Origin of the sequence: Mesorhizobium sp. B2-4-17 (assembly GCF_006441275.1) — a bacterium.
Classification (GTDB): domain Bacteria; phylum Pseudomonadota; class Alphaproteobacteria; order Rhizobiales; family Rhizobiaceae; genus Mesorhizobium.
This window is the reverse complement of sequence record NZ_VFUX01000037.1, coordinates 1-55682: the sequence shown is the minus strand read 5'-3', so window position 1 is coordinate 55682 and position 55682 is coordinate 1. Positions and strand designations below refer to the sequence as shown.

The window sequence follows — 55682 nt, the reverse complement described above, 5'->3', positions numbered from 1 at the left end:
AAGAGACGAAAGCGAAGAAGGCTGCTCAGGAAACGTTTGCGCGGATCGTGAAGGATTCGCTGCCGACGCAGGGGACGCGAAGGATCGGCTTCAAGGGCGGCAACCGCGACCGCGAACTATTCTCAGCCGGCGAAGGCGAGCTTTGGGCTTTGATCAGCAAGACTCCTGAGGACACGACGATCCCGAGATACTGGAACGCCTTCGGCGTCTTCGAACCCGACCGAAAAATGCAGCTCATTGCAGTCGAGATCAACGTTCCTTCTGACGCCAATGGCTGGCAGGTCGCCGGGGCGTTCGCCGAAGACGAAGAGACTGGCGACATCCACCTGATGCACGATGCCGCGGTCGGCGGCGGCCGTCCCGGCATTGGACAGCAGGCCTTCCTGCTCGCTGCGAACATCCGCATGGTCAAAGTCCTTTGCGAAGATGGTCGGTTCCGCAAGGCCATACCAGTCGGAAACATGTCAGACGTGGGTTTCGTGGGCCGTCTGGCGCGCTACGTCAAGAAGGTCGCGGATTTCAAACTTGGCGTTTCCAAGGGCGATCTGGACACGCCGGAGTTCCGGAAACGGCTGGAAGAGTCCGAGAGTTACGACAAGGAATTCTCCGGAACTAAGAGCGGCCGGCGTGGCGGAACCTTCGCCTACGAGACCTATCATGGCGAGATCGTCGACATGGTCGTCGCCGAAGGCACGCGGCGCGCAGGCTGGACGAGAAAGTCTACAACACCCAGCTGATCGACTGCTACGTCAGTCGGGCCGGGAGGATCACCGAGATCTACGAGATCAAAACCGGCGTCGGCAGGCAGCAGCTCTACACCGCGATCGGGCAGTTGGTGACGCACGCTGCTGCCAGCGATGCGGCGAAATTTCTCGTTGTCCCAGCAGACGAGAATATGCCAAAGGGCTTCGACAAGGCCATCAAAGCGCTCGACATCACGGTCCGCGGATTCAGACTGTCAGGGACCAAGCGGAAGCGGATCATCGAACTGGATCCGGTCCGCACCTGATGGCCACGAAAATGAATTGGCAGAGTACCCAGCCTGGCCGCGGCGGCTTCGACGAACGCACGGCAAGCGAATGGCGCAATGATCCGAAGCCAACCGAATCAGACCTGACAAACATGACGAATTCTCGGTCAGTGACCTGTTGCTTCCGCCGACCATCTACTTGTCGGTCAACCTTGCAAGAGCATTCCCTGAGGCGGACGAATCCGGGCATCTGCATCTCGTGCAGGGAATCGGATCTTTGGTGCAGGATTAGATCCCTGCCAGGGATGCTTGCGGAAACCTCGCCCGGAGGCGTCGACGCCGTGCCTTCCGCCGGCTACACGTCGGCCCAAGGAGAAGTCACATGTCACATCAGCAACATCGCAGCGCCCCATGTCCGGCTACAGGCGCGGCGATGCAGTTCGCCGCCCTCGCCACAGTCGGGGCAAGCGTCGTCGCCAAGGCGCACGCGGCAGGCCTCGGCGCAATGAAGGACGCACGGGAGCGCCGGGCCAACTGCCTTTGGCACGCCCGCCTCATCAACGCCCAGAGGTCCTCGTCGGAAGCCCTCGCCCTCGCCCGGTCCGCTGTATGTCGCGTTCAAGAGTTGGAAGCCGAAGTCGCCAAGCTCCGCCGCTCGGTCGCCAGCCGCGACGCGTTGATCCGGAGCACGTCGGCGAATGGATGACGATCTGCACCACAGATTCAAAGACCTCTTGCAGGAAACGCCCGAGGCCGAGGACGCGCTTCGGGCGTACCGAAACAAGCAGGGCATGGCCGAGGTCACCAAGCGAATTAGAGAGAAGAACCTGCAGGTTCTCGAAAATGCCTACGAATGGTGATGGAGCGGCGCCGTCAAGGGAAACCCCCGTACGCCAAGGACTGAATTCTTTTGTCCAATAACTGGAACGGCAGTATTCTTGCGCCTTTGGATTGGCGGGGATCAGCCATGCATTTCTAGCTCGGGAATTCCAATTAATGGTCTCCCGCAGCCTCGCCGACATCGTTCACAAGATCAGGCGCCCCGTCGCGGTCGCATGTCGGGCAGCGCTTCGCCTGCGGGCAAGAGAGCAGGCGCCGGGTCTCCGTCTGGTTTCATCCCGCTGATCACGGACGGCGTCCACCGCTTGACTGGAGGCACGCCGACAAGCCCGGTTCTTTGACCAAGAGCCCACCGTCCGCAGAGTTCCGGCCCCGCGTTTGCAAGGCGGGCCAGCTGGTCGGGTGCCAGCGTCAGCAACGCAGTTGCGACATTCTCCGGGATCGAGGCGACATCGAACGCATCCCTGTATTCCCGGTCGCCGGTCGCGTAGCCGTGGATATGGCCGCCGATCGACCTGACTGCGATCATGGGTTCGGGAGCCGGAGCGGCGAGCTGCTCCCGCAGTTCGGCAGCCTGGCTGTCGACTTCATCGGCGAAGGCATCGGTCGCTGGAGGCAGCGGAGTGCCTTCCACGCCGAACAGCCAGCGGCAGAAGTCGCCTGGAAGCCGGACGAGTCCGCCCATCATTTGCCGTATTGCCCTGAGGATTAACCGAAGCACCCGCTCCTCCCGTGTTCATGTGAGAAAAATATGGTGTCCACATGCAACAGACAAACGCCTTGGCGGAAAGCAGGCGCGTCAACTGGTTTGGTAACATGGCAATTGTTGACAATAAAAAGGTGCTCAATTGGGGTTGAAATAGTCTCGGCTTCGGCAAATCCTTTTATTGATCCGGCGGGGAAGCTGGCGAAAGGGGGAACGATGACGGAACTTGCGAAGATCGAGGCGGAAGCCATCCTGTCGAAGGAAGCCGCCGACAAGGCGTGGCGCGAGATGGCGTTCAAGGCGATGAGCCTCGCCAACCACGTGCATTTCTGGAGGGAGGTCGGGCCCGAGGTGCCTTCGAAAGCGGAAATCGACGGGTTGTACCGCTATCTTGACCGCTACGACGCGGCGCAGCGAGAGTACTACGCGAAGCAGGTTGAAAGCCTCGAGGCTGGAAGGAAATGGGTCGCCGCAGCCAAGGTCGCAGTGGACCAGATTGGGAGGAAGCTGTGATGGAGCCTTGGGACGAAGTGGACCTCTTCGGTGAGGACAACGTCGGCGGGGTCGCCGACGCCTTTTTCAGCCCCTGCGTCTATCTCTACGACATAGACGACATCGGCTCGGGTCGCGCGCCGATCTGTAGGTATAACGAGGACGACCTCGACGAGACGCGTGACCACGCGGATTACCGCGCCGGATACGTGACAGGCTTCGACGGCGAGGTCGTCTACGTGTCGCCGTCGGTGCGGCCCGGAAACGTCGTCGACCGGGCGCGGGCTGCACCTTGGTGGGCGTTGCCGCTGGCTGAAAAGGTCCTGGCCTTCCTGGTCGTTGATCTGAAATGGCAGGCGGAGCATTCCCGTAGTTGGCCAGACGTTCAGGCCTACGACGAGGCCAGATGGTCGCACGAATGCGTCCTCGCGATGCTGACTCAAAGGCAGGCGGCGTGATGGGCCGGAGAGCAACGCCGGAATGCGAAGTCCGCAGGCGGCGGCAGGCGTGGACCTATGCGCGGAAGCGCTGCGGGATGTCGGCGTCCGAGATCGCGGACCTGGTCGGCAAGTCCCAGTGGACCGTCAGGGCCTACGGCAAGTCGGCTGGCAGCATCCCAACCTGGGATGCGATCAACACGCTGCAGGACCACAATGTTGGGGCCGCTATCGATATCATCGAGAAGAAATTCGGACACGGGGCGCTGGTGCGCTTCAGGCAGGAGGAAGCGCGATGAGGACGAACCCGAAACAGGTCGAAGACGACCGACTGATGCAGTCGCGGCAACGCCCGTCGGGGTTATGGGAGCACTGGGAAACCGTCGACGGCAACGCTGTCCGTCATGTGCTGCCCGGTTTCATGGTTGCCTTGAACCCGCGGCGAGTCGGCTGCTACCATGCGCCGGGATCGGCGGCGAACCTGCAGCAGAAGGCGGAAGCCCTCGGTGCCGATATGATCGCGCAGGTCCCACGCCGAGGCCGCTGATCAGGCGCGTCCCGCCGCCGCGTTCCTGATCCCGTAGAATTCGTTTATGTTCCGGCCTCCACAGCGAGGCCGGAACTGTTTTGACCGATACCGTAACTCCCGAAGTCCGATCCCGCATGATGGCGGCGATCAAGGGCAAGGACACGAAGCCCGAGCTGGCGGTCCGGCGCAGCCTGCACGCGCTCGGCTTCCGCTACTCCCTGCACGCCGACGCTTCCCGGGCCGGCCGGACATGGTATCCCGAAATACCGCGCGGTTGTGATCGAGCGCACCCGGGCGCGTGACCTCGCCAACGCCGCCTCGGTCCATGCGCAGGGCGATGCAGAGGATGACTACGGTCATGGCTGGATTTCCTTGGCGGCCGCTGCGTAGGTCTCTGCGCGCTCACTGTTGACGCGTGACTTGTGGATCAGGACCGCCGCGACGATGACGGGCGCGAGAACACCGCCGCCTACGATCCAGGGGTCCAGGAATGCATAGCCATGCAGACCAGCCCGCGTCGGGGGCAGCCATGGCCATGGCGCATGCACGATCGACGATCGATGAAGCCTCGTTGATGGGGAGCGCCTGCGGCAGTGGGACAGGGGGCTGTCCCACGCGAGGGGGAACAAGCGCCGCTGGCTGTGGCAGGCCGAAGCCGCCAACAAAAAGCCCCGGCTACGTGGCCAGAGGCGAAATTGGTGAACTTACCTGAAAGCCTGCGTTCGTGTTCGCATCCGTCAAGCAGGCAAACGCAGAAATCTTTCGGTGCCCCTGCCACGGCCTCCGGACATGCCCCTCCAGCAGGCAGACGTGGGCATGGGCGTGGATTCGTTGCTGCCGGTAGGGGCATCACAAAGCGCCGGATGCGCGTGCAGCGGGCGTGACCAGGGCGCCGATCGGAAAAACCAGCCTCCGGTCAACCGGGGCGGGTTCAGGCCTATTTCGGCTGATTCAGCTGAAAATGATCGACACACGTTGGCACTGAGTGCCCTCGACGAGGCCGTGGGCTACATGGACCCGCGGGAAAACGAGAGCCCCGGTGATGGGCCGGCGGCTTCGTGGATGGAGGCTGCGGATCAGGCTGCCTTGCGGCGCGGTATGACGTCGAACCCGGCCGCCCGGATGCGGGCGATGGCCCGGCCGACCATTTCGGCCTCCATCGCCGCCAGCACGTCAGCCGGCGGGATCAGGTCCAGACGGCTGTCCGAGGCCCAAGCCTTCACCGTGCCGTATGGCCTGCGCAGCAGCCTGGCGAGTTCGTCGAGGGGCAGCGCGAGGTCGCCCCGTAGCAGGTTGAAGCGGGCCTTCGGGTCCATCACGCTGCCTCGCAGACTTCGAGCTGGCGCAGAGCCGACAGTCGCTTGGCGCACGAACGCGCCCAGCCCTTCGGCGGACGGGTCAGTCCTATGATCTGCATGTCGGCGACCGCCTGTGCCGCAGCGCGGCCACGCTCCAGCATGATGCGGGCGAGCTCCACGTCGGCGCGGCGCTGCGTGCGCTCTGCGTCGTAGCCAAGGTCGACGGCGACGCTGACGAGAGCGCCGACGACCGCCGCGATGGTGACCCTGGCCCGACCAAGCTGGTGGACCGCCCAGGTCTCGTGCTGACGCATGTCCCGCTTCAGCGGTCCCATCGGCACGCGGCTCAGGACGTCGATCACTCTGTCGAACGCTTCGTATGCCGCCGCAAGGACGCTGTCCGCCTCGGCCATCACCGCCATCAGCCCGGCCGCGCCGGCCGAGTGAAGGCGGACCTCCCGCAGCGCATCGATCCGCTGCCTGACCGCATCCACAACGGCCATCTCGGTCAGGATCGCCGCCTTCGCTTCCTTCTCAGTCAACATTTTCGTTCCCCTTTTCTGTTGCCGGCCTGCCGCCGCCGGAATCCTGGAATCGCCCAGGACACGGGAGGGGGCAGCCCGGGGCCGAAGCCCCGGTTCCTTGGGTCAGGCTGCGCGGGCGAGTTCGGCGCGGAACTCGCGGCCGACCATGTCCGACCGCCACACGGCAATGCCGGGCGGCCGCTTTCGCCGTAGGCCAGCCGATACTCCTGGCCGTCCATCTCACGGACGCGCGCCAAAGCGGTCGCCCTGTCGGCGAATGTTTCGGGACGCCCCAAGGGGTTCCTGACGAGTTCGCGGACATAGTGCGGCCCGAAGAACTCCCTCTTTTCGACGATCACGAACATCTCAACTCTCCTCGTTCCTGGTGACTGCCACCGCCGGAGGCCTCGCAAGGCCCTCGGAAGGGGGCAGCCGGGCCACGCGCCCGGGTTCCCTTGCCGCTGTCAGGCGGCCTCCCTTTCCTCGTCCTCGGCCCGCGCCGCCCATTCGGCGGCCTCGACCGCGGCCGCGGCCGGATTCGCAGCCGCCCAGGCGACCCCGAGCGCTCCGTCCGTCGGCGAGCCCGGCGCGAACTCGTAGAACCGCTCAACGTCATTACGGGTGAGTTCCCCGGTGTACGAGTCCCTGCCGAAGCGCAGGGTGACCGCTTCTGCGCCGAGCCTCGCGGCAGCGACCTTGGTAAACCACACCGTCGCGGTGTGAGGATCGTTTAGTTCGACGACGTCGACCGTGTCGGCGAGGTCAGCCGGCACCGAGGCGTCGATCTTCGGCACGAAGTCCTCCAGATCGGCCGGCTCGCATGCAAAATCTTCCATGTTCTTCCCCTTCTTGATCGGTGACTGCCACCGCCGGAAGGCTTCTGCAGGGCCCTCGGGAGGGGGCAGCCGGGGCCGAAGCCCCGGTTCCCTGTGGTGTCGGTCAGGCAGCCTCGTCAACGTCGAGGACGTCACGAGCCAGCCAGTAGCCGAGAGGCGTGCCGATTGCCCGGACGAAATCGCCGGCGTCAGCCTCGTAGTCCAGAAGGCCGATCTCATATGATTGATAGCGTCCCACCAGCGCGGTAGCCGGACCGCAAAAGCCGCTCTCGCTGACCTGCTCCCAGCTCAGCGCGAAGCCAGCGGCGAGGTTGACCTCGTGCTGGGCGTCCGCAAGATCCCTGCCGATGCCGCAGACATAGTCGTTGTCGGCGTTGACCAGGACGATGCCCTGCGGTGCTGCCGCCAGCTGCTCGAACTTATTGATCGCCTCCCGGACAGCCGCGATGGCCTCGACTTCCTCATCCTCTGTCAGGTCCTCGATGTCCTCGACCTGCGGCGCTGCATACTCGATCGCCAGCGATGCGTCCCAGCCCGTGTGATGCTCGGTGCCATCCTCGAGGATCGCGTCGATTGCGAAAGCCGCCAGGTTCCAAGCCCGGTCACTCTTCGGCTGGGTGCCGTTCATCAGCGCTACGATCCTTGCCACGCCGTTGCTCAGTTCATTCATAGTAGTTACTCCTGTATCCGCGCCATGCGGGGCAGTTCCCTGTGATATCGACATCGTTTTCTGCCGCTCACACAACAAAGATGTCCGCTGACGGACAGAATTGCAAGGACTATTTTGTTGACGTTCGCTTCCACAATTGTTGACAAGCTTCAAATCTGCTGACCAAGAATTGAAATATGACCTCGTTTAACTTGGAGCCTACGACGAAAAATACTTTCTCGAAGACTGCCGCCGGGGCCCGGGATTCGGGCCGCTGGGCGTGGCATCATAGACGTGTCGCAAGGATCCGATCCTGGCTGCCCGCAGCCCCAGTGCACTAGAGGGTCATCCAGAGACCGTGGGACGTCAACGCCGGAGCCGGCGGCGTCCGGTCGCAGGGGCCGCCCTCTGATAATAGGGCCGCGGACACCGCAATTGTTGACACGGCCCCGGGGGCAGCGGAAAAACTTCACGGTCGGCCCGACGGAAATCCTGAATGGCCTGCAGGAAGGCTGAAGCAGAAGCGGCTGCACCCCGCGCGCTTCATTTAATAGACATGTGCGTACGTGCGGGCGGGTGCCTGCCGGGAGGGTCGAGGTCGGGCGCGCGAGGGGAGAGCGTCAGCCCTCGACGAAAGGCGGCCCGAGGTTCGCGACCCTGCATGGGGTCTGCCGACGCATGGTCCAGTTGCATCGGGACTTCCCGTCATGGCCAACTCCGAAGCCGGTGACTTCCCAGCGGAGCACTTCTCCGGTGTGTCTGTCCACAAGCCAGCCAACGTTGCAGGTCTGTCCCGGCTTCACCCGAGACAGGAAGGATTCGATCTTCGCCATCGTATTGAATCCCAGCGTGTGCTCGTCGATGATCTCGCCATCCTGATAGGACACGTAGACGAAAGTTCCGGTGTAGCGGCCCGCATGTCCGTCCGCTGCCTCCATCCGTCGCAGGCAGTCCAGCAGCAAGATGTCGTCGTCCCTGTCCGGACGGGCCCGGCAGGTGGATGACCATGCTTTCGCCGGCAGCGTCTCGCCGTCCCTACGGTGCGCCGACCGGATCAGCCTGAAGGCGGCGTCGTAAGCTTCGCTCGTCGTCGTCCTGTTCGTCTCCGTCATGGCATCCCCTGTTTTCCCAGCCCCTCCGGGTCAAAATTACGACACCCACCCCCTGTTTTCAGGGACGGGGCACCGGGCTTTCCCAGGCCTCGACGGCCTCGTACGCCTTCTCCTTTTCGTTAGGCCGATAACGCTCCTGATCTCGCAGAAGTCCGTCAGGTTCAGCGTGGCCCTGTCGATCAGGCCCGACATATTCCGCTCGATGAGTGCGACATCAGCATGGACGCGGGACACGATCTCTGCCGCCGTGACGGGGCCGACAAGCGCCTGGTTGGCAGCTATCGAGAGGGCCTCGAGCAAGTCAGGTAGTCGATGGCCGCTTCCTCCGTCCCATGCGCCGCGAGGTGGTCTTCGGCCGCTTTGATGACCGCGCTCACCATAACGAGCGAGTGGGCATCCAGAGCGGCGGCGATGAGGTCAACGACAGTCAATGAGGCTTCCATCACGCCTTCTCCCAAACCATTACGATGCTCACCTCAGGTCGGTCGCCTGAGTCCCAGCACTCGACCTCATTGATGGGTGGCTCCCGCGCAGTCTTGTCGGCATCAACGACCTGCTCGGCGAACTCAACCCACGAGGACCACGGCAGATGGGTGTCGCCGTCGTAGTTCTGGGCCGACATCACGAACTCGCCGTCGCCGGCCTGAAGTCCCAAGGGAAATCGTCCACAGCCCTCGGCAGCCTGTCAGGCAGCCTCGAATAGATATCAATCACAGCTTCCTCCCTGGGACCGCTTCCAGCGCCTCGACGATCTTGTCCAACCTATCCAGGCTGATGCCGTCGACGCGGAAATCATGGACGATCCCGCAAAGCGTCTCCACGCCAATGCCAGCAAGTTCGGCAGCCTTGTCGAAGGTCAAGCCGCGATCGAGGATTAGGGCCGTGATATCGGCAACGGCATCGGCCTTCACGAGCCGGACGTTAGTGGGATCATTCGCCATCAATGCCAACTCCCCTGCGGATTCCGAGGCAGCGCCGGCGCGAGGTCTGAAACGTCAGCGAGCGCGACGTCATGGACGGTTAATCCCCAGCGCCGGATGTGCGCGTGGATGGCCTGAACGGTGGCATCCTGGTCGGCGGGGCCTTCCAGCCGATAGGTGCGGCCGGACTCGGTGGTCGCGGTCATGCCGAATTCTTCGAAAGCGATCACGGGGCTGGTGATGCGCGGAATGCCCGTGGCGGCGTGAACGCCGACGAGGCGGAAGCCGATGTGGTTCTGCTGCATGATGCCCCAGCGGGTCAGGACGACGTGCGGCTCTTCGTTGACGGATTTGACCATGTGTTCCCCAGTGCCTTTCGGGCCGTTCCCTCAATGAAGATTGTGGGAGCGGCTGAAAGCCACAAGGGACGAAGGGGTCTACGAGCGGTCCATGTCGTCGATGCGATTCTTGACAGCAGCCATGAACACGTTCCGCGGATGGCTGACAGGCCCTTGGGACGACTGGATGGTTGCGGCGACGTCGTCCACCAGATGTCCGCCGCTCGCCTTCGAAAACTCCACCGTCTCTCCGTCACGATGAAACCTTCCGCTGGCGAGCCTCTCGAGTTCGGCGACGTTCAGAGGTTCGAGTTCTCTTTGCAGATAGCGGAGCATTTCGCCGACCGGGTGATCTATGGCGCTGATATAGCCGCCGGGGAGGCCCAAGGATTCCTCAACGTCAGCAGCGTGTACCGAAGGATTGCCATTCCTTCTTCGCTGAAGGCGCGGACGGGACACGCATGAACAGGAAATCGACGAAGTAGCCGGGCAGCAACCTTGCCAGCTTTGTCACATGCTCGGCGCAACATTCGGCGATGTCCCGGCCCGACAGTCCCAGAGCACACGGAACTGCCCTGCGACGAACCCGTCTAGTCGTCCCGAATCGACGTATGAAACGGGTCCCTGTTTCTGCGAGATGTTCCGGAGGTCGAGGAAGAAGCATCAAGGGATCCGCGCTCATTTCCTGACGGCGGAGCCCATACCAGTCGTCGAATCCCGGCACGCGCGCCAGCGACGATTGCAGAAGGAAGGTCACGCTGCGGCTGGCAGACAGAAACGCGTTGAGGTTCGCCTGGAACTCCAGTCCAACCGTCATCGGCAGCCTGACGAGGAAGTATTCGGCTTCCTGCAGCCGCTCCACCGGATGCCGTGAAAACGTGGGCCATTCCAAATAATACCGGCGACGGCAAGAAAAGTCGCCTCTGTTACCAGGTTTCTGTCCATACGGCCAACGAGCCAAGTTTTCTGAAGGACTAATCATGAAGCTGCCTTTGCCACCACTCCGGCGCATCCCCGATGAAGTGAAGAAGGCGCTCGACGAGCACCGCCGGAACCAGCCGCTGTCGCCTTGCGTGGACCAGACGGAACAGGACATCGAGCGGTACTATCGCAACGAAGCCGAAGGATCGCTGGCCGCCGTCAGGACGACTTACGGCGGCATCCTGACCTACAACCTCACCACCTTCACGCTCCGCCGAACGAAGACCGGCCGCATCAACGTCGAGGGACACGGCGATTTTTTCATGAAGTCTGGCAAGTACTGCTGGGAGCCGACGGGCCAAAAACGGCTAGTCGTCCCGACTGAGGAGGTCGTCGCCTGGGCCACTGAGCATCCTCGCGGCGAGACAGGGCATTCGATCTACCGTCAAAGCTGAGACGGTCATTCCCCACCTCACTCGTTGTCTGAGTCCCGGTCTCGCCATCCCACGTGCGGCATGTCGCCGAACGCCGTGTCGAATGGGTCGGCCTTTTTCTGAAAATCGGCCTCGAACGGGTCGTCGTCGTTGTCCGGGCGGACGGCCTTGGCGGTGCGGGCGATCTTCCGGAATGGCTTCATGATCCCGTCCATAGTTACGGCCATGATGCTTGCCATCCATATCTCCGTCCGGAACAGACGCAGCAGCACCGCGAGCAGCAGCGTGTTTGTCAGCGCGGCGTCGCCGCGGAGCGCCTGAATGGCAGCGACGCCGACCAGGAACCAGAAGGCCGCGCCGATCAGCTTCAGCAGCGACTGGAAGGATTCCGCTGTGGTCGGTTTCTTACGGTCGGTCATGATTCCTCCTTGCCGCAGCGGCAGGCTGCGGCCCCGTTGACCCGCCCATTCACCGTAAACGATGACCGTTTCATCTGCCGGGAACGGGGCAAAGACCTCCTTGTTCGCCTCCACCCACGACGCGAATCCGAAGTTGTCTGTCTCAGGCTTGATGTCACTAGACCGCTTCTGCACGGTCACCGTGCCGTCCGGGTCAATGCGGACGGCCGCGTTAGTTCCGTGCATCTTGACCTTGTCCCGGTAGCCTTCGAATGCTCGTGGCGCACAGCATCCGGCGCGGAATTGAATTCTTCGACGAAACCCTCCGGATCGTCCCAAAGCGATATTTCCATTCGTTCCCCCGTCTCTATGAGCAACTCGTAATTCCTGATTCCAAGTCCCCGAGTAATGGGGGGAACACAGGAATCAGGTGGGTATCCAAGCTACGGTCCAGCCCCTTCGCCAGGGACCGAATTCGAGAAGCGCCCAATGCGCCGGATCAGCTTCCTGCGGGCCTCCTGCCGCGTGTAGCCGACCGACACCATCTGCCCGACGGCATCCGACAGCAGGCCCTTCAGGACCTCGACATCCATCTTGGAATCTGCCGCTGCTCGGCCTGCATAGCCTGCAACGGCTGCGGCAACAGCGACGTCGACCGCCGAAGCCTCCGGGCGGCCAGCCACGCGCAGCCGCTCCCGGTAACGGCGCATCCGCTCCCGCTGGCTCTCCCGTCCCGGTTGTCCTGTCCTCGGCATTTCCGTCTCTCCCGTCACTACGAACCGTCACTACGAGACACAAACTCGCCTGCGCCCCCGCAAGCGACAAATCATTTCAAATCGAGAAGCTTCGGTTTCAGTCGCCCGGACCTCGCCTTGGCCGTCACCGTACCGGGAACCCCGGCGCGGCCGGCGAATACCTTGCCGAGCCAGTTCCTGATTTCCTCCGACCCCGATCCGTCGGTCGCGAGCAGCATGATTGCCGCGTCGGCGAGCGCGGCTCGGACAATCGGGGCAGTCGGCTCCGGCGACCCCTGTTCCTGCGCCGCCCGCTGCCGCTGGCGGTGCTTCCGCGCAGCCGCGGCAAGGTATGCCCTCCGGTCGTCGGGGAGCAGTTCCCGGGTCGTCCTGTGGCGAGGCTGTTTCGTGAGTAGCCCGTAAAGCGTGTCGACGTCTTGCATGGTCGTTCCCCTATCCATGATCAATGCTGACCCGAACGACCGCATGATTCAACATTGATTTACGCGTAAACCATTAGATCATGAAAAGCCCGGCAAGGCTTCGCAAGGTGCCTTCGGCATGCGTTGACGGAAACCTTGTGACGGAGCCGGTCGTCGCCTGACGCGGAGCCTCGAAGCCTACGGCCAAGGTTTCGTGAGCACGGCCCATCCAAATTCGAATCCTTGGCGGCGGTTGCAGGACTGGCACTGCCCTTCCTCCTGCTCGACCTAAATCCAAACCCGCGAAGCGCACGGCCCTTCTCTTTCACAGCCGGAGGCACCCGTTGACGAACTGCCCTGGACGGGAGCCGGATTCAGTTCGCCTGGAGCCGTCAGCGGAGCAACGGAATCCGTGTGGCCGTCAGGCACGGGATCCCTTTAGGTTTCTTGATAGAGTATCCGAATCGAAAACGGCGTTTTCCGCAGAGCCCGCCTTGTCTGGTCAACTTCTTATGGTGGAGGTTTGTCATTTTTATCTACATCGGTAAACAAATTTGACATCCTCTATGTGGATAGTTTTTAAATACTTACACATATACGTAATGTGGAGAAATAATCCGTGATTACACACGAATGCAAATCTTTTAAAAGCTAGAGATATCTTCATATATGTGGAGGAATGTCGGGAATATTCATAGCTGTCTATGTGGAATCATTAGAAATTCTACACATAGACGCTTGACGTCTTCATGAGGACGCCTGACCCTTGGTTGCAAGAGGGACGCAAGGGGAACGCGGATGTCAGTTACAGAGACGGGCTGGGTGCTTAGAGACGGCCGCAAGGAGGTCTCCGTCCGGAAGAGCGAACAGAAGCTTAGAGGGGCCGACATCAGGGGGCATCAGGCCAAGGACCTCCATGCCGCAATGACGGATCGGGACGAGGGGCTGCGCCAGTCGCCGCAGGTGAAGAAGCCGCGGGACCTGGTCGAGGGCATGCGCGTGTCCGGCGAGGACAGGCTGACGGCGCATGACCAAGCCGTCTACGAGCAGATGCTGGCGTTCGCCAGAGACGACGGCATCGAGAAGGACTGGCACAGCATCGCGGTCGGAGACATCCAGGCGTTCATCGGCGTCGACCACGTTGACCGCATGGTCGAGTCCCTGAACAGGATCGCCGGCACGCTCGTGTCGTACGACATCGGAGGACGCGACTTCAGGAAGCGGGGCCGCTTCCCGCTGGCGATCTTCGAAGTCACCGAGGACCTGCGCTCAAGCGCGGCCGTGCTCGAGTACATGATCCCGCCGCCCGTCCGCAGGCTGATCCTTGAATCTAGCAGCTACGCGAAGCTGGAGATCAACGCCTTCCCATGGTTCAAGTCCAAATACACCGCGCGGCTTTACCCTAGGCTCGCCCTGAGGGCGGGCTACGACGCGAAGCTGCGCAAGGCGTGGACCGTCAGGCCGAGAGAGCTGGCGGACGAACTCGGGTATCCATACAAAATCTGGAACTACGCGCACTTCCGCCGGGACTGCCTCGACCGGGTGCTGGACGACATCGCCACGGAGGTGAGGCGCTTCTCGGTGCGCGTGGACGAGGTGCATGGCACGGGCCGCGGCCGCCCGGTCGAGACCCTTGCGTTCCAGACGTCGGAAGTCGCGAAGGACCTGCGGGAGGTTCAGGCTTCGCCGATCTTGCGGAGCGAGAAAGATAAGCTGCAGGCGCCGGATCACGCGCACCAGCCGGACGAACTGCCTTCGGCTTCGGCAGTGTCGAGGGCGATGACCCTGACCGGGAAATCGGCGGATGAACTCGCGACGGCTTGGCGGTCGGCTCTCGACAGGGCGAAGGCGTTCAATGGCGGCGGTGGGCCGGCCGCATCCGGAGCGCAGGAAGCCTGGCTTCTGCATCCGCTGAAGCACGAAGGCGCGGACGCGGCCTTCGGCGCATGGATAAGCGCGAGCGCCAAGGATGCCCCGCTGGTCACGGCGAGGGCCGTCCCGCCGCGGCCTCCGGTACTGTCCCGTCTCGCCAGAAGGCCGACTGACGCGCAGCCGCAGCAGGTGGAACCAGCGCCCGTTCCCTTCTCGGTCGAGGCTTCCAGGACTCCTGTCGTCGTCGTCGACGAGCCGGGATACAAGCGGACGTCGTACCCTGCGCAGCGAGTGGCTCCGCCGCGGGCGGTTCCGGCGGCCCCGGTCATCGTAGACGACCCGTTCGACCATCTGGACGATCTGCCGACGCCGGCCTCGCGTTACGACGAAGTCTGTCCGTTCTGACGGATCCTTGACGTCGCGGGCCCGAGCCCGCTATCGATCGCGAAATCTTAGATCTCTGCCGCTACGGTAATCGGCAGACAGGAGTGAAGACCATGAGGTTCTCGATACGAATAACCCGCTGACCGCTGCGCCCCCGGGGCGTTCGTCGCTGCTTATCGTTTCGAGAGGAATCCATCATGGCATACGTCACCAAATACTACACCGCAGATACCCATTTCGGACATCAGCTGATGCTGTCCGAGACGGCATGCTCCCGTCCGTTCGACGACACCAGGGCAATGGACGAAGCCCTGATCGCTAACTGGAACGATGTCGTGAAGAAGGACGACACCGTCTATCACCTCGGCGATTTCAGCTTCGGCCTCCATGATGGCGACCGGGTGCGTGGCATCTTCAGCCGTCTCGCCGGCCGCAAGTTTCTCGTCCTTGGAAATCATGACTACAAGCACCAGAACGAGGTCCACCCGGTCATCGCGGGACTCGGCTGGGAGCAGCCGCCGTGCCAGCAGCTCGAGACCAACGACGAGGGCCAGCGTGTCTTTATGAGCCACTACGCCTGTCGCACGTGGCCGGGCATCCGGAAGAACGGATGGCATTTCTACGGCCACAACCACGGCGACCTGCCGCCGCTGGGGCGCAGCCGCGACGTCGGGGTCGACTGCGATGACGTCGGGTTCAGCCCGCGGACGTTCAAGCAACTGACCTCCGGCATGGTTCCGGAGTACGTGGCATGAAGATTTGGGTGATCTCTGACCTGCACCTCGAATTCGGAGAAGGCTTCAAGCCCGCCTTCCCGGAGGCGGACGTCTGCATCGCTGCCGGCGACATCATGCAAGGCGTTGGCAACAGCATCAGGTGGCTGGACCGCATGGTGGCCACGGCGATGCCCGTGATCTTCGTCGCTGGCAACCACGAATTCTACGGCCACTCCGTAATGGAAGGAATTGAGTGGGGCCGCGTGCACGCCGCCGAATGCCCGAACGTGCATTTCCTCAACGACGAGGCCGTCGAGATCGGCGGCGTGCGTTTCCTGGGTGCGACCCTGTGGACGGACTTCGCGCTCGACGGCGACGCTGCCTGGGCGGCCGCGAATTTCGAAGGCAGGCTGAACGACAGCAAACAGATCGCATGGAGGATGTGGCCTGCCCGCGAAGGTTTCGGCGCGCTGCGTGCGAAGCAGTTGCACATCCAGAGCAAGCGCTTCCTGCGGCAACAGCTTGCAGACGGGTTCGACGGGCCGACCGTCGTCGTGACGCACCATGCGCCGCATCCGCTGTCGGTCCACCCGCGGTGGAAAGGCAGCAGCCTGAATCCTTCGTTCGCCTCGGATTTGAACGAGATGATGGAGCTCTGGAAGCCCGCTCTGTGGGTCCACGGACACGTCCACGATTCCTTCGACTACCGGGTCAGGGACACGCGGGTCCTGTGCAACCCGAAGGGATACGGCAACGAGAATCCGGGTTTTAACCCTGGCTTGGTCGTGGAGGTCTAGACGGTAATGGAAGCGGACTGGAACAAAATCGAGCGGCGGGTCGAGCTGGCGGCCTTCCATTTCGGAAAGGTCGCGGGAGTCAGCACTCCCGACGCCTAGGTGACGGAAATGGCTCTGCGCCACACCCTCCAGTGTGGCTGGCGCGAGCTCGCCGACGCTCTCTCCGCACTGCGGGACCTGCACCGCGAAGGCGCTGGGTTCAGCCTCCTTTCCTACGATTCCCGGAGGGCTTTCCTTGCTGTGAGGGCGCTTGAGTACGAGGACATGATCGCGCCGTCAGACGTGGACCCCGTCACGCTTGTGGAGGCCATCGCCGCGGCAGGGGTTTTCGCCGAGTCCCTGCGGGAGGACTTCGAGCGGATCAGGAAGGAGATCGAGAATGCATGAGTGGGACACGGACGAGTATCGCGCGGCACAGCGGGCAGCATACGAGGCCATCAAGGCCCGGCACCCGGACCTCGTGACCAGGGGCTTCGGCTGCTACGCGGGGTGGCTCCCCATCCTCGCTCGCTTTTTCGACACGGTCGCGGAGGTCCTCGCTGACGCTCCGGGGGTCGGATTTCAGTTGTCGCAAGTGAAGGAGAAATTCGGCGGGCTCCGCATCTACTACGTCGTGCCTCGCCGCCCGCTGCCTCGGACGCTCGACACACAGGCCGTCCGCGAGGCCGACGCTCACCGAAAAATCTCAGAGGCCTACGAGCGAGCCGAGCAAGAGGCGAACCGGACTTGCGACGTCTGCGGCAAGGCTGGCGTGCTTCGCGTCCGAAACGGCTGGTTCGCGACCCGGTGCGAAGAGCACGCGGACGGCACGGTTCCCGTCGCACCGAAAGGAGAGATGGGATGACCGACGAGGACGAAGATTTTCTGAAAGCGATCCATCAATCGGTCCAGCGTCGGCTGTCGTATGAACTCGAACTCCCGCAGGGCGCGGAGTTCGAGGTCCTTGCCTACGCCCCGATCCTCTGGAGCGGATGGGAATGCGATTCCGCCGCGGCTCTCTACCGCATCTTGCCGGACGGGGAGCCGCGGCTCTATGTCCTGGACGGCGTGCACACCCCGCGGTCCAGGTTGCTGGAGGCGCTGGAGGAGCGCCTGACGGCCTACGAGAGGGCCATCGCCAACACCAAGGCCTTCATCGCGAAGGCCCGCAAGGCACAGGGTGAGCACGACGATGGCTAACCGACATTTTTTCGACACACTGACGCTCGACCTCCTACGCTGGCTGAGCGAGACCGGACAGCCGACTGACGGCGTCGAGGTGATTGCCACCGTTCCGCTCCTGTCGTCGGGAGACGCGCCGGAATACGCGGTGGTCCTGTGGCGTGACAGAAGCGGTCAGGCTCATGTCTGGACGGCGTGGCAATACCGCGATCCGTGGGACGCGGCCGAAGCCCTGCGGGTCCTGGAAGCCCGCGCCGACGGCTACGAAAGGCTCGCCCGCGAAACCCGGGATTTCGTCAGGCAGGCGCGGACCGAACTCGCGCTCTCGATTCTGGACCACGCTCCGGATGTGCCGCCGGAGCCGGGCGACGAGATTGCAGAGGACCCCGATGCTTGATTTCTCCATCCTGACCCGAGAGCCACGCCGCTGGCTGTGCACCTCCTGCGATGCTGAGGGCCGCGGCCAAGAAACTGATGCCTGCCCGTACTGCGGAAGCGACGCCGTATGGGGGTCGGCGGAGTACGGCACGGACCTGCGGACGATGCGGGAGATCGCGTGCGAGCTGGTGGAAATGGTCGACGACATCCGCCGCTGGAGCTACCTGCAATGAGCGCGTGGGTCTGCTGGGCATGCCGGGCGCACGGCGAAAGCGACGTCGACGTCTGCCCGAAGTGCGGTCCTGGCACGGCCCGCCTGACTGTCTGGCTATGTTGCGAATGCCGGATGGAAGGCACTGGCCAACGTCCGGACGTGTGCCCCGCCTGCGGGTGTCACGACAGCTGGTATCAGGCGACGACGGACCCCGACGACCCACGCCCGGCGAAGGCCTTGTTCGACGAGATGATGGACGGCATTTTCAGCCCTTCCAGGAGGAAGCATTGACCGACGAAACTGCCCCGGAAGGCTGGCCCATGGACACGGACGAAGAGGTCCTCCGAACCGCACTGGCCCGTGCCATCGCGAGAGTAATGCGAGAGCTGGGCGATGCAGTCTCCGAAGCTCCCGGGATGACGGGACTGCCCCAGATAGCGCTGGAAGAGATCGTCGCCGGCCGCGGCGATATGATCGCGTTCTTTGATCTGATGAAAGCGGCCGCTGCCCTCGGCTGGTCCATCCACCTGAGCATCATTAAAGTTGATGGAGGGTCCCTGTCCCTCTCGATTGAAGGCTAGTTTTCCGATGGCTCTCCACTGGTTTGCCCCTCCGGTCTACATCAAAGCCCTTCAACCCGGCGCGACATCGGGCATCAGCCATGTCGAAGGTGCCTCCCAGGAACTCCTCCGGTTCACCAAGAAGGGGCCTCACTGGAACAAGGCCATTAGGGTTTGCATGGCTGCCCTGGCTGAACAGGCGACACCCCAAGAGGTCCGCAGATGCTTCCGGCTGGCCGCAAAGGAAGAGGGCATCCTGCGCGAGAATGCGTGATCATGCCGCCACTTCAGCTTCAGCCGCAGTCGCTTTCTGCCTGTAGTACTCATCAAGAACGGCGTCGGTCCAGAGCAGCATGGCCTCAGATTTCAGTTCGATGAATTGGGATTCATTGCCGTAGGCCATGGCGGTGATCTTCGCCGTTCGCTGGCGGAGGAAATCGGCGCGCTGCCGTTCTGTCGCCGAGGCCTTCAGACCTTCCTTGTTAGTCACTTCGTGAGCCAGGATCGCTGACGCAGCGCCAGGTATTTTCTTGCCGACCATGAACGCCGTCAGCGTCCGGCGAGGATCGTGAAGGCTCCACCACGGGATACCTGCTTCTGCCATCAGGTCTCGCCGCTCGGTGCGGACTGGCATGCCCCAAGGCGTGCCATCGTTTCGAAGCCGCGGCGGCTTCTCCTCCTTTGTTTTCTGGATCAGGGCATCCCTTGCTGAGAGCCGATACAGAATGCGGTAGACACCGGACACGCTAGCATGCACGTCGTCTTTAACTTCGCTCGGAAATGCCCAATCGTCTGACTTGCCGCGGAGGTTCCAGTCACGAAAGCCGTCAATGAATTTCCACGCGCGCTCGGGGATCGGCAGCACGAAAGACTGCCCGGCTTTCATGACATCTTTGTCCCACGCAGCGAGCATCCAGCCTGTCCCGGGGCGCTCGGCATCCTCGACGACATCGTGAGAACGGAGAGACATCCCCGCGCTGGCGCGCTGCACCGTCAGCACAAGCCACCACAAACCTGCCAACGCCCCTGCCCTGACGCCTTCTTTCATGATCGCCCTGCCTGGCAGTGGCTTGTTCAGGTACTCTTCGGCGATCACCAGCGTCCGCACCATCTCCTCGATCGTCGGCATGCGGTCACGCACAGGGTCCTTATAGAGCGCGGCGACTAGCCGCCACCAAGGACGGTCAAGTTTGCCGAGGCCGCTCTCACCTTTGTGATGGACGGCGCAATGGTCGAGCACGCTGCGGACATGCGTGACGAACTTGTTGCATGGCCTCACGCCCTTCTGGCCCTTCGCCAGGGCCTCGTTCATCACCTCGTTTCGGACGCGCTCGATGTCGCTGTCGGTGACAATAACCGCGGCCGTATCAAGAACCGTCTGAAAGCATGGCCGCTTCATCGTGACCCGAAGATCGGCCGCCTGCGCTTCCCCGAAACTGTTCTTGGCGTTGGGGGCGAGCTTGTCTGAGATCGTTTTATTAAAGCACTCGCGCAGGGTCCAGGTCGTCGCGTCCGGCTTCAGGCTCTCCAGCGCCTGATCGTGCGTCTGCCCGGCGTGGCGGTGCACGAGGTAGGCGTCGACTTTTTCGGGGTCCGACTTGAGCAGCGCCTTGACCTGTCCACCCAGCTCCCTCGCCTTCTCCGGAGCCGTGAGCGGCCATTCGTGCTTGGGGTAGACGTAGCCGATCGTCTTCGTATGAGTGGACGTCTTCACGGCCCACGAGACGATGCCGCTCGCCGAGATAAGACGGAGGCCTTTCAGGGACAGGTCCGAAATGACGGTCAGTCCATCAGCAGGCCTGCCCGCCTGCCTCGCCTTGGCGACCTTCTCGGCCGCTGCTGCGGCGCGCGCGACCTCGGTTGCAGTGATGTACGCCTTCGTCGTCGCCATGATTTCCCTAAAATGATGTCAGAACTCCACACCACTCCTACACCACTACCAAATCTGTTTACAAGGCCGCATGGTGCCTACAGATAATCGTTCAACATTGAACTTCATTCATCTCAAATGTTGACAAATGCCTTTGTTTTCATTATGTTAACAGAGGGATTTGTCGACATAGCTAGCTCGGTAAACATTCTTTGCAGAAGCCAATGAGCGCGAGCAGAGGCATCATAATCCTGGGGTCGGGGGTTCAAGTCCCTCTCCCGCTACCAACCTACTTATAAGCTATTTGAAACCACAATAAAAACATGAGCCTTTGGTGGCGCCCTGTCCGAAAAATCTTCAATGATTTCAGGGCCGAGCCTGCTACCTTGTGGTGCCAACGAACGTCGCAAATGCGCCCGAAGCGGTCTTTGCAGAGCAGATGTTCTGATGTCGCCTTTGGGCCGGAAGCGGACTTGCAGCTTCAAAGCTCGGAATGTCGAAAGCGGACCTTCATGTACCCTTGGAGCGTCGACGTGAATTGACCCAGAGCGGCCGCCGCCCCTCAGCGAGGCTGACCGTCGTACAAGGCGTTGAGTCCCCGCGTTCAATAGCGCGCACGGAACGAGCAAGCAGCGCCAAGAGCCGTCGTTCTCGAAAGGCAACAACGAGAGACCGCTTCGGCGCATTGCTGACATCGCGCTATCCCGCATTGCACAATTTCGCAGCTTGGCGATATTGAGGCATGGTCCGATCCTCGCTCACCGTCCTGGTCATCGACGAAAACCGCATCCGAGCCTCGATCATCGAGGCCGGCTTGCGCGAGGCCGGGCATGAGCGGGTCACCGTCATCCATGATGTCGTCGGCATTGCGCGGCACATCGCCGAGATCGAGCCGGATGTCATCGTCATCGACCTCGAAAACCCGAACCGTGACATGCTGGAGAACATGTTCCAGCTGTCGCGCGCGGTGAAGCGGCCGATCGCCATGTTCGTCGACCGTTCCGACCAGGCCTCGATCGAAGCGGCGGTCGAGGCGGGCGTATCGGCCTATGTCGTCGATGGCCTCAGGCAGGAGCGCGTCAAGCCGATCCTCGACATGGCGGTGAGCCGCTTCAACGCCTTCTCGCGCATGGCGCGCGAGCTGGAAGAAGCGCGCAGCGAACTCGAGAACCGCAAGCTGATCGACCGCGCCAAGGGCATATTGATGAAGTCGCGCGGCCTGACGGAGGAGGCCGCCTACACGCTGCTTCGCAAGACAGCGATGAACCAGAATCGCAAGATCAGCGAGATCGCCCAGAGCCTGGTGACAGCCGCAGGGCTGCTGGGACCGGCGGAGGACGAATGAGCATGGGCGCTGCGTACCAGATCACCGCCGGCTTCATGCCGCTTTTCGACAGCGCCGTGCTGGTGGCGGCCGGCGAGCTCGGCTTTGCCGCGCGCGAGGGCATAGACCTGACGCTGCATCGCGAGACCTCCTGGGCCAACATCCGTGACCGCATCGCCATCGGCCATTTCGATGTCGCCCATATGCTGGGGCCGATGCCGCTCGCCTGCAATCTCGGACTGAGCCCGCTCGCTTCCGAGACCATAGTGCCCTTCTCGCTGGGGCTTGGCGGCAATTGCGTCACTATTGCCAACGCCGTCTGGGCCGGCATGGCGGCGCATGGCGCCGTATCGGATCTCGATCCGGCACGCGCCGGAGCAGCACTCGGCGCCTTTATCCGCGAGCGCGCGGCCGCTGGCCGCGAGCCGCTTCGCTTCGCCGTCGTGCACCCGCATTCGGGACACAATTACGAACTGCGCTACTGGCTTGCCGCCTGTGGCGTCGATCCCCGGCGCGAGATCGAAATCGTCATCGTGCCACCGCCTTTCATGGCCGACGCGTTGGCCACTGGGCGCATTGACGGCTACTGCGTCGGTGAGCCCTGGAACAGCGCCGCGGTTGCCGCCGGCACCGGCCATATCGTCACCGTCAAGGCGCAGATATGGCGCAACAGCCCGGAAAAGGTGCTTGGCGCGCGCAAGGCCTGGGCGGAGCAAAATCCCGAGGCACTGGCCGCACTTTTGCGCGCGCTGCATCACGCGGCGCGCTGGTGCCAGGCCCCGGCAAACCATGGCGAATTGGCCGCTGTGATGGCGCAGCCGGGCTTCCTCGGCCTGCCGCCGGCGGTGCAGATGCCGGTTCTGACCGGCCATCTCCCGTTGGGCGGCGGCGCCGAGCGGCGTGTCGAGGACTTCTTCGTGCCCTTTGACAAGGCGGCGAACTTTCCCTGGAAGAGCCATGCGCTGTGGTTCTACACACAGATGGTGCGCTGGGGGCAGTCGGCGCATACGCCGCAAAACCTGGCCATTGCCCGCGACTGCTACCGGCCCGACCTCTACCGCGCGGCGCTGAAGCCGCTCGGCGTGGCGCTGCCCGGCGCCAACGCCAAGGTCGAGGGCGCGCTGAAGGCCGCGACGCCGGTCGGTTCGGCAGGGGCGAGCCTCGTGCTCGGCCCCGACGGTTTCTTCGATGGCCAGATCTTCGATCCCGACGAGATCGAAGACTACATTGCAAGCCAAAGGTCGGCTCCGTCGCAGGCCTGATCATTTCCGTGGCATTCTTGTGCATTGCACAAAAATTGTGCGCTTGATTGCGCCATTGACCAATGTTTGAACTGCATACCGCGTCGGCAGAAACGTTAGCCGTGACCGATTGTCATTGATTCTACAGAGTTTTTTCATCCCAACAGAAACTGGCACGGTTCCTGCTTTGAACTAGCCGAGCCCTTCTTGGGCAAAGTAATCGGCGTCCAATGGCGGGCGCCACAGGCAAAGCTGCCGCTCAGGTCACGACGCGATCCCGGATGTACGGACGCGCGAGGCCTGGCCGGCAGCTTTTTTGTTTTGGACCCGAACACGCAATCGACGGTGCCGACCCAAGCGGCGGCCGGCCGGAGACAATGATGACCAAACGGATCGGAATAACATCTTTCAAGGATTTCGCCCGCCGCGACTTCCTGCTGAGCAGCGCGCTGACGGCCGCGCTCGTTGCTGCGGCGCTGTTTCTGTTTCCCAATGAGCCCAAAACCACGGTCACGCGCCCCGTAGTGACTGCACAAGCCCCGTCGCGCTGACCGCGCGCTTCTCATCAACGCAATGCGCGGCGCCTCCCACGCCGCAAACCGGAGCCGACGATGACCGCAAATCTCCCAGCCACCTCCAGCCAGGACAACACCCCGCGGCAAGCACTCGTGATGTCCACCATCGCCTTCACCGTCTGCTTCGCGGTGTGGACGATCTTTTCCATCATCGGCGTGCGCATAAAACAGGAGCTCGGACTGAACGAGACGGAATTCGGCCTGCTGGTCGGTACGCCGATCCTCACCGGCTCGCTGGTGCGCATGGTGCTCGGCGTGTGGACCGACCGCTTTGGCGGGCGGCTTGTCTATACCGCAACCATGCTTGCGGCGGCGGTTGCAACCTTCCTGCTCGCCTTTGCGCATACTTATGGGCAGATGCTGGTCGCGGCGCTCGGCGTCGGGCTCGCGGGCGGGTCTTTTGCCGTCGGTGTCGCCTATGTCTCGCGGTTCTTCCCGTCCGGCAAGCAGGGCACCGCGCTCGGCATTTTCGGTGTCGGCAACGTCGGCGCCGCAGTCACCAAATTCCTAGCGCCGTTCGTCCTGCTCGCCTGGGGTTGGCAGTCGGTGGCGCTGATCTGGGCGGCGGCACTCGTCGTCATGGCGGCCATCTTCTGGTTCACGACCGGCGACGATCCGGTCATCCGTGAGCGCCGTGCCGGCAAGGCAGCAGCTGTGAGAGGTTTCTGGCAGGAATTTGCCCCGCTGAAGAACCTGCAGGTCTGGCGCTTCGCCTTCTACTACTTCTTCTCCTTCGGCGCGTTCGTCGCGCTGTCGCTGTGGCTGCCGCGTTATCTGATCGGCGTCTACGGCTTCGGCATCGCCACCGCCGGCATGATCGGCGCAGCCTATTCCATCCCTGCGAGCGTCTTCCGCGCCTATGGCGGCGTGCTCTCCGACCGCATCGGCGCGCGCACCGTGCTCTACTGGACCTTTACCGTGTGTGCCGTCGCCACCCTCGTTCTGTCTCTCCCCTCGGCAGACTATGTGGTGCGCGGCATCAGCGGGCCGATCACCTTCCATTTCGAGATCGGCCCGCTCGCCTTCATCGCCGTCGCCAGCGTGCTCGGCTTCTTCATGAGCCTCGGCAAGGCCGCAGTCTACAAGCACATCCCCGCCTACTATCCGCAGAGTGTCGGCGCGGTCGGCGGCGTTGTCGGCATGATCGGCGGGCTCGGCGGCTTCATCCTGCCGATCGCCTTCGGTGCGCTGAACGATCTTACCGGTGTCTGGTCGAGCTGCTTCATGCTGCTCTTCGTGATCGTCGTCTCCTGCCTGGCCTGGATGCACGTCAGCATCCGGCGCATGGAGCGCGCGGCGGCCGCCAACGCTCCAGACCTTTCCTACGCGGCAGAGTGACAGCGGAGCGGATCAGGACATGACCGAGAAACTCGTCATCATCGGCAACGGCATGGCCCCCGGGCGCATGCTGGAGCACCTCCTGGAAAAGGCCCAGGGCCGTTACCAGGTCACCATCTTCAACGCCGAGCCCCGGGTGAACTACGATCGCATCATGCTGTCGCCGGTTCTGTCGGGCGAAAAGGCCTATGAGGAAATCATCATCCATGGCGACGGCTGGTACATCAAGAACGGCATCACCCTCTACAAGGGCCACCGAATCGTCACCATCGACCGCCCGGCGAGGACCGTCACTTCGGACCATGGCGTCATCGAGCCCTATGACAAGCTCGTCATCGCCACCGGCTCGGTGCCGTTCATCATTCCGGTGCCCGGGCACAACCTACCGGGCGTGCTGACCTATCGCGACCTCGACGATGTCCGGGCGATGATGCTGGCCGCACAGTCGCGGGCCAAGGCGGTGGTTATCGGCGGCGGCCTGCTGGGGCTGGAGGCAGCAGCCGGCCTCAACGCACAGGGCATGGATGTCACAGTGCTGCATGTCATGCCGACGCTGATGGAGCGCCAGCTCGATCCCGCCGCCGGCTATCTCCTGCAGCGCGCGGTCGAAGAGCGCGGCATCAAGGTCATCACCAAGGCCAACACGCAATCGATCACGGGCAACGGCAAGGTCGAGCAGGTCGAGCTCGCCGACGGCACCATCATTCCGGCGACATTGGTGGTGATGGCTGTCGGCATCCGGCCGAATGCGGCGATCGCCAAGGAGGCGGGCATTGCCATCAATCGCGGCATCGTCGTCGATGCCGGGATGCGCAGCAACGACCCCGACATCTACGCCATCGGCGAATGCGCCGAGGTCAACGGCATGGTCTACGGGCTGGTGGCGCCGCTCTATGAGATGGCGCGCGTCGCAGCCTCCCAGCTTGCCGGCGACGAGACCGCCGCCTTCGTCCACATGGACACGCCGACCAAGCTCAAGGTCACCGGCATCGAGCTGTTCTCGCTCGGCGACTTCGCCGACGGCGACGACCGCCAGGAGATCGTGCTGCGCGATGCATCGGCCGGCGTCTACAAACGCCTGGTGCTGAAGGATGACCGCATCATCGGCACAGTGCTTTACGGTGAGACAGCCGATGGCGCCTGGTTCAACGATCTCAAGAAGAAGCAGACCGACATATCGGAGATGCGCGACACGTTGATCTTCGGCCAGTCCTACCAGGGGGGTGCCCCGCTGGACCCTATGGCGGCCGTTGCAGCCTTGCCGGATGATGCGGAAATCTGCGGCTGCAACGGCGTTTGTAAAAGCAAGATCACCACAGCGATTATGGCCAAGGGCCTGACCTCGCTCGACGATGTGCGCGCCCACACCAAGGCGTCGGCGTCCTGCGGCTCCTGCACCGGGCTGGTCGAGAAGCTGATGGTGCTGACCATCGGCGACAAATACAACCCGGCAGCCGTGCAGCCCATGTGCTCCTGCACCACGCTCGGTCACGACGAAGTGCGTCGGCTGATCAAGGCAAAGCACCTCAAGACCATTCCGGCCGTCATGCAGGAGCTGGAGTGGCAGACCTCCTGCGGCTGCGCCAAGTGTCGGCCGGCGCTCAACTACTATCTCGTCTGTGACTGGCCAAGCGACTATGCCGACGACTACCAGTCGCGCTTCATCAACGAGCGCGTCCACGCCAACATCCAGAAGGACGGCACCTATTCGGTCGTGCCGCGCATGTGGGGCGGTGTGACCAATGCTGCGGAACTGCGCGCCATCGCCGATGTCGTCGACAAATTCGAGATCCCTATGGTCAAGGTCACGGGCGGCCAACGCATCGACATACTGGGCATCCGCAAGGAGGACCTGCCGGCGGTATGGGCCGATCTCGGCCAGGCTGGCTTCGTGTCCGGTCATGCCTATGCCAAGGGCCTGCGCACGGTGAAGACCTGCGTCGGTTCCGACTGGTGCCGTTTCGGCACGCAGGATTCGACAGGGCTCGGCATCCGCATCGAAAAATTCATGTGGGGTTCGTGGACGCCGGCCAAGGTCAAGATGGCGGTGTCGGGCTGTCCGAGGAATTGCGCCGAGGCGACCTGCAAGGATGTCGGCGTCATCTGCGTCGACAGTGGCTACGAGATCCATTTTGCTGGTGCGGCCGGCCTCGACATCAAGGGCACCGAAGTGCTCGGCCTGGTCAGGACCGAGGACGAAGCGCTGCAGCATATCGTGGCGCTGACGCAGATGTACCGCGAGCAGGGCCGCTATCTCGAGCGCATCTACAAATGGGCCAAGCGCATCGGCATCGCCGAGATCAAGCGCCAGATCATGGACGATGCGGACAAGCGCCAGGCCTTCTACGAGCGCTTCGTCTTTTCCCAGAAATTCGCCCAGGTCGATCCGTGGTCGGAGCGCGTCTCCGGCAAGGACAAGCACGAATTCCGGCCGATGGCTTCGGTTGGATTTGCCCAGGCGGCGGAGTGACAATCATGGAGTGGATCGCTATCGGCACGCTCTCCGACATCCCGCGCCGCGGCGCGCGCTGTGTCGCGACGCCACAAGGCAAGATTGCCGTCTTTCGCACCGCAGACGACGCGGTCTTCGCCATCGACGACCATTGCCCACACAAGGGCGGGCCGCTGAGCCAAGGCATCGTGCATGGCGCGGCGGTAACCTGTCCCTTGCACAATTGGGTGATCTCGCTGGAGACAGGCAAGGCGCTCGGCGCCGACGAGGGCGCGGTGCGCACTATCCAGGTGAAGACCGAGGACGGACAGTTGTTCATCGCGCTGGCAGCGCTGGCGAGCCGCGCGGCCTGAACCCATGGAAATCGACGCAGCGCGCGAGGTGAGTACCACTTGCCCCTATTGCGGGGTGGGTTGCGGCGTGCTGGCGAAGGTCGCCACGGATGGACAAGTCACCGTCCGTGGCGACCCCGACCATCCCGCTAATTTCGGCAGGCTCTGTTCCAAGGGCTCCGCACTGGCCGAGACCATTGGCCTCGACGACAGGCTGCTCCATCCCGAAATCCACGGCCGGCGCGCGGGCTGGGATGAAGCACTCAACCTTGTCGCCTCGACCTTTTCGCAAACCGTCGCTGAGCATGGTCCTGATGCGGTCGCCTTCTATGTCTCGGGCCAGTTGCTGACCGAGGATTATTACCTCGCCAACAAGCTGATGAAAGGCTTCATCGGCTCGGCCAACATCGACACCAATTCACGCCTCTGCATGGCCTCCTCCGTCGCCGGCCACCGCCGCGCCTTCGGCGCCGACACCGTGCCCGGCACCTACGAGGATCTCGAACTCGCCGACCTGATCGTTCTGGTCGGCTCCAACCTCGCCTGGTGCCATCCCGTGCTCTACCAGCGCATTGCCGCGGCGCGGGAAAAGCGGCCTGACATGAAGATCGTGCTGGTCGATCCGCGCCGCACCATGACCTCCGATATCGCCGACATGCATCTGGCCATCGCGCCGGATGGTGACGTCGCGTTGTTCACCGGGCTGCTTGCTCATCTCGGCCAGCAAAATTCGCTGGACCGCGCCTACATCACCACGCACACGACCGGCTTCGGGCAGGCGCTTTTCGCGGCCTCGGCGCTCGACCTTGCCGCCGTCGCCGCCGCCACGGGCCTGAGCGAGGAAGAGCTCGTCCGTTTCTACAGCCTGTTCGCCGCGACGCAGAAGACCGTCACTGTCTACAGCCAGGGCGTCAATCAGTCGACGTCGGGCACCGACAAGGTCAACGCCATCATCAACTGCCATCTTGCCACCGGCCGCATCGGCAAGCCGGGGACAGGACCGTTCTCGGTGACCGGCCAGCCCAATGCCATGGGCGGCCGCGAAGTTGGCGGCCTGGCCAATATGCTCGCTGCTCATATGGAGATCGAAAACCCCGAGCATCGTGAGCGGGTGCGGCGTTTCTGGAAGGCGCCCGCCGTCGCCCACAAACCCGGCCTGAAGGCGGTCGACATGTTCGAGGCGGTGGCCGACGGGCGCATCAAGGCACTGTGGATCATGGCCACCAACCCGGTCGATTCCATGCCGGATGCCGATGCCGTCGAAGCCGCGATCAAGGCATGCCCATTCGTCGTGGTTTCGGATGTGTTGGCAGAGACCGACACAGTGCGTCACGCCCATGTATCCCTGCCGGCCACCGCCTGGGGCGAAAAGGACGGTACGGTCACCAATTCCGAACGCCGCATCTCGCGCCAGCGCGCTTTTTTAGCCGCGCCCGGCGAGGCGCGGTCGGATTGGCGGATTATCGTCGAGGTGGCGAAACGGATGGGTTTTGACGAGGCGTTTTCGCATGAGACCCCGGCGGAAGTTTTTGTCGAACATGCCGCGCTGTCGGCGTTCGAAAATGATGGCGAGCGTGATTTCGATATCGGCGCTTATGCTGCGATCGATGTTGAGGACTACGATGCGCTAGCGCCATTTCAATGGCCAACGCCGCGCCAAAGCACTCAAACCAGCACACGTTTCTTCACCAACGGCAATTTCTACACCCCCGACCGCAAAGCGCGCTTCATCGCTATTCGCGCCGCGACGGAAGTCCGCACCACCGCCGACTACCCGCTCATCCTCAACACTGGCCGCATCCGCGACCACTGGCACACCATGACGCGGACGGGTAAAAGCCCGCGCCTGTCACAGCACATCGCCGAGCCGTTTGTCGAAATCCATCCCGCGGATGCGCTGCACCACGGCTTCGGCGACGCCGATATCGTGCGGATTTCCAGCCCGCGCGGCGAAGTGCTGGTCCGTGCCCTGATCACGCCCCGCCAGCGCCAGGGCAGCGTCTTCGCGCCGATGCACTGGACCGACCAGTTCGCTGCTAGGGGCCGGCTCGACGCACTCATCGCGCCGCTCACTGACCCAATCTCAGGCCAGCCGGCGCTAAAACACGTCGCGGCCCGCATCGAGAAATTTGCCGCCAAGGTCTTTGGTTTTGCCGTGACACGGCAACGACCCGAAGCGATCAGTGCCGACTATTGGGCAGCAGCCCGCTGCAAGGGCGGATGGCGGGTCGAACTGGCCTTTGCCGACGCCGCTGCCGACTGGACTGCCTTCGCCGGGTCACTCTTCGATGCCCCCTTGGCCGAAATGCTCGCCTATCACGACCGGGACGCCGGCCAGCACCGCATCGCCGCCTTCGACGGTGAGCGCCTCGTGGGCGCCTTTTTCGTCGCGCCCGCTCCGGTCGCGGTGTCGCGCAGCTGGGCTGTTGAACAATTGGAAGCGACCCACGCCAGCCAGCGCGACCGCTTCACGATCGTCGCCGGCCGCGCCGGTGTCGAACGGCCCGATGCCGGTGCCACCGTCTGCTCCTGTTTCAACATCGGAGCCAACCAGATCGTTGCAGCGGTGGCGGCCGGTTGCACCACCGTCGAAGCCATCGGCGGGGCGCTGAAGGCCGGCACCAATTGCGGCTCCTGCCGTGCAGAGATTCGTGTCATCCTCGGGGCAGCAAGATTTCAGGCAGCGGAGTGAGAGTTGCTGGATGCTGCCAACTGTCGGTGGCGAGTGGTCGGTTGCGAAGCAAGTTAGGCAAATGCTGCTCCTGCGACATCTCGACCTCCAGAGTGGCCACCAAAATTGTCTGCTTTGGGCAATAGGCACAGTCGCCCTTACGACCGACATGCTGAAGGGTTTCGGGTGCCGTCAGGCGTACGAAAGCCTCTCATGCAGGAACCCGCGGGCCACAGTTGATGGCTATGGGGATTTTAGTTTGCGGCTGATGTCGGCGATGGCGTGACCGCCCCCGTTAGGCGACGCGGTGGACACGGATGGACCGCTCAGTGAAGCCTCCGCACAGCCTTGTAGCCTCTGCGCGCTGGGACAGCCGGGCATCGAGGCAACTACCGTCAGATACGCGCCATTGTCACGACACGGGCCGACGAAGTCTGTCGCTTGATCGCGCATCCTATGCGCGCTCCGCTATCAACGCTTCGCCGATATCCGCAAGCGAGGCATTCGACCTTTGATGTCCCTCCGGCTATGGCCGACTAGATAAGACCTTTGCAGTTGGTGATGACGCGTGGTTGTAACTGCGCACAACGTTGCGCACCGCTTCCACCATTAGCGCTTTTGGAGTCGCTTTCACCTTGCCCGCCGCAACCGCGGGATAGAGCGTGCCGAGATACTGGCTGATCAGCGTCTCGGGGATTGGGCGGCCGTCCAGCCGCTGAAGCAGGGCGTCGACCGCGGCCAATGCCTGCGGATGGGGCCAGTAATAGCGGATGCGGTCGCTGTAGGAGAAATGGCGCTGCAGGCGCTGTTCCTGCGCATCGCCATGATAGTATTTATCCCAGTTCCTGGGCTCGGCCAGCAACAGCCGTTCCATCTTGCCGCGCAGAGTTTCCTCCTCCGGCAGACGGTCCAGGAAGGCCGCGATCTGGTCGAGGCCATAGAGCGCCTCGCGCAGCGCAAAGGTCAGGCCGGGGCCAACCTTGAGGATCGCGAAGCCGTCGCGAACCAAAGCGGAAAGCGCCTCCTGCGGCTGATAATCGGTCGAATGTGCCTCGAAGACGAATTGCGGCATCTGCTTGAGGACGCCGCGCAAGGCGACAGCCTTGGCACCGTCGTAGACGACGACATTCTCGTTGCCGAATTCGACGCCCGGCTGCACCACCGCGCCGATGGCGCGCGAGAAGGCATCCTGTAGCCCGAGCGCGGCGAAGGCCCTGCGGTGAACCTCGATGGTTTCGAGCGCGGCTTCCGGCTTGGTAAGTTCCAGGTGATCGAGCGCCTCCATCGCCCCACCGGGGATCGGCACCTCGGTGCCGACGATGTAGACCGGCAGGTCGTAGCCGGCTTCGGCCGCCGCCCTTTCGGCGACCTTCGCCAGGCGCGCGGCGCGCACGGCGGTCAGGGCGTCGGGCAGCGCCACCGGCTCACCCGCGCAACCCATCGACGTGTCGAGATGGATCTTCGTAAAGCCTGCCCGCACAAAGGCATCCATCATGACTTCGGCGCGCTGCATCGCTTCCTCGGCCGGGAGATGCTTCCATGGGTTAGGCCCCAGGTGATCGCCTCCTAGAATCAGGCGCCCGGCGTCAAATCCCAGCCGAGCGGCAATGGCCTCGACGAAACGGCGGAAGTCGGCGGGCGTCATGCCGGTATAACCGCCTTCCTGGTTGACCTGATTGCAGGTGGCTTCGATCAGCACCGGTGAGCCGGTCGCGATTCCCTCCAGGAGAGCGGCCTCCACGACGAGCGGATGCGCGGAACAGATCGAGGTGATGCCGCTACGCTGTCCGCTCGCGTGGCGTGCGGGCAGGCCGCTCAGGATGTCGGTGCTCATGCCGGAACTCCATGCTCGTTCAGAAACGCTTCGATTTCGCCCATGGTGGACGTGCCTTCCATCGGCCCTTTGACACTTACCGCCCGCGCGCCGGTGGCGTTGGCGATGATCAACGCCTTGCGCGGTTCCATGCCGCGCAGCCAGCACGTCACAAAGGCCGCGCCAAAACTGTCGCCGGCGCCGGTCGGGTCGACTTCCTCCACCTTGAACGCCGGAGCGAAGGCTTCGCCAGACCTGTCGAAGTAGCTGGCGCCCTGCGCGCCACGCTTGACCACCACGGCCTTGATGCCGCGGTCGAGCAGGTCCGCGACCGCGGCCTTCTCGTCGGTCGATTTGGTAAGAAGGAAGATTTCCTGGCCGCTCGGCATGAACAGGTCGGTATTCTCCAGCGCATGGGCGAGTGCTTCACGCATGCCGGGCAGTTCGAGCATTTCCTTGCGGATGTTGGGGTCGAAGGAAACCGTGCCGCCCTTGGCCTTGATGCGCGAGGTGGTCTCGAAGATGGCGGTGACGATGCCGTCGAAGAACAGCGCCGAGCCCATGATATGCAGGTGGTCGGCGCTGTCGATGAGCCTTTCCGCCTCCGACGTGAGGCCGATGGCGCTGCAGGCGCTGTGGCGGATGTTGTAGATGAAGTCGCGATTACCGTCCGGCCGGTAGCGCACGAAGGCGCTGCCGGTGGCCGCGGTTGGATGGATGCCGATGGCCGAGACATCGACGCCGTCACGGCGCAAACGCTCGACGTTGAGCGTGCCGAAATCGTCCTTGCCGACAGTGCTGACGATGCCGCAGGGTTGGCCGAGCTTCGCCGCCTGATCGATGAAGATCGCCGGCGCGCCGGAGGCGAAGGGACCGACGAGCTGAATCGGGGCGGTGAAGCCATGGCCCGACTCGACGGCCATGATCTCGACGAGGATCTCGCCTATCGTGATAATCTTCTTCATGTTTGTTTCACCCGATCACGTTCTGACGGACTTGCTGCGCACATCGAGCCAGACGGCTACGAGAATGACAACGCCCTTGACGATGAGCTGGAAGAAGTAAGGGACCGACAACATGTTCATGCCGTTGTTGATGACCCCGATGATGAGAGCGCCGAGAATGGTGCCGATCATCGTGCCGACGCCGCCGGCAAGCGAGGTGCCACCCAGGACCACGGCGGCGATGGCGTCGAGCTCGTAGCCCATGCCGGCGTTGGTCTGAGCCGAGGACAGGCGCGAGGAGAGAAGTATGCCGCTGATCGCGGCCATGACGCCCGAGATCATGAAGACGATGATCTTGACGCGGTCGACGCGGATGCCGGAATAGATCGCCGCCTCTCTGTTGCCGCCGGTCAGGTAGATCTGCCGCCCGAAGATCGACTTGGACAGCACGACGTGGTTGATCACGAACAGGACGGCCATGATCCAGATGATGATCGGGATGCCCAGCCAGCTGTCGGCGCCGATCGAGAGCCATGCCTCGTTGTCGATCATTGCCGGCGCGCCATTGGTCGGCAGGCTGACCGCGCCGCGGTAGATGCCCATCGTGGCTACCGTCACGATGAAGGATGGTAGCATAAGCTTGGCCGACAACGCGCCGTTGAGCGCGCCCATCAGCGCGCCGGCAGCCAAGGTCAGGAGCACCGTCGGCAGGAAACCGAAGCCCATGCCGAAGGCTTGCGCGGCCACCATGCCGGCGACGGCGATGATGGAGCCGATGGACAGGTCGATGTCGCCCAGCAGGATGACATAGGTCATGCCGTAGGCCGCGACCGCAATGACGGCCACCTGCTGCACGATATTCATGAAATTGTTGAAGGCCAGGAAGCGCGGGTTCAGCACCGAGAAGACGACGCAGAGCACGGCTAGAGAAATGATGATGCCGCCATATTGGCGCACCATCGGCGACCTTAGAAACGAGCGGCGGACCTCGGCATCCGCGGCCTTCTTCTGAATGTCTTGGACGTTGCTCATGCGTGCATCCCCGCTGCGTAGTTCATGACGGTTTCCGGTGTGAGGCCATCGGCTTCGAGCACGGCGGCCATTTGCTTGTTATGCATCACCACGACGCGGTCGCTGAGGCCCAGAACTTCAGGAAGCTCCGAGGAAACCATCAGGATCGCGGCGCCGTTGGCGGCAAGCTCGCGAATAATGCGGTAGATCTCGAATTTGGCGCCGACATCGACGCCGCGGGTCGGCTCGTCCAGGATCAGCACCCGCGGCTTGATCAAGAGCCATTTGGCCAGCACGATCTTCTGCTGGTTGCCACCGCTCAGCGAGCCGGCAATGGTGTCGATCGATGCGGTCTTGATGGCCAGGCGTCGCACCTCGCTCTTGGCGGCCTCGCGCTCGGCCGAACTGCGCATCAGGCCGAGCGGCCCCGCAAGCTGGCCGAGCGCCACCATGTTGATGTTGCGCTCCACGCTATGAGGCAGCACTAGGCCTTCTTCCTTGCGGTTCTCGGTCACGAAAGCGATGCCGTTGCGGATCGCCTCCGTCGGAGAGGCAAGCGCCAGCGGTTTGCCGTCAAGGACGATTTCGCCCTGCGGCTGGTACATGCCGAACAGAGCCTTCATGACATCGGAGCGGCCCGAGCCGACGAGGCCGAACAGACCGACGACTTCGCCGGGTTTGACGTCTATCGAGACATCCCGAAATTTGCCCGGAACGGTGAGGTTCCTGGTCGCCAGCATCGGAGGCGTTTCAGCAGCGGGACGCGGCGCCTGGCGCGGTGGGTAGATGTTGTTCATCTCGCGTCCGACCATCAGGGCGATCAGCCGGTCGATGCTGGTCTGGCTCTTCTCGGTGGTGGTCACATACTCGCCGTCTCGCACGACGGTGATGTCATCGGACAGCCGCATGATCTCTTCCATGCGATGCGAGATGTAGATGATGGCCTTGCCGCGCGCCTTCAGCCGGTCGATGATCGTGAACAGGATCTCGGCCTCGCTGTCCGAAAGCGACGAGGTCGGCTCATCGAGGATGATCACGTCGGCGGGCAGGCTGAGGCCCTTGGCGATCTCTACAAGCTGGCGCTGGGCGATCGAAAGGTCGCCGAGCTTGGCTCGTACGTCGACCGGCAGGCCGAGCTCGCGGATGAGCTGTTGGGCGGCCGCATTCAACTCGCGGTCGCGGATGAAGCCGAAATGGCTCGGCTCGTGGCTGGCGAAAATATTCTCCGCTACCGACAAGTTGCGGCAAAGGCTGAGTTCCTGGAAGACGATAGAAATGCCGTGCGCGCGGGCGTCGCGCGGGTTTTGCGGCACATAGGGTTTTCCGTTCAGGACGATGCTGCCTGACGTGGGCTTGAAGACGCCGGCAAGGATCTTCATCAGGGTGGACTTGCCGGCACCGTTTTCACCGAGCAACGTGTGCACGCGCCCACGCCGCACGGTCAGGTTCATACGCTTGAGCGCCACGATCGGGCCGAATGATTTCGCGATATCGCGAATTTCGAGCACCGTGTCGGCGGCACGCGACGTGTCGGCATCGGCATTTGGGTTGATGACTGTCACGAGTTGTTCCTCCTCTGCCTTGCGGCTCGCCCGCCGGTGACATGGCGAGCGGAACCACTTTTCCTTTCTCCAGGCGCGATGGTGCCGGCAATTGGCTGACCGGACCATCGCTCGGAGAAGGTAACGGCGACAAACCTCCCAGCCGCCGCCGTCGAACTGGCTACTTGGTTTCACCATCCTTGGTGACGACGCCCGGAACGATCGGCTGCTTGGCCGGAACGGTCTCGCCCTTGATCACCTTGGCCGCGGTCTCGACCGCGACCTTGCCCATCTCGTCCGGATATTGGGCGATGACGCCTACCATCACCGGGTCGTTCTTCACAGCGTTGCGGGCCTCTTCCATGCCGTCAAAGCCGATGACCTTGACCTGGGCCTCGAGCTTGGCCGCCTTGACGGCTGCCGCCGCGGCGAGGGCCGCATCGTCGCCGAAGCCGAAGATGCCGACGATGTCGGGATTGGCCTGCAGCATGTTCTGCGCGGCGGCCAGCGCTTCCGGACGGGTGATGCCTGGCTGGATCGCGACGATCTTGACGTCAGGGTGCTTCTCGAGGCCCTTCTTGAAGCCCTCGACGCGGTCCACCACCGATTGGACCGTCGGATAGTCGATGATGGCGACATTGCCCTTGTCGCCAATGGACTTCGCCATCAGCTCGGCCGCCTTTTCGCCGCCGGCGAAATTGTCGGTGCCGACGAAGGAAGTCACTTCCGCGGCATTGGCCGGGATGTCCACGGTGATGACCTTGATGCCTGCCTTCTCGGCCTTGGTGATGGCCGCGCGTACGCCTTTGCTGTCCACCGGGGAGATGATGATGACACTGACGCCCTTGGTGATGAAGTCCTCGACATCGGCAAGCTGCTTGCTGAGATCCTGATTGGCGATGGCGATTTCGAGCGGCACCTTCTCCGCATCGGCCTCCTTCTTCATCGCGTTGGCGAGTGAAATGTAGAACGGGTGCTGCTGGGTCAGAAGCGATGCGCCGATGCCGTCAGCGGAAGCGACGCCCGCCATCACGGCGAGGGCTGTCGCGGACAGAAGAATGCGGCCGAGCGTTTTACGAAACATGATTTCCTCCGAATGGAGCCGGTGCTGGCCGGCTCGTTGTTGATCTGAACATGAACGATGCGTTTCCCGCCTGCTTGCCGCCGCCAGGCGGCAACCTCCATGGCGAGAATTCAGCCCGGAACCCGAGCTGCGGCTTTAAATGTCATGCCTCCTTCTTCGTGTCAATTTATTTCTTTACACGCGATAAAAAATAAATTGATAGATGCACGAGAGATTACACGGCCTTTGCCGTTCTCGATCTGCCATGAGCGGGAATGATCGCTTCCCGATCGCTTTTATGGGTTGTCTTGGTAAAAAAATAAATTTACGCATGAAAAATCCTGTTCGCCCATTGCGGGCGTCTCAAGCGCGGGAAGTCGAACATGAGCGAGCCGAAGATCAGGACCATGGAAGAGTTTGCGACCGCCAGTGGTCTGTCGCGGCCGACGGTCTCGAAATATTTCGACAATCCCGATAGCGTGAAGCCGTCGACCCGGGCGCGGATCGAAAAGGCGCTGAAGGATTACGACTATCGACCGAACATCTTCGCTGTCAGCATGAACCGGAAGCAGCCGAAGAATATTGGCGTCATCGTTCCCCACATTTCCGATCCGTTCTACGCGGAGGTCGTTCGCCAGATCGAAATGCGCTGCCTTGCCGAAGGGTACTGGGCGATCGTTCTGTCCTCACATGGGGAACGCAAGCTGGAAGCCCGCGCGATGCGCACGCTGATGTCGCTCAATATTGCTGGTGTGCTTATGGCGCCGCTGGGTTTCGAGACGGACGCGACCCTATTGGCCAGCCTCGTGAATTCAGTGCCGATCGTGTTCCTCGACAATCGCGTCAATGCCGATCAACCGTTCGTCGGAACCGACAACCGACAGAGCATCGGCGACATTACCGAGTATCTGTGCCGCACGGGAGAGCATCCCTGTTTCCTGGAAATGCCGGCGGTCAATCAGAACGCGCTGGAGCGCCGGGCGGCGTATATCGCAACCATGGAGCGGCTCAAGATTGAGCCCATCATGCTGCCGATCCGAGCCGGGGGCTGGGATTTCGAGGAACTAGGCTACCGGGAAGCCGGCCGTATCCTTGACAGTGGCGGCTTCCCCACCCGGACGGTTCTATGCGCCAACGACCGCCTCGCTTTCGGCGTCATCGCCGCTGCCTACGAGCGCAAGCGGCCGGTCGGACGTGAAGAGGACGGCGGATTGCGCGTCGCGGGTCATGACGACCATCCACTGAGCCGCTTCACATGCCCGCCGCTGACGACAGTGGCGCAGGACTATCGGGGCATCGCCGCCGCCGGGGTTGACATGCTTTTCGCGCGGATCGGGGATGACCCTCAAGCGCTTGATGGCGGATCGGAAGTCATACGACTCGAAGCCAAGTTGATCATGCGCGGTTCCGCATAGACCGATCGGGTGTCGCATACTCCACCAGTCTCGTACAAACCTTCTGCTCCATTCGTGTTGTCGGCATCTGTCGCTCAGAGACCGCGCGATCAAGGTCGGCATGTCGGCGTCGCCCACCTCGTACTAGCTGTGAGCCTTCAGGAGGTTGTCTGTTCGGCCCCGACCAAGAAAACTGAGGAAGCTTCAGTGATTCTCGGAGGACCGACTGAACATCCACAAGAATGCCCGTCCGAAGCCGCTGCGTCGAGGAAATGGCCCGTGACGTTATTGGAGGCCGTCCTTCCAAAGCCGATGCGGCGCGGACATACGGGGTGACGGCGAAGGTGGTGGCGCGCTGGGTGGAGTGCTTCCGGATCGAGGGAAGCGCCGGCACGCTCGACCGTTCCTCGCGGCCCAAGACAAGCCCAGGGCGAACCGAAGCCGCGGTGGCGGATGCGATCATGGCGCTGCGCCGGCAGCGCGTGACCGGCAAGCACATCGCTATGCTTCATGCTCGATCAGCGTGGCCGCAGTTGAGACCCACGGCTGTGGTGGCTGGCATAGTTGGAGTGGTCAGTTCGGCCGGCCAAAAAATGACGGCTCCGATGGTTTTGGATGTTCCTCGGGGGGAAACATCCGTGACGACCGCGAAAATCTCCATCCGAAGAGGCAAATTCCGCGGCCGCCAGCTAGCCGTTTAGGCTGAGGCTTGAATGCGTCAGGCCTGTTCTAGCCAGACCTTCTGCAGATCCATCTGGAAGGTCGGGTGAATGGAATAGTTCTTCACCTTCTTGCTCATGTGATTGTAGAGCTTCTGCCAATAGGGTTGGATGATGATCCCCGAGTCCTGAATCATGGTCTCGATGTCCTTCATCACCTCACGCCGCTTCTCGGGGGCGCTCACCGACAGGGCCTCCTTGAGCTTCTTGTCGAACTCCGGATTGGAGTAACCCGTCTCGTTCCACGCCTCGCCGGTACGGAAGGCCAGTGCCAGAACCTGGACGCCAAGCGGACGCATGTACCAAACGGTCACGGAGTAAGGATACTTCGTCCAATCGTTCCAGAAGGTCGACCCGGGCATTACCCTGCGCTTGACCTTAATGCCCGCGTCGCGAAGCTGGGCGGCGATCGCATCCCCAGTGCTCTTGTTCCAATCATCGTCGACGGTGATCAATTCGTGCTCGAAATCCGCCTGACCCGCCTCCGCTATGAGTTTTTTCGCGCCAGCCCGTCGCGCGCTTTCTTAGGCAGAGGGTAGTATTCGGGGTGAATCGGGCTGACAAAATGGTTCTCGCCCACCGTGCCGCGCCCGGCATAGCCGAGTTGAAGCACAACGTTGTTGTCAACGGCCATCTGGAGCGCGTTGCGCACGCGCTTATCGTCATACGGCTTCTGCGTGACGTTGGTGCGGGCAACCAGGGTGGTCGCGGTCTGGATCTCCGTCTGGTGAAGTCCAAGCTTGTCTAAAATCTCGACATAGTCCGCTCCGGTTTCATTATTGAGGTCAACCTCACCGGACTCGAACGCACTCACCATTGCATTTGGATCGGTCCCGTAGTCGATGAACTCGACCCCGTCCAGCAGTGCTTCTCCGCCCCACCATTTTCCGCTCTCGCGCCGCTTCAGCACTGCCTTCTGGCCCACGTCGTAGGAGACGAGCTCGAATGCACCGGTTCCAATCGGCTTCGTGATCGGATTGGCGCCATCTGCGTCGAAATTCCTGTGCACGACCAAGGCCGGGTAGTCGGTGAGACCGGCAATGAGCGCGATATCCGGGTCGCTCGGCGAGAGCTTGACCGTATAGTCATCGACCTTGATAACGGCGCCCTCGCGCACCTTGCCCGTATTCGGGTCAACCAGGCTGTTGACACGTGCCGCCATCGAATTGCCCTCAGCCTTCTTGTCGCACCAGCGGCTGAAATTGTGGACGACATCGTCGGCATTGAATGGGTCGCCGTTGTTCCAGGTCACCCCCTTGCGGACATGAAGCAGGTATTCGGTGGCGTCGCTGTTGACTTCCCAACTCTCCAGAAGCACCGGTTCGAAAGTGAATTCGCGGGTGTAGCGGACCAGCGGCTCCAGCCAGGTGCGACTGATATTGGCCATCTCGACCCAATCATAGGTACGCGGGTCCTTCTGCTGCTTTACCACCATGGCAACGCGGAGCGTTCCGCCCTTCTTGCCTTCTGCGGCGAACGCGGGCACCGGCGCGGCCAGGCCGACCATGCCGTAAGCGACCGCGGTCGATGCGCCGAACGCACTAGCTATCGCAAGGAATTCGCGCCGGTCCATGTGGCCATCACGAACGTCCTTCGCCATGCGCGTGATCGCCTTTGGCACGCGGGTTCCTCCGCTTTTGAAAAACTTCATTTCGAGTGCTCCCTGTTGTTGATTTCTTGTCTCTCACGCATTTGCCCAACCAACCGTGGGATCCCTGGGCATCGGCGAGCGGGCCTCCGATTCGGGACGGTTGCGTCTCCTCAACTTCCGCGAATGGCCAGTTGAAGATGGTCAGTGTCTGGCAGTCTAGATGGATTGGCCGAGCACCCTCCCCTCGTAGATTGCCGCCACGGCGAGCCGCGGCGCCAATGCGTCGCCGATGACCTTCGGTCTCAGCGCGGGTACCTGCTCTTCAAGTTCATCCAGCACCCACGTATCTGAGACGTTGGTGGTTGCAAGGACCAGGGTATCGGCCTTTATGACCGTTTCGGTCCCATCGAGATGGCTCCTGACAGTCGCTCCGTCCCCGTGCCATTGCTTGACCACAGCGTCAGTTATCCAGCGGCCACCTGCATTTTTCAGGCGTGCGCGAGCGACGCCGTCGCTTTCCGTCCGCTGCAGGTAACGTCCGAGCACAGGCCAGGACGTGACGACGGTGACGCGATGGCCACGCGCCACGATTTCGAGAGCGGTGCCGAGACCTCGCCAGTCACCTGTGTCGTCGATGAGCAGCACATGATCGCCCAAGCGTGCTGTCCTCGTCATCACGTCCTCGACTGACCAGACATTGGGCAAGTCAACACCCGGAAGGCGGTCTTGCCCAGGCAGGCCACGCTGGAACCCCGTGCCCGAAGGCTGCGAGCCCGTTGCGATGACGATTTCCTCGAAGTCGCGGCCGGTAATCTCGTGGGCATCAAGCGGGGTATTGAAGAGCAGGCTTACGCCCAGCCTGGTCAACTGTCGTTCGTACCAGTCAATCAGTTCCAGGATTTGAGACCGGCGCGCTTGCAGGCCAGCGAGCCTGAACTGCCCGCCGAGTTGCGGGCCTGCCTCGGCGAGCGTCACGCTATGACCGCGCTCGGCGGCGACGCGAGCCGCTTCGAGACCGGCCGGGCCGCCTCCCACCACCAGCACGCGCTTAGGTGTCTCGACCCTTGCGAAGCTGTCGCCACCCCATTCGAATTCGCGGCCAGCTGAAGGATTGACGAGGCACGAGATCCAGTAGTCCCTCGAGCGTCTGCCCCAGCACATCTGGTTGCATGAGATGCAGCCGCGAATGTCAGTGTCGCGGCCACTCGCCACTTTGTTCACCCAGTGCGGATCCGCGATCTGGCCGCGCACAATGCTGATCATGTCGGCCTGACGCGACGAGATAACCTCGTTGGCGTTTTCCGGCGTGCGGATGTGACTTTCCGCCTGGACGCGAGTGTGTTTGCAGACCTCTTTCAACGCCTGGGCGTTGGGGGCGCCCAGTTTGTCGGCAAACAAGAAGGTCGGCATGACGGAGGAGTGGTCGAAGTAGCTGCCCGTGCCGCAACTGATGTAATCGATCAGGGCGCGCGTATCATGGTAGGCGGCGATCTCCTGGAGCAGTTCCGTATTCATCCCGACATCGACCGAGGCATCGATGCTCGAGGCGAGACCGATGATGAACTCGTCACCAACCGCCGCACGTATGCGCGAGGTAATCTCGGTCGAGAAACGCATCCTGTTTTCGAAGGAGCCGCCCCAGCGGTCTTCGCGCCGGTTCGACCATGGCAACCAGAATTGTTCGATGAGCGAATTATAGGGGCCGAACAATTCCACGCCGTCGAAGCCGCACTCCCTGGCTCGGACAGCGGCGCGAACGAAGCTCTCGATTATCTCCTCGATCTCGGCTTCCCGCATCCGATGGCTGCCGTCTCCATCGTGGTAGGACGGCAGGCCCGATGGTGACCAGTTCGCCGAGTAGGAATTGTCGTAATCCCCATGCTGGCCGACATGGTAAAGCTGGTGGACCATAACCGCGCCTTCGGCCTTGCATGCATCGGTGATCGCCCTGAAGCCGGGGACCACCGCATCGTCGTCGTGGCGAAAATTGCCCCGAGTCAACCGAGCCGTGCGGTGGACCGGCATCGGCTCGACCACGATCATGGCCGCGCCTCCCCTGGCCCGCTCCAGATAGTAGCCCAGGTGCCGCGCTCCAGGCAGACCGTCGTCGGCCATGTTGGCGGTATGGGCACCAAAATTGATCCGGTTGCGCAGCGTCTTGTGGCGCAGCTGGAGCGGCTCGAGAATTTTCGGGAATGCCGACTTCAGCGTCATCTTTGGTTTCCGCGCCGTGAGCGCTCACCTGATTGGGATGACCGAACATTAGCGGTTCGCGAAATTCACGAATTGTGATTTCGATATGTTTTTCATAAGAATTGGACGGATCCGCAAGGAGGGGCTAGCTTTGACGACCGCGCTGAAGGCACCTGATCGCGTAGGACTTCCCTACCTGAAGATCGGCATCATCCTATGCCCGAGCTTCACGCTGACCCCGATGGCGAGCTTCGTGGATGCCATTCGACTGGCTGCCGACCGGGAGGATCAGAGCCGCCAGGTTTATTTTTCTTGGGACTTCATTTCAGCAGGGCAGCATCCGGTGCGTGCGAGCTGCGGTCTGCAGATGGTTCCGAGCGGAAATCTGGACGATCCAGGCAGATATGACTGCGTTGCCGTATGCGGCGGCCTCGCGCGAGACATGGGGGGAATCCCGCAAAGGACGTATGACTATCTGCAGGCTGCGGACCAACGTGGCATCCCCATCATCGGTTTGTGCACAGGCAGCTTCGTTCTGGCACAGGCGGGCCTTCTCAACCATCGGGAATGCGCTTTGCACTTCGATACCCTGGGCGAATTCGTGGCCAGGTTCCAGAATGTCAGCCCCGTCACCAACCAGAACTATGTTATTGATGGCAACATCCTCACCTGTCCGGGGAGCATCGTGGCCATTGAGGTCGCGGCCTTCCTCATTGCGCACTACAGCAATGTCGGCAGAGCTCAAAAGGCCCTCAACTATCTCCTCTTCAAACCCGAGGAGCCTCGCATCGCTCTCAGAACGAAACCTTACGAGGAGGCGCTCGGGGCGGCGTCGCGGCTGACTGTGGAGGCCGTGAAGGTGATGGAGACGCGTATCGACGCGCCGTGCTCGATCGACGAGCTCGCGCGTTCTCTGAACACCTCTAAGACACGCCTGAACCGGGCTTTCCTGGCAGATCTGCAAACCGCACCAGCCATATTCTGGCGGCGGATACGTCTCCTCGCCGCGCGTGAGCTGCTGGCGAGCCGACGGCGCAGCGTTACCGAAATTGCATATGAGACTGGCTTCAGCGATACGGCGCATTTCTGCAGCTGTTTCAAGAAGCACTTTTCGATGACACCCCAGCAATTCAGGCGGATAGGGAAATAAGATGATGCGGATGCAAACGTCGGCGCATCGGAACAGACCTCGCTCTCCGGCCATATTGTGTACGAGGAAAATACAATCCGTTGACTCACGCAGGAGCCCATGCGACTCTGTGCGAGCATGATCGACTGGCAGAGATGATTCCGAAGGTGCGCGATGAAGGGAAGCAAGGGCAGTCTCTACGACGATCTGAAGCGCCGCATCCTGACGATGGAACTCGATCCGGACGAGGACCTGGATGAGGTGGCGCTGAGCGAGCGCTATGGCTTGTCGCGCACCCCGGTGAGAGAAATCTTTCGGCGGCTGGAAGGCGAAGGCTACATCGAAATCCGCGCGAACCGGGGCGCCCGGGTCGTCCCTATGAACCATTCGACCCTTCGACAATTCTTCTTGGTAGCCCCTATGGTCTACGCCGCTATCGGCCGGCTGGCGGTGCAGAATTTCAAGCCTTCACAAATGTCGGACTTGAAGGACACGCAGGAGCGTTTCCGCGAGGCGAGCAAGTCAGGCGACCCACTTTCCATGGTGGTCGAGAACAACAGGTTTCATGAGATCATCGGCGAGATGTCCGGCAACGTCTATCTGCAGCCCAGCCTCGGCCGCCTGCTGATCGATCATGCCCGTATCGGCCATACCTTCTTCCGCCCGCGCAATGATGACATGCGCAAGCGCCTCAGAATTGCAGTCGAACACCACGATTGTTTCATCTCGGCCATCAGCGGTCATGACGAGGATGCCGTCGTCGACTTGGTGTTCGAGCACTGGGAATTGTCACGCGAGAACATGGAGATGTTCATCGCGCCACAGGGCATGAAGGCAGATGCCTTGGTCGGCGATAACTGACGGCATCGCCGCGATTTTCAGATCGGCCCTTTGCCGCTTCATAGCTCGTCTGGCCTGTCGGTCGGGGTATGGCAGGCCTTGCTCGCGAAGGTTGCCTCAGCATCCACAAGGCACGTCTGCCGGTCCCTAAAGGCGCACCTCGCGCTTCAGTTCTGATCTGACACGCCGGCTCGGTCGCGAGCGATTCTCTCCTCGCGGGCTGGTCGGCTTTGCCAGCGGCAGGACCGCTGTCGCATTTCTCCGGACGGCGCTCCGGTTCACACCTTCTGTCGCGTGTGTTTTATCCGTATAAAATTTGTGTACTCAAATAATACAATCCGTTGACTCCGGCTCTCCGCTGTGCAATCCTGCGCGGCATCAAATGCGATCGACCGGTTTCGGGCGCTGGGGATTCTCACCGGAGAGTTCGCGGACAGTTCCCCCTTGGCTGAATGACGCTTTGGTCGAAACGGCCACTCCATCGACGGAGACATTGTCTTGAAATTCGAGGGCATCTACACGCCGGCGGTCACTCCGCTCGGCCCGGACGGTCAAATCGATCACGCCGGTTTCGCGGACGTTCTGGAGTCACTCATCGAAGCCAAGGTGCACGGCATCATCGTCGGCGGATCGACCGGTGAATATTATGCCCAAACCGCGCAGGAGCGCTTCGATCTCGGCGCTTACGCCAAGCAAGTGATCGGCACCCGCCTTCCGCTGATCATCGGCACGGGCGCCATCAGGACCGAGGACTCGGTCGAATACGCCAAGTCGGCGAAGGAGATCGGCGCCGACGCGATCCTTGTATCCTCACCGCCATACGCCCTGCCGACGGAGCGCGAGAATGCGGTGCATGCGCTCACCGTCGACCGCGCGGCCAACCTTCCGATCATGCTCTACAACTATCCTGCTCGTATGGGCGTGATGATGGGCGAGGAGTATTTCTCCCGCGTTGGGAAGTCCCGGAACGTCGTCGCCATCAAGGAAAGCTCCGGCGACATGGGCAACCTCCACCGGCTAGCCCGCAAGTTTCCGCACATCGCGCTTTCCTGCGGCTGGGACGATCAGGCGCTGGAATTCTTCGCCTGGGGCGCCAGGAGCTGGGTCTGCGCCGGCTCGAACTTCCTGCCGCGCGAGCATGTCGCGCTCTACGAGGCCTGCGTGCTCGAAAAGAACTTCGACAAGGGCCGCGCCATCATGAGCGCGATGCTGCCGCTGATGGACTTCCTCGAATGCGGAAAGTTCGTCCAGTCGATCAAGCACGGATGCGAGCTGATCGGCCTGAAGACAGGCGGCGTGCGCGCGCCGCTGCGGCCTTTGAATTCTGAAGAAAAGCGATCCCTGCAGACTGTCGTCGCCACGCTGAAGCGCACGGTCGCCCAGATCACGTCGGGAGCCAACCATGCATGAGCCTTTGACCGCCGCCGAATACAAGGCACTCGCCGCGGAGCTGCAATTCCCGACCAACGCCTTCATCGACGGGGCGTTTCGTCCGGCGAATTCCGGCAAGACCTTCAAGACGACCAATCCGGCAACGGGCGAGGTTCTCGCCGAGATCGCCGCGTGCGATGCCAGTGACGTCGACTTTGCCGTGGCAAAAGCCAGGGAGGCTTTCGACGATGGGCGCTGGCAGCACCTCGCGCCAGGCGAGCGCAAGGCCGCGCTGCTGAAGTTCGCCAAGCTGCTCGAACGCAACCGCCACGAGCTGGCGGTCATGGAAAGCCTCGACAGCGGCAAGCCGATCCGCGAATGCCAGACGGTCGATGTTCCCGACACCATTCATACCATCCGCTGGCACGCCGAGCTGATCGACAAGCTCTATGACAACACCGCGCCCGTCGGCTCTAAGGCGCTGACCATGGTGGTGCGCGAGCCGGTCGGCGTCGTCGGCTGTGTCCTGCCCTGGAATTTTCCGCTCTTGATGCTGGCCTGGAAGATCGGCCCGGCGCTGGCCGCCGGCTGCTCGGTGATCGTCAAGCCGGCGCAGGAGACAACGCTGACCACGCTGCGTGTCGCCGAGCTCGCCCATGAGGCCGGCGTCCCGCCTGGCGTCTTCAATGTTGTCCCCGGCGGCGGCAAGGACGTGGGCGAACCGATCGGTATGCATATGGGCGTCGACATGGTGGCGTTCACCGGATCGACGCCGACAGGCCGCCGTTTCCTGCGCTACGCCGCCGACTCCAACCTCAAGCGCGTCGTGCTGGAATGCGGCGGCAAAAACCCTGCAGTGGTTCTCGAGGATGCCGAGGACCTCGACCTCGTCGCCGAGCAGGTGGTCAACGGCGCGTTCTGGAACATGGGCGAGAACTGCTCGGCGACGTCGCGGCTCATCGTCCACGCCAAGGTCAAGGACGAGCTGCTGCAGCGCATCGGCGCTTACATGCGGGAATGGAAGATGGGCGATCCGCTCGACCCGGAAAATCGCATCGGTGCGCTGGTCAGCAAGAACCATTTCGAGAAGGTGAAGTCTTTCCTCGCCGACGTGAAGGCCGAGAAGCTCTCGATCGCCCATGGCGGTGCCACGCACAAGGGCGCGTACATAGAGCCGACCGTTGTCGACGGGGTGACGCCTGCGAGCCGCCTCTTCCAGGAGGAAATATTCGGGCCGATCCTGTCGGTCACGACCTTCAATTCGCTGGCTGAGGCGATCGCGCTTGCCAACGATACGAATTACGGGCTCACCGCATCCGTCTACACAGCAAGCTTGCGCAAGGCGATCAAGCTTTCGCGCGAAATTCGGGCCGGCGTGGTCACGGTCAACTGCTTCGGTGAAGGCGACGCAACCACGCCGTTCGGCGGCTACAAGGAATCCGGCTTCGGCGGGCGCGACAAGTCGGTCTTCGCGCATGACAATTACTGTGAGCTGAAGACGGTCTGGATCGATCTCTCCGACCGTTCCGTCGACGAGACCATCCGGTGAGCGATCTCGTCGTCAAGCGGCTTCCGGCTGAATCCGGAACCTCGGGCTGGGAGGCGATCAGCAGGCGCTGCTTCCCTGTCCGCACGCTTGACGGCGATATCAAGGCGGACTGGCTGATCATCGGTGGCGGCTTCGCCGGCCTTTCCGCCGCGCGGCGGCTGGCTCAACTGCGGCCCGGCGACAGGATCGTGCTCATGGAAGCCGGAGAGATCGCCAAAGGCCCCGCCGGCCGGAATTCCGGCTATATGATCGACACCCCGCACAATTTGTCGTCGGGCGAATATTCCGTCGCCGGCGAGGCCGAAACAAAGGCGGAGATCGCCGAGAACCGTTTCGCGATCGCCTTCGCCGCCGAGGCGGCGGCGGAATACGGCATGTCCGCGCGCACCTTCGATCCGTCGGGCAAGATCAATGCGGCGGCGACCGAGCGCGGCATGACGCTCAATGCCAATTACGGCCGCTCGCTCAAGGCGATCGGCGAAGAGCATCGCTTGCTGAGTTCGGATGAGATGCGGCAGATCACCGGATCGTCCTACTACCTCGGCGGCCTCTATACGCCCGGCGCCGTGATGATCCAGCCCGCCGACTACATCCGCGGGCTCGCCGCCGGACTGGCCTCGAAAGTCGACATGTTCGAGCATTCGCCGGTGCTCAAGCTCACCCGGGCTGCGGGGGCCTGGAAGGCGGTGTCGCGCACCGGAAGCGTCACCGCGCCGAAAGTGATCCTCGGCGTCAACGGCCATATCGATGATTTCGGTTACTTCCGCGGCCGCCTGATGCACATCTTCACCTATGCGTCGATGACTGCCCCTTTCACCGCGAAGTCGACGGGAAAGGACCGGTGGGCGTTGCTTCCCGCCGACCCGATGGGCGCCACCGTCAGGAAGATAAGCAGCGACGGCCTCTCGCGGATCGTGATCCGCACCCGGTTCACCTATGACTGGCCCGTCCGGGTCAGCGAAAAACGCCTGGACGGGATCGCGTCCGAGCAACGGGCATCGCTCAATGCCAGGTTCCCGGACCTCAAGGACGTGCCGTTCGAATATGTCTGGGCCGGGAGGCTTTGCCTCAGCCGCAATCACGTGCCCGCCTTCGGCGAGATCGAAGAAGGCCTCTATTCGGCGTGCTGCGAGAACGGCCTTGGCACCGTCAAAAGCACGCTCGCTGGCGTCATGGCCGCGGACCTCGCGACCGGCACCCGCTCGGGCATGCTCGACAGATATTCGGATCAGCCTCAGCCCGCACGGCTTCCCCCCGAGCCGCTTACGTGGCTGGGCGTGAACACGGTGATCCGACTGCAGGAATTGCGTGCTGGCCGCGAGGGATGAGCCCTGGCCGCGCAATGTGAAGGCTGAGCAGGCGCAAAGTCTTCAAAATGGGAATGGAAACGAAAACTAAGGAGTGAGGAACATGAAGACGTTGTGGAAAGCGCTCTGCGCTGCCGCGATGGTCGGGATGACCATGTTTTCGGCCCAGGCCGAGGAAAAGACCATCACTATGGGGACGATGTCGTGGGAGGATCTCACTCCCATCACTGGCATCACCAAGAAGGTGCTGGAAGACGCAGGCTACACTGTCAAGGTGGTCGACTCCTCCGAATGGGGCATCGCCTACGCCGCGCTGACCAAGGGCGACATTCAACTGCTCGCCTCGCAGACCGACTATGTCGCCCAGGATTATTGGGACAAGAACAAGAAGCGTCTCGAGAAGGTCTCCCCGGTTTCGCACGGCCTGTACCAGGCCATTGCGGTGCCGAACTACGTGACAATCGATTCGACGGATCAGCTGAACGACAACGCCGACAAGTTCGGCGGCAAGATCGTGGGCATCGAACCTGGCTCGGGCCTGATGCGCGACGCTGCCAAGGCGGTGAAGGACTACGGCCTGAAGCTGCAGCTGGTCGAAGGCAGCACGGCCGCCATGACGGCCGCCCTGAAATCGGCCATCGATCGCAAGGAATGGATCGCCGTCACGATCTGGGAGCCGTCCTGGATGATGCAAAAATTTCCGGTGAAGTTCCTGAAGGACCCCAAGGGTGTCTTCCCGCCGCCGCAGAGCTATTACTGGATCGCCAGGAAGGGTTTCTCGGCTGACCATCCGCATGCTCGCGAGGTCATCGCCTCAGTCTATGTGCCGCTCGCCGATATCACCGCGATCAACGGAGCGGTCAGCGACGGCAAGAAGATGGATGAAGCCGTCAAGGCCTGGACTGAAGCTCATGCCGATCTCCTGAAGCGCTGGGAAAACATCAAGAGCGAGTAACGCTGGCATGGCGGGCCGCCGAACCGGCTGCCCGCCTTCAAACACGATGGCCATTGGTGGCCGATGGGGAATGCAATGAACACTGCCTTGAATGCCCCCAACGAAGTTCTCGTCGACTGCAAATCCGTGTGGAAAGTTTTCGGGAGCCGCGCGCCAGCCGCCGTCAAAGCCATCTTGGAGCGCGGGCTTTCCAAGAAGCAGGTGCTGCAGGAATTCAACTGCGTGGTCGGCGTCGCCGATGCCACGTTCCAGGTCGGCCGCGGCGAGATCTTCTGCGTCATGGGCCTCTCGGGAAGCGGCAAGTCGACGCTGATCCGACTGCTTAATCGCCTGATCGAGCCGAGCCTCGGCAATATCACCGTCAAGGGAAAGGAGATCGCCAAGCTCAATGCCGCCGAGCTGCGCGACATGCGTGCCCGGAACATCGGCATGGTGTTCCAGAGCGTCGCGCTTCTGCCTAACCGCACGGTCCTTGAGAACGCCGGCTTCGGCCTAGAGGTGCGAGGCATTGCCAAGGAAGAGCGAAACAAAATCGCCCGCGCGGCGCTGGAAAAGGTTGGGCTTGCCGATTGGACCTCGCGCTATCCCTCGGAACTGTCCGGCGGCATGCAGCAGCGCGTAGGCCTCGCCCGGGCGCTGGCGGCCGACCCGGAAATCATCCTCATGGACGAGCCGTTCAGCGCGCTCGACCCGCTCATCCGCCGCCAATTGCAGGACGAGTTCCGCGAGTTGACCAAGTCGCTGGGCAAGTCCGCGGTATTCATCACGCACGATCTCGAGGAAGCCATTCGCATCGGCGACCGCATCGCCATCATGAAGGACGGCGTCATCGTCCAGATCGGGACGGCCGAGGACATCGTGACCAAACCCGCGGACGACTACGTCTCCGATTTCGTCGCGGGCATTTCCAGGATTCATCTGGTCAAGGCGCACTCGGTGATGGTGCCTGTGAGCGAGTTCAAAAGCGCGCAGCCGCAATGCGACGTGAACGCGCTTCCCCGGACTTCACCCGAAGCCGACATCGGTGAGCTCATCGATCTGACCACGCAGTCCGATCGCGATGCGGTAGCTGTGGTCGAGGACGGGACTGTCGTCGGCATCGTCACTATCCGCGGCTTATTGCGTGGTGTCGCCGGCAAGCCCACCGGAGAGCTGGTCGCCGCATAGCTCGGGAGGAGCATCATGGACATCTCGACCATAACCGACACGTTCGACAGCTGGACGGACACGGCTCTCGGCTGGATCAGCGACAATGGCGACTGGCTGTTCGAAACGCTGAGGGCAGTGCTTGAAGGAACCTATGACGGGGTCCTCTGGCTGCTGCAGCTCGCACCGTTTTATGTGATCGCGATCGTCGCGGCGCTGGTCGCGTGGCGGTTGATCAACAGCTTCGCTGGCGTGCTCGCCGGTCTTGCCCTCGTCTTGTGCGCGGTAATGGGTCTCTGGGCCGAAACGATGAGCACGCTCGCCCTGGTGATCACCGCCACCATGCTGGCGCTGCTGTTCGGCATTCCGATCGGCATCGTGGCAGGATTCGTGCGTGCATTCGATCGCTTCCTCGAGCCGATACTCGACCTAATCCAGACGCTGCCGCCCTACATCTACCTTCTGCCGGCGATCGCGCTGCTGGGCTACGGGCCGGCGACCGCGCTCGTCGCTACCTTCATCGTCGCCATGCCGCCGGCCATCCGGCTCACCGCGCTCGGCATCCGCATGACGCCGCGCGAATTCGTGGAGTTGGGACACGCGACCGGCCTGACCCCATGGCAGATGTTCGTGAAGATCAGGCTTCCTTTCGCCATTCCAAGCGTGATGGCGGGCATCAACCAGAGCCTGATGATGGCATTCGGCATGGTCGTCATCGCCGGCATCGTCGGTTCGGGCGGTCTCGGCGAGACAATCTATTCGGCCGTGCGCACGCTCGACATCGCCACCTCGATCAATGCCGCGATCGCCATCGTCATCCTGACCATGGTGCTCGACAGGCTCACGCAGAGCGCAGCCCGCCGAGCCAAGGGAGTCACAAGATGAATTTCGCTCTGCCCAGCTTTTCGCCGGGGGCTTACCTCGCCCCCGCCGTGGATTGGCTGAACACCAATTTCCATCCGTTCTTCGATGCCGTGGCCAGATCGATCGAGGCTGTCTTGAGCGGAATCGAGGCCGCCCTGCTCTATCCGCCTGCCTATGTGACGATCGTCGTGGCCGTGGCGCTTGCTTTCTTTCTCGTTGGCATCCGGGTTGCGATCGTCACTGCCATCGCACTTGCCTTCTGCCTGCTAGCCGGCTTCTGGGCCGCGTCGATGCAGACGCTGGCGCTGGTGACGGTGGCGGTGATCATCTCAGTCTCGGCCGCCTTCCCACTCGGCATCATGGCCTCGCGCTACAAGAAGTTCGAGGCCGCGATCCGGCCGGTGCTCGACATCATGCAGACCGTGCCGCCATGGGTCTATCTCATCCCGGCGGTCATGATCTTCAGCCTCGGCCGCGTTCCGGCGATCATCGCCACGATCGTCTACGGCATTCCGCCGATGCTGCGCCTGACGACGCTCGCCTTCAACCAGGTTCCGAAAGACCTGCTGGAACTTGGGCAGGCCACGGGCGCTTCGCCGCGATCCATTCTCTTCAAGATCGAAATCCCATCCGCAACTCCGACCCTCATTGTCGGCCTCAACCAATGCATCCTCCTCTCGTTGGCGATGGTGGTGCTGGCCGGACTGGTCGGCGCGGGTGGCCTCGGCGCGGAAGTGACCCGTGGTTTGACCCGCATGGAGATGGGCCTCGGCCTGCGGGCCGGTCTATCGATCGTCGCAATCGCCATCTTCCTTGACAGGTTTTCGAGGGGCGCTCTGCAGCGCAGCCGCGCACCCGGCGCGGCAAAGACCGCCTGAAGGGAGGAAATGTAAGATCATGCGCCGCAGCTTCTTCTGCATAGATGCCCACACATGCGGCAATCCGGTTCGGCTCGTCGTCGGCGGCGGTCCCTTGCTGCCACACGCCCCGATCGCCGAGCGCCGCGAGATGTTCATGCGCGAGCATGACTGGATCCGCCAGGCTCTCATGTTCGAGCCGCGCGGGCACGACATCATGTCGGGCGCCATCATCTACCCCGCATATCGCGAGGACTGTGATTTCGCCGTCATCTTCATCGAAGTCAGCGGCTGCCTGCCGATGTGCGGCGCCGGCACGATCGGACTGGTAACGGCAGCCATCGAAGAGGGCCTCGTAACGCCCCGGGTTCCAGGCAGGCTCTCGATCGAGACACCGGCGGGAAGAGTGGATATCCAATATGAGAAGCCAGGCGAGTTCGTAGAGTCCGTGCGGATGTTCAACGTCGCGAGCTATCTCTATGCGGCCGATGTCAGCGTCGATGTTCCAGGGCTCGGCCCGCTCGTCGTCGACATTGCTTACGGCGGCAATTTCTACGCGGTTATCGAGCCGCAGGAATTTTGGCAGGGGTTGGACGGCATGTCGGCGAGCGACATCATCGACCTCAGTCGGCGTCTGCGCGACGCCTTGGCACCCGTCTGCAATCCGGTCCATCCCGAGGACGAGAGGATCAGCGGCGTGCATCACGCCATCTGGTGCGACAGGCCTTCGGGCAGCGATGCCGACGGCCGCGGCGCGGTGTTCTATGGCGACAAGGCGATCGACCGTTCGCCGGGCGGCACAGGGACCTCGGCGCGCATGGCGCAGCTCCATGGCAAGGGACGCCTGAAAGTTGGCAATAGCTTCCGCCAGGAAAGTCTGATCGGCACAGTGTTCGAGGGCCGTGTTGAGGCAGAGATTGGTGTTGGACCTTTCAAAGGGATTCGGCCGAGCGTCGGCGGCTGGGCACGGATCATCGGCCACAACACCATATTCGTGGATGATCGTGATCCCCTGGCCCACGGTTTCCAGCTCAAATAGATTGGGACCGACGCATGATGCAGTGGCGGACGCAAAGCTGGGGTGTACCATCCGATGTTGTCCGACGCGTAATGCAATGGCGCGCACATTTCGACTGTCAAATCGTTGTGAACCATCCGGGAACGACCGCAGTCGGCATCACGGTGACGCACTCGGTAGATCGATCGGGCGCTGGCCCGAAAGCACTCTTTCGAGAAGCCAGGGCGCTGTCGGCCAAGTAAGAAAAGATCAGGCGCAAAATGAAACCAGCGAATGAAATTCCCGGAATCGACCGACTGAAGATCGGCTTTATCCTGGCCCGTTCGTTCACTCTTTCCGCATTCGCGCTCTTCGTCGACACCCTTAGACTGGCCAGCGACGAGTCGGATAGATCCGGGAGGGTGCGGGCCGATTGGCAGGTGCTGGCCAGCACGAGAAATCTGGTTACATCAAGCTGCGGGGTTCAGGTCGCGCCGACATCCGACTTCGTTGACCCCAGTCAATTCAACTACATCGTCGTGGTCGGCGGTCTTCTGAACTGCGAATATCCGGTTGACATCCCCACGATCGGCTACCTCAAGAATGCCGCAGCCAAGAGGGTTCCACTGATTGGTATTTGCACGGGAACATTCATTCTGGCTGAAGCTGGCCTCATGAAACACCATCGGACCTGTGTAAGCTGGCTTCACTTCCAGGCTTTCCGCCAGCGTTTCCCGGATCACGAGGTCAGGGCGGATCGGCTCTTCAACCTTGACCGCAGCAGGGGTTCTTGTGCCGGTGGGAGCAGCGCGGCTGATATGGCGGCGTCAATCGTCAGGCGTCATATCAGCCGGGACGCCGAGAGAAATGCGCTTGAAGTATTGCAGATCGAAAAGGCACGCTCGGCCATCGACATCCAGCCCCGCCGACCCCCTTTCATTGACTGCCAGGACCCTAGGCTCAAGGCGGCACTCATTGTGATGGAAAACCACGTAGAAAACACGATTTCCATTGCCAAAGTGGCCGGGTTGATCGGCTTGTCCCGAAGGCAACTCGAGCGTCTCTTCAGAGACAAGACGGCCCTATCTCCGGCAAACGTCTATAAGAGGGTCCGTCTGGAACGAGCAAAGCAGCTTCTCATGCAGACGAGAGCTCCGATGATCGAGATTGCGATCGAGGTCGGCTTTGAAAATGCTTCGCACTTCGCGAGACTCTTTCACAAGACGTTCGGCCAGCCTCCCAGCAAGTACAGGTCAGCGGGGTCGAGCTGAGGCGAGGCCCAGCGGATGGGCGGTCGCTGATCACAGATCAGGCGACCGGGCGAAAGAATCCGGGCAGATGTCTCAAACTGGTGGTGTGATTGTCGCAAGCATCGCAGCCACAAACGGACATTTACGATCTAGCTCGCATCCGCCAGCAGACGGGTATCCATGCCGCCGCGAAACGTGGTGCGCTGTTGGCACGGTAATACCCGGCACGAACCGCGCATTTGCGAGCACAAACAGGGTCTCACAGAGAGGATAGCTCCCGCATGTCGACTATTGCTGAGATGAAGGAACAACTTGACCGCGAGAGGAACATCACTCGCTCAGGCCCCCCAAAGGCCCCGTCGAATCCCTTCTTCGGAGTGGGTCCTATTACGGACGCGACCATCGACGAGGTTGCGGGAAGGCTGCGTCGGGTCGAGTTCGATGCCTGGTTGGAGGCCAACTACCGCAAGCTCGACGACAAGGGCAACGACCTTGGTCCGTTCACGACGGCTGAGATTGGCCGCAGCATGCATCGAGGCTATCCGGCAGACAAGATTCTAACCGACATGATGCGCTCCATCCATCAATACTTCGAATTTCCGAAGCAGAATCTGATGGCCGTGGGACTAGAGCGTCGGGCGAATAGGGTGAATCGTTGGGATTCCCTTTTCGACTGAAGTCTGATTCCTATGGATGCGGAGGT

Annotated in this window: 59 protein-coding genes and 3 pseudogenes (1 of these 62 running past the window's edge); 40 read left to right on the top strand and 22 right to left on the bottom strand. The window is 62.3% G+C overall.

Features of this window, described 5'->3' with window-relative positions:
* The 3 genes from FJ548_RS25190 to FJ548_RS30020 all read left to right on the top strand — a co-directional run.
* Window positions 1-737, top strand: the 3' portion of a protein-coding gene (locus tag FJ548_RS25190) for a hypothetical protein (protein ID WP_140779268.1). 169 nt of this gene lie to the left of the window's left edge; only the last 737 of its 906 coding nucleotides appear in the window; the start codon falls outside the window, past its left edge; its stop codon occupies window positions 735-737.
* A gap of 95 nt (window positions 738-832) precedes the next feature.
* Complete coding sequence (locus tag FJ548_RS30025; protein WP_181168900.1) at window positions 833-1009, top strand: hypothetical protein; 177 nt, start codon at window positions 833-835, stop codon at window positions 1007-1009.
* 659 nt (window positions 1010-1668) lie between these two features.
* Window positions 1669-1830 (top strand): hypothetical protein, encoded by a 162-nt coding sequence (locus tag FJ548_RS30020; RefSeq protein WP_181168899.1) that lies wholly within the window; start codon window positions 1669-1671, stop codon window positions 1828-1830.
* Window positions 1831-2003: 173 nt separating this feature from the next.
* Here the strand turns inward: FJ548_RS30020 and FJ548_RS25180 are convergent, their stop codons facing one another.
* Window positions 2004-2498: a hypothetical protein gene (locus FJ548_RS25180; protein WP_140779266.1), complete on the bottom strand. Its 495-nt coding sequence runs from the start codon at window positions 2496-2498 to the stop codon at window positions 2004-2006.
* Window positions 2499-2732: 234 nt separating this feature from the next.
* Between FJ548_RS25180 and FJ548_RS25175 the strand changes: the two genes are divergently transcribed.
* The 5 genes from FJ548_RS25175 to FJ548_RS25155 all read left to right on the top strand — a co-directional run bounded on the left by FJ548_RS25175 (window position 2733) and on the right by FJ548_RS25155 (window position 4276).
* Window positions 2733-3029 (top strand): hypothetical protein, encoded by a 297-nt coding sequence (locus FJ548_RS25175; RefSeq protein WP_140779265.1) that lies wholly within the window; start codon window positions 2733-2735, stop codon window positions 3027-3029.
* Entirely contained in the window at window positions 3029-3466 is a 438-nt protein-coding gene (locus FJ548_RS25170; protein WP_140779264.1) for a hypothetical protein, read from the top strand. Before FJ548_RS25175 ends, FJ548_RS25170 begins: the two co-directional genes overlap by 1 nt.
* Before the next feature lie 77 nt (window positions 3467-3543).
* Window positions 3544-3744, top strand: coding sequence for a hypothetical protein (locus FJ548_RS25165; RefSeq protein WP_140779263.1), 201 nt, complete (start codon window positions 3544-3546; stop codon window positions 3742-3744).
* Window positions 3741-3992 (top strand): hypothetical protein, encoded by a 252-nt coding sequence (locus tag FJ548_RS25160; protein WP_140779262.1) that lies wholly within the window; start codon window positions 3741-3743, stop codon window positions 3990-3992. Before FJ548_RS25165 ends, FJ548_RS25160 begins: the two co-directional genes overlap by 4 nt.
* Window positions 3993-4072: 80 nt before the next feature.
* Window positions 4073-4276: a hypothetical protein gene (locus FJ548_RS25155; protein WP_210242688.1), complete on the top strand. Its 204-nt coding sequence runs from the start codon at window positions 4073-4075 to the stop codon at window positions 4274-4276.
* A gap of 774 nt (window positions 4277-5050) precedes the next feature.
* On the opposite strand, the gene FJ548_RS25150 is transcribed toward FJ548_RS25155, so the two are convergent.
* From FJ548_RS25150 to FJ548_RS25105, 10 genes are all read right to left on the bottom strand, one after another.
* Window positions 5051-5290 carry a hypothetical protein gene (locus FJ548_RS25150; protein ID WP_140779261.1) on the bottom strand — a complete coding sequence of 80 codons (240 nt, stop codon included), beginning with the start codon at window positions 5288-5290 and terminating at the stop codon, window positions 5051-5053.
* Window positions 5290-5817 carry a hypothetical protein gene (locus tag FJ548_RS25145; RefSeq protein WP_140779260.1) on the bottom strand — a complete coding sequence of 176 codons (528 nt, stop codon included), beginning with the start codon at window positions 5815-5817 and terminating at the stop codon, window positions 5290-5292. Before FJ548_RS25145 ends, FJ548_RS25150 begins: the two co-directional genes overlap by 1 nt.
* A gap of 443 nt (window positions 5818-6260) precedes the next feature.
* Complete coding sequence (locus tag FJ548_RS25140) at window positions 6261-6632, bottom strand: hypothetical protein (RefSeq protein WP_140779259.1); 372 nt, start codon at window positions 6630-6632, stop codon at window positions 6261-6263.
* 103 nt (window positions 6633-6735) lie between these two features.
* Window positions 6736-7302 carry a hypothetical protein gene (locus tag FJ548_RS25135; RefSeq protein ID WP_140779258.1) on the bottom strand — a complete coding sequence of 189 codons (567 nt, stop codon included), beginning with the start codon at window positions 7300-7302 and terminating at the stop codon, window positions 6736-6738.
* Window positions 7303-7901: 599 nt separating this feature from the next.
* Window positions 7902-8393: a hypothetical protein gene (locus FJ548_RS25130; RefSeq protein WP_140779257.1), complete on the bottom strand. Its 492-nt coding sequence runs from the start codon at window positions 8391-8393 to the stop codon at window positions 7902-7904.
* A 442-nt stretch (window positions 8394-8835) separates the two neighbouring features.
* Window positions 8836-9048: a hypothetical protein gene (locus tag FJ548_RS25125; RefSeq protein WP_140779256.1), complete on the bottom strand. Its 213-nt coding sequence runs from the start codon at window positions 9046-9048 to the stop codon at window positions 8836-8838.
* A gap of 55 nt (window positions 9049-9103) precedes the next feature.
* A complete protein-coding gene (locus FJ548_RS25120; protein ID WP_140779255.1) occupies window positions 9104-9334 on the bottom strand; it encodes a hypothetical protein in 231 nt (76 codons plus the stop codon).
* Window positions 9334-9672, bottom strand: a complete 339-nt coding sequence (locus tag FJ548_RS25115) for a hypothetical protein (protein ID WP_140779254.1) — start codon at window positions 9670-9672, stop codon at window positions 9334-9336. Before FJ548_RS25115 ends, FJ548_RS25120 begins: the two co-directional genes overlap by 1 nt.
* 78 nt (window positions 9673-9750) lie before the next feature.
* Window positions 9751-10038 (bottom strand): hypothetical protein, encoded by a 288-nt coding sequence (locus tag FJ548_RS25110; RefSeq protein ID WP_140779253.1) that lies wholly within the window; start codon window positions 10036-10038, stop codon window positions 9751-9753.
* Window positions 10039-10051: 13 nt separating this feature from the next.
* Entirely contained in the window at window positions 10052-10513 is a 462-nt protein-coding gene (locus tag FJ548_RS25105) for a hypothetical protein (protein ID WP_140779252.1), read from the bottom strand.
* Window positions 10514-10631: 118 nt separating this feature from the next.
* Here FJ548_RS25105 and FJ548_RS25100 point away from each other — a divergent pair, with 118 nt between their 5' ends.
* A complete protein-coding gene (locus FJ548_RS25100) occupies window positions 10632-11027 on the top strand; it encodes a hypothetical protein (protein ID WP_246678763.1) in 396 nt (131 codons plus the stop codon).
* Between the two features lie 17 nt (window positions 11028-11044).
* Here FJ548_RS25100 and FJ548_RS25095 read toward each other — a convergent pair whose 3' ends face one another.
* From FJ548_RS25095 to FJ548_RS25085, 3 genes are all read right to left on the bottom strand, one after another.
* Window positions 11045-11650, bottom strand: a complete 606-nt coding sequence (locus FJ548_RS25095) for an RNA ligase family protein (RefSeq protein ID WP_140779251.1) — start codon at window positions 11648-11650, stop codon at window positions 11045-11047.
* A 197-nt stretch (window positions 11651-11847) separates the two neighbouring features.
* Window positions 11848-12114, bottom strand: coding sequence for a hypothetical protein (locus FJ548_RS25090; RefSeq protein WP_140779250.1), 267 nt, complete (start codon window positions 12112-12114; stop codon window positions 11848-11850).
* Between the two features lie 116 nt (window positions 12115-12230).
* Entirely contained in the window at window positions 12231-12581 is a 351-nt protein-coding gene (locus tag FJ548_RS25085) for a hypothetical protein (RefSeq protein ID WP_140779249.1), read from the bottom strand.
* Between the two features lie 903 nt (window positions 12582-13484).
* On the opposite strand from FJ548_RS25085, the gene FJ548_RS25080 reads away from it, so the two are divergent.
* The 10 genes from FJ548_RS25080 to FJ548_RS25035 all read left to right on the top strand — a co-directional run bounded on the left by FJ548_RS25080 (window position 13485) and on the right by FJ548_RS25035 (window position 18916).
* On the top strand, window positions 13485-14837 hold the full coding sequence (locus FJ548_RS25080; protein ID WP_181168898.1) for a replication initiation protein: 1353 nt from the start codon (window positions 13485-13487) through the stop codon (window positions 14835-14837).
* Between the two features lie 176 nt (window positions 14838-15013).
* On the top strand, window positions 15014-15571 hold the full coding sequence (locus tag FJ548_RS25075) for a metallophosphoesterase (RefSeq protein ID WP_140779247.1): 558 nt from the start codon (window positions 15014-15016) through the stop codon (window positions 15569-15571).
* Window positions 15568-16329: a metallophosphoesterase gene (locus tag FJ548_RS25070; RefSeq protein WP_140779246.1), complete on the top strand. Its 762-nt coding sequence runs from the start codon at window positions 15568-15570 to the stop codon at window positions 16327-16329. The genes FJ548_RS25075 and FJ548_RS25070 overlap by 4 nt, the downstream gene beginning before the upstream one ends.
* 108 nt (window positions 16330-16437) lie before the next feature.
* Window positions 16438-16716: a hypothetical protein gene (locus FJ548_RS25065; protein WP_140779245.1), complete on the top strand. Its 279-nt coding sequence runs from the start codon at window positions 16438-16440 to the stop codon at window positions 16714-16716.
* The gene (locus FJ548_RS25060; protein ID WP_140779244.1) at window positions 16709-17173 is read left to right on the top strand and encodes a hypothetical protein; all 465 of its coding nucleotides are present in this window, start codon (window positions 16709-16711) and stop codon (window positions 17171-17173) included. The genes FJ548_RS25065 and FJ548_RS25060 overlap by 8 nt, the downstream gene beginning before the upstream one ends.
* Window positions 17170-17508 (top strand): hypothetical protein, encoded by a 339-nt coding sequence (locus tag FJ548_RS25055; RefSeq protein WP_140779243.1) that lies wholly within the window; start codon window positions 17170-17172, stop codon window positions 17506-17508. The genes FJ548_RS25060 and FJ548_RS25055 overlap by 4 nt, the downstream gene beginning before the upstream one ends.
* Window positions 17501-17887: a hypothetical protein gene (locus tag FJ548_RS25050; protein ID WP_140779242.1), complete on the top strand. Its 387-nt coding sequence runs from the start codon at window positions 17501-17503 to the stop codon at window positions 17885-17887. The genes FJ548_RS25055 and FJ548_RS25050 overlap by 8 nt, the downstream gene beginning before the upstream one ends.
* Window positions 17880-18101, top strand: a complete 222-nt coding sequence (locus FJ548_RS25045) for a hypothetical protein (RefSeq protein ID WP_140779241.1) — start codon at window positions 17880-17882, stop codon at window positions 18099-18101. Before FJ548_RS25050 ends, FJ548_RS25045 begins: the two co-directional genes overlap by 8 nt.
* A 268-nt stretch (window positions 18102-18369) precedes the next feature.
* Window positions 18370-18663, top strand: coding sequence for a hypothetical protein (locus FJ548_RS25040; RefSeq protein ID WP_140779240.1), 294 nt, complete (start codon window positions 18370-18372; stop codon window positions 18661-18663).
* A 7-nt stretch (window positions 18664-18670) separates the two neighbouring features.
* Window positions 18671-18916 carry a DUF982 domain-containing protein gene (locus tag FJ548_RS25035; protein ID WP_140779239.1) on the top strand — a complete coding sequence of 82 codons (246 nt, stop codon included), beginning with the start codon at window positions 18671-18673 and terminating at the stop codon, window positions 18914-18916.
* Here the strand turns inward: FJ548_RS25035 and FJ548_RS25030 are convergent, their stop codons facing one another.
* Entirely contained in the window at window positions 18917-20533 is a 1617-nt protein-coding gene (locus FJ548_RS25030) for a hypothetical protein (protein ID WP_140779238.1), read from the bottom strand.
* Window positions 20534-21254: 721 nt separating this feature from the next.
* Here FJ548_RS25030 and FJ548_RS25025 point away from each other — a divergent pair.
* From FJ548_RS25025 to FJ548_RS25000, 7 genes are all read left to right on the top strand, one after another.
* A complete protein-coding gene (locus FJ548_RS25025) occupies window positions 21255-21857 on the top strand; it encodes an ANTAR domain-containing response regulator (RefSeq protein ID WP_140607096.1) in 603 nt (200 codons plus the stop codon).
* A gap of 2 nt (window positions 21858-21859) precedes the next feature.
* Window positions 21860-23098, top strand: a complete 1239-nt coding sequence (locus FJ548_RS25020) for a CmpA/NrtA family ABC transporter substrate-binding protein (protein ID WP_181168901.1) — start codon at window positions 21860-21862, stop codon at window positions 23096-23098.
* A gap of 356 nt (window positions 23099-23454) precedes the next feature.
* A complete protein-coding gene (locus FJ548_RS30015) occupies window positions 23455-23628 on the top strand; it encodes a hypothetical protein (RefSeq protein ID WP_181168902.1) in 174 nt (57 codons plus the stop codon).
* A gap of 60 nt (window positions 23629-23688) precedes the next feature.
* Window positions 23689-24990 carry a nitrate/nitrite transporter gene (locus FJ548_RS25015; RefSeq protein WP_140690123.1) on the top strand — a complete coding sequence of 434 codons (1302 nt, stop codon included), beginning with the start codon at window positions 23689-23691 and terminating at the stop codon, window positions 24988-24990.
* A gap of 19 nt (window positions 24991-25009) precedes the next feature.
* The gene (gene nirB / locus FJ548_RS25010) at window positions 25010-27460 is read left to right on the top strand and encodes a nitrite reductase large subunit NirB (RefSeq protein WP_140690126.1); all 2451 of its coding nucleotides are present in this window, start codon (window positions 25010-25012) and stop codon (window positions 27458-27460) included.
* A 5-nt stretch (window positions 27461-27465) separates the two neighbouring features.
* The gene (nirD, locus tag FJ548_RS25005; RefSeq protein ID WP_140690129.1) at window positions 27466-27795 is read left to right on the top strand and encodes a nitrite reductase small subunit NirD; all 330 of its coding nucleotides are present in this window, start codon (window positions 27466-27468) and stop codon (window positions 27793-27795) included.
* Between the two features lie 4 nt (window positions 27796-27799).
* The gene (locus FJ548_RS25000) at window positions 27800-30466 is read left to right on the top strand and encodes a nitrate reductase (RefSeq protein ID WP_140779236.1); all 2667 of its coding nucleotides are present in this window, start codon (window positions 27800-27802) and stop codon (window positions 30464-30466) included.
* A gap of 505 nt (window positions 30467-30971) precedes the next feature.
* On the opposite strand, the gene FJ548_RS24995 is transcribed toward FJ548_RS25000, so the two are convergent.
* The 5 genes from FJ548_RS24995 to FJ548_RS24975 form a co-directional block, all read right to left on the bottom strand.
* Window positions 30972-32279: a D-tagatose-bisphosphate aldolase, class II, non-catalytic subunit gene (locus FJ548_RS24995; protein ID WP_140690133.1), complete on the bottom strand. Its 1308-nt coding sequence runs from the start codon at window positions 32277-32279 to the stop codon at window positions 30972-30974.
* A complete protein-coding gene (locus FJ548_RS24990) occupies window positions 32276-33223 on the bottom strand; it encodes a sugar kinase (RefSeq protein WP_140779235.1) in 948 nt (315 codons plus the stop codon). The genes FJ548_RS24995 and FJ548_RS24990 overlap by 4 nt, the downstream gene beginning before the upstream one ends.
* 15 nt (window positions 33224-33238) lie before the next feature.
* Complete coding sequence (locus tag FJ548_RS24985; protein WP_140690139.1) at window positions 33239-34234, bottom strand: ribose ABC transporter permease; 996 nt, start codon at window positions 34232-34234, stop codon at window positions 33239-33241.
* Window positions 34231-35775, bottom strand: coding sequence for a sugar ABC transporter ATP-binding protein (locus FJ548_RS24980; protein ID WP_246678761.1), 1545 nt, complete (start codon window positions 35773-35775; stop codon window positions 34231-34233). Before FJ548_RS24980 ends, FJ548_RS24985 begins: the two co-directional genes overlap by 4 nt.
* 160 nt (window positions 35776-35935) lie before the next feature.
* Window positions 35936-36838, bottom strand: coding sequence for a substrate-binding domain-containing protein (locus tag FJ548_RS24975; RefSeq protein ID WP_140607106.1), 903 nt, complete (start codon window positions 36836-36838; stop codon window positions 35936-35938).
* 362 nt (window positions 36839-37200) lie between these two features.
* Between FJ548_RS24975 and FJ548_RS24970 the strand changes: the two genes are divergently transcribed.
* Window positions 37201-38232, top strand: a complete 1032-nt coding sequence (locus FJ548_RS24970; protein ID WP_140607107.1) for a LacI family DNA-binding transcriptional regulator — start codon at window positions 37201-37203, stop codon at window positions 38230-38232.
* A 205-nt stretch (window positions 38233-38437) separates the two neighbouring features.
* Window positions 38438-38717 (top strand): annotated as a pseudogene (locus tag FJ548_RS24965) (leucine zipper domain-containing protein); the annotation flags it as partial.
* Window positions 38718-38929: 212 nt separating this feature from the next.
* Here the strand turns inward: FJ548_RS24965 and FJ548_RS24960 are convergent.
* A pseudogene (locus tag FJ548_RS24960) lies at window positions 38930-40581 on the bottom strand (ABC transporter substrate-binding protein).
* A 156-nt stretch (window positions 40582-40737) separates the two neighbouring features.
* Window positions 40738-42735, bottom strand: coding sequence for an FAD-dependent oxidoreductase (locus tag FJ548_RS24955; protein ID WP_140690148.1), 1998 nt, complete (start codon window positions 42733-42735; stop codon window positions 40738-40740).
* A gap of 130 nt (window positions 42736-42865) precedes the next feature.
* On the opposite strand from FJ548_RS24955, the gene FJ548_RS24950 reads away from it, so the two are divergent.
* The 12 genes and pseudogenes from FJ548_RS24950 to FJ548_RS24895 form a co-directional block, all read left to right on the top strand.
* On the top strand, window positions 42866-43864 hold the full coding sequence (locus FJ548_RS24950; protein ID WP_181168897.1) for a helix-turn-helix domain-containing protein: 999 nt from the start codon (window positions 42866-42868) through the stop codon (window positions 43862-43864).
* 153 nt (window positions 43865-44017) lie between these two features.
* Window positions 44018-44704: a GntR family transcriptional regulator gene (locus FJ548_RS24945; protein ID WP_140779232.1), complete on the top strand. Its 687-nt coding sequence runs from the start codon at window positions 44018-44020 to the stop codon at window positions 44702-44704.
* 477 nt (window positions 44705-45181) lie between these two features.
* The gene (locus FJ548_RS24940; RefSeq protein ID WP_140779231.1) at window positions 45182-46093 is read left to right on the top strand and encodes a dihydrodipicolinate synthase family protein; all 912 of its coding nucleotides are present in this window, start codon (window positions 45182-45184) and stop codon (window positions 46091-46093) included.
* Window positions 46086-47603, top strand: coding sequence for an aldehyde dehydrogenase (locus tag FJ548_RS24935; RefSeq protein ID WP_140779230.1), 1518 nt, complete (start codon window positions 46086-46088; stop codon window positions 47601-47603). Before FJ548_RS24940 ends, FJ548_RS24935 begins: the two co-directional genes overlap by 8 nt.
* Window positions 47600-48931 (top strand): FAD-binding oxidoreductase, encoded by a 1332-nt coding sequence (locus FJ548_RS24930; protein ID WP_140779229.1) that lies wholly within the window; start codon window positions 47600-47602, stop codon window positions 48929-48931. The genes FJ548_RS24935 and FJ548_RS24930 overlap by 4 nt, the downstream gene beginning before the upstream one ends.
* An 82-nt stretch (window positions 48932-49013) precedes the next feature.
* Entirely contained in the window at window positions 49014-49865 is an 852-nt protein-coding gene (locus tag FJ548_RS24925) for a glycine betaine ABC transporter substrate-binding protein (protein ID WP_140779228.1), read from the top strand.
* A 75-nt stretch (window positions 49866-49940) separates the two neighbouring features.
* On the top strand, window positions 49941-51032 hold the full coding sequence (locus FJ548_RS24920; RefSeq protein ID WP_140779227.1) for a glycine betaine/L-proline ABC transporter ATP-binding protein: 1092 nt from the start codon (window positions 49941-49943) through the stop codon (window positions 51030-51032).
* Between the two features lie 15 nt (window positions 51033-51047).
* Window positions 51048-51896, top strand: coding sequence for an ABC transporter permease subunit (locus tag FJ548_RS24915; RefSeq protein WP_140779226.1), 849 nt, complete (start codon window positions 51048-51050; stop codon window positions 51894-51896).
* Window positions 51893-52753 carry an ABC transporter permease subunit gene (locus FJ548_RS24910; RefSeq protein ID WP_140779225.1) on the top strand — a complete coding sequence of 287 codons (861 nt, stop codon included), beginning with the start codon at window positions 51893-51895 and terminating at the stop codon, window positions 52751-52753. Before FJ548_RS24915 ends, FJ548_RS24910 begins: the two co-directional genes overlap by 4 nt.
* 19 nt (window positions 52754-52772) lie before the next feature.
* Window positions 52773-53771, top strand: coding sequence for a 4-hydroxyproline epimerase (locus FJ548_RS24905; protein WP_140779224.1), 999 nt, complete (start codon window positions 52773-52775; stop codon window positions 53769-53771).
* A 239-nt stretch (window positions 53772-54010) separates the two neighbouring features.
* A complete protein-coding gene (locus tag FJ548_RS24900; protein WP_140779223.1) occupies window positions 54011-55000 on the top strand; it encodes a GlxA family transcriptional regulator in 990 nt (329 codons plus the stop codon).
* A gap of 260 nt (window positions 55001-55260) precedes the next feature.
* Window positions 55261-55608, top strand: a pseudogene (locus FJ548_RS24895) (phosphoglycerate dehydrogenase); the annotation flags it as partial.
* Window positions 55609-55682 lie beyond the last annotated feature (74 nt).

Bases quoted from the DNA above. Each gene is read 5' to 3' on its own strand.
- FJ548_RS24990 (WP_140779235.1), bottom strand. From the start codon at position 33,223: ATGAAGAAGATTATCACGATAGGCGAGATCCTCGTCGAGATCATGGCC.
- FJ548_RS25075 (WP_140779247.1), top strand. From the start codon at position 15,014: ATGGCATACGTCACCAAATACTACACCGCAGATACCCATTTCGGACAT.
- FJ548_RS25015 (WP_140690123.1), top strand. From the start codon at position 23,689: ATGACCGCAAATCTCCCAGCCACCTCCAGCCAGGACAACACCCCGCGG.
- FJ548_RS24905 (WP_140779224.1), top strand. From the start codon at position 52,773: ATGCGCCGCAGCTTCTTCTGCATAGATGCCCACACATGCGGCAATCCG.
- FJ548_RS25045 (WP_140779241.1), top strand. From the start codon at position 17,880: ATGCTTGATTTCTCCATCCTGACCCGAGAGCCACGCCGCTGGCTGTGC.
- FJ548_RS24925 (WP_140779228.1), top strand. From the start codon at position 49,014: ATGAAGACGTTGTGGAAAGCGCTCTGCGCTGCCGCGATGGTCGGGATG.
- FJ548_RS24900 (WP_140779223.1), top strand. From the start codon at position 54,011: ATGAAACCAGCGAATGAAATTCCCGGAATCGACCGACTGAAGATCGGC.
- FJ548_RS25120 (WP_140779255.1), bottom strand. From the start codon at position 9,334: ATGGCGAATGATCCCACTAACGTCCGGCTCGTGAAGGCCGATGCCGTT.
- FJ548_RS25000 (WP_140779236.1), top strand. From the start codon at position 27,800: ATGGAAATCGACGCAGCGCGCGAGGTGAGTACCACTTGCCCCTATTGC.
- FJ548_RS25135 (WP_140779258.1), bottom strand. From the start codon at position 7,302: ATGAATGAACTGAGCAACGGCGTGGCAAGGATCGTAGCGCTGATGAAC.
- FJ548_RS25035 (WP_140779239.1), top strand. From the start codon at position 18,671: ATGGCTCTCCACTGGTTTGCCCCTCCGGTCTACATCAAAGCCCTTCAA.
- FJ548_RS25150 (WP_140779261.1), bottom strand. From the start codon at position 5,290: ATGGACCCGAAGGCCCGCTTCAACCTGCTACGGGGCGACCTCGCGCTG.
- FJ548_RS24955 (WP_140690148.1), bottom strand. From the start codon at position 42,735: ATGACGCTGAAGTCGGCATTCCCGAAAATTCTCGAGCCGCTCCAGCTG.
- FJ548_RS24975 (WP_140607106.1), bottom strand. From the start codon at position 36,838: ATGTTTCGTAAAACGCTCGGCCGCATTCTTCTGTCCGCGACAGCCCTC.
- FJ548_RS25145 (WP_140779260.1), bottom strand. From the start codon at position 5,817: ATGTTGACTGAGAAGGAAGCGAAGGCGGCGATCCTGACCGAGATGGCC.
- FJ548_RS24910 (WP_140779225.1), top strand. From the start codon at position 51,893: ATGAATTTCGCTCTGCCCAGCTTTTCGCCGGGGGCTTACCTCGCCCCC.
- FJ548_RS25025 (WP_140607096.1), top strand. From the start codon at position 21,255: ATGGTCCGATCCTCGCTCACCGTCCTGGTCATCGACGAAAACCGCATC.
- FJ548_RS24995 (WP_140690133.1), bottom strand. From the start codon at position 32,279: ATGAGCACCGACATCCTGAGCGGCCTGCCCGCACGCCACGCGAGCGGA.
- FJ548_RS25065 (WP_140779245.1), top strand. From the start codon at position 16,438: ATGGCTCTGCGCCACACCCTCCAGTGTGGCTGGCGCGAGCTCGCCGAC.
- FJ548_RS25165 (WP_140779263.1), top strand. From the start codon at position 3,544: ATGTCGGCGTCCGAGATCGCGGACCTGGTCGGCAAGTCCCAGTGGACC.
- FJ548_RS25130 (WP_140779257.1), bottom strand. From the start codon at position 8,393: ATGACGGAGACGAACAGGACGACGACGAGCGAAGCTTACGACGCCGCC.
- FJ548_RS25115 (WP_140779254.1), bottom strand. From the start codon at position 9,672: ATGGTCAAATCCGTCAACGAAGAGCCGCACGTCGTCCTGACCCGCTGG.
- FJ548_RS25080 (WP_181168898.1), top strand. From the start codon at position 13,485: ATGACGGATCGGGACGAGGGGCTGCGCCAGTCGCCGCAGGTGAAGAAG.
- FJ548_RS24915 (WP_140779226.1), top strand. From the start codon at position 51,048: ATGGACATCTCGACCATAACCGACACGTTCGACAGCTGGACGGACACG.
- FJ548_RS25090 (WP_140779250.1), bottom strand. From the start codon at position 12,114: ATGCGCCGTTACCGGGAGCGGCTGCGCGTGGCTGGCCGCCCGGAGGCT.
- FJ548_RS24920 (WP_140779227.1), top strand. From the start codon at position 49,941: ATGAACACTGCCTTGAATGCCCCCAACGAAGTTCTCGTCGACTGCAAA.
- FJ548_RS30015 (WP_181168902.1), top strand. From the start codon at position 23,455: ATGATGACCAAACGGATCGGAATAACATCTTTCAAGGATTTCGCCCGC.
- FJ548_RS25100 (WP_246678763.1), top strand. From the start codon at position 10,632: ATGAAGCTGCCTTTGCCACCACTCCGGCGCATCCCCGATGAAGTGAAG.
- FJ548_RS25095 (WP_140779251.1), bottom strand. From the start codon at position 11,650: ATGCACGGAACTAACGCGGCCGTCCGCATTGACCCGGACGGCACGGTG.
- FJ548_RS24970 (WP_140607107.1), top strand. From the start codon at position 37,201: ATGAGCGAGCCGAAGATCAGGACCATGGAAGAGTTTGCGACCGCCAGT.
- FJ548_RS25160 (WP_140779262.1), top strand. From the start codon at position 3,741: ATGAGGACGAACCCGAAACAGGTCGAAGACGACCGACTGATGCAGTCG.
- FJ548_RS30020 (WP_181168899.1), top strand. From the start codon at position 1,669: ATGGATGACGATCTGCACCACAGATTCAAAGACCTCTTGCAGGAAACG.
- nirB (WP_140690126.1), top strand. From the start codon at position 25,010: ATGACCGAGAAACTCGTCATCATCGGCAACGGCATGGCCCCCGGGCGC.
- FJ548_RS25070 (WP_140779246.1), top strand. From the start codon at position 15,568: ATGAAGATTTGGGTGATCTCTGACCTGCACCTCGAATTCGGAGAAGGC.
- FJ548_RS25060 (WP_140779244.1), top strand. From the start codon at position 16,709: ATGCATGAGTGGGACACGGACGAGTATCGCGCGGCACAGCGGGCAGCA.
- FJ548_RS25180 (WP_140779266.1), bottom strand. From the start codon at position 2,498: ATGATGGGCGGACTCGTCCGGCTTCCAGGCGACTTCTGCCGCTGGCTG.
- FJ548_RS25085 (WP_140779249.1), bottom strand. From the start codon at position 12,581: ATGCAAGACGTCGACACGCTTTACGGGCTACTCACGAAACAGCCTCGC.
- FJ548_RS25170 (WP_140779264.1), top strand. From the start codon at position 3,029: ATGGAGCCTTGGGACGAAGTGGACCTCTTCGGTGAGGACAACGTCGGC.
- FJ548_RS25050 (WP_140779242.1), top strand. From the start codon at position 17,501: ATGGCTAACCGACATTTTTTCGACACACTGACGCTCGACCTCCTACGC.
- FJ548_RS25020 (WP_181168901.1), top strand. From the start codon at position 21,860: ATGGGCGCTGCGTACCAGATCACCGCCGGCTTCATGCCGCTTTTCGAC.
- FJ548_RS25030 (WP_140779238.1), bottom strand. From the start codon at position 20,533: ATGGCGACGACGAAGGCGTACATCACTGCAACCGAGGTCGCGCGCGCC.
- nirD (WP_140690129.1), top strand. From the start codon at position 27,466: ATGGAGTGGATCGCTATCGGCACGCTCTCCGACATCCCGCGCCGCGGC.
- FJ548_RS25055 (WP_140779243.1), top strand. From the start codon at position 17,170: ATGACCGACGAGGACGAAGATTTTCTGAAAGCGATCCATCAATCGGTC.
- FJ548_RS24935 (WP_140779230.1), top strand. From the start codon at position 46,086: ATGCATGAGCCTTTGACCGCCGCCGAATACAAGGCACTCGCCGCGGAG.
- FJ548_RS25140 (WP_140779259.1), bottom strand. From the start codon at position 6,632: ATGGAAGATTTTGCATGCGAGCCGGCCGATCTGGAGGACTTCGTGCCG.
- FJ548_RS24985 (WP_140690139.1), bottom strand. From the start codon at position 34,234: ATGAGCAACGTCCAAGACATTCAGAAGAAGGCCGCGGATGCCGAGGTC.
- FJ548_RS24945 (WP_140779232.1), top strand. From the start codon at position 44,018: ATGAAGGGAAGCAAGGGCAGTCTCTACGACGATCTGAAGCGCCGCATC.
- FJ548_RS25175 (WP_140779265.1), top strand. From the start codon at position 2,733: ATGACGGAACTTGCGAAGATCGAGGCGGAAGCCATCCTGTCGAAGGAA.